This window comes from Neobacillus niacini, from assembly GCF_023715415.1.
GTDB classification, from domain to species: domain Bacteria; phylum Bacillota; class Bacilli; order Bacillales; family Cytobacillaceae; genus Neobacillus; species Neobacillus niacini_C.
In genome coordinates this window covers 461,371-519,041 of the sequence record NZ_JAMBOB010000004.1, presented here as the reverse complement: position 1 = coordinate 519,041, position 57,671 = coordinate 461,371, and the positions used below count along the sequence as shown (strand labels likewise).

The window sequence follows — 57,671 nt, the reverse complement described above, 5'->3', positions numbered from 1 at the left end:
GCACTGTTACTTGCGATAATGATGCTATTAGCAGTTCCATCTATAAGTTTTGCAGATTCAGTAGAAGGAGATACGATTGTTTCATTAGGGGAAAACCTAACGGAACAGCAAAAAAATGATATGTTAGTAGAGTTAGCGGTACCGGAAAATGCACAGATGATTACGGTATCCAATCAAGAAGAGCATGATTATTTAGGGGAGTTTATTCCTAAGGCACAAATTGGATCACGTGCGATTTCATCCGCGGCCATAACCATGGGTACGAAGGATTCCGGGTTAGATGTGCAAACGAACAATATTACATGGGTTACAGAAGAAATGTATATCAATGCCTTGACTACGGCCGGTGTAAAGGATGCAGCCATAAGGATTTCCGCTCCGTTTGAAGTTTCCGGTACTGCTGCTTTGACAGGAATTATGAAAGCTTATGAAGCAACAACGAATAAAGAAATTCCGGAAGAAATCAAAAAAGCAGCAAATGAGGAAATGGTGAAAACCGCACAGCTCGGTGACTCGATTGGAGCCGATAATGCAGCTGCTCTAATGGGGAAAGTCAAAGAAGAAATCGCCAAGAATGAACCGAAAACAGAAGCTGACCTACGCGCACTTATTGAACAAGTTGCAGCGGAGCTTGGAATTACGTTAACAGATGCAGAGTTAGATAGATTAGTAGAATTCTTCAACAATCTGAAGGCGATGGATATCGACTGGAACCAGGTAAAAGAGCAAATAAGTGAAATCTCTGCATTTTTACAATCAGAAGAGGGGCAGTCATTTTTACAGAGGCTGCAAGATTTCTTAAATAGCTCAATTGATGAAATTCGTGCGCTCTTTGCTAAATGACAATAAATCCTTATTTGAGTATCTAGCGAAATTTTGATAAGCGGAGATTTTCTGCTTATATGCAGAATGGAGCTCATTTCGGGGGATATAAGGGGAGAATTTCCGGCTATACAAAAAAAGACTCTACTTTTTCATGTTTTTGAAGCCATTAAGGGGATTCTCTCCGTTTATTTAAACTATTTTTATTACTTTTTAAAAATTAAGCGGAATTTTTCCGTGTATTACGAAAAAAGGACTCGTCAAGTTGACGAGTCCTTTAACATATTAATTCCGAATAAGATAATCGAATGCACCTAAGGCTGCTGTTGCACCAGATCCCATAGAGATAATGATTTGCTTATAAGCACTATCTGTACAGTCACCTGCAGCAAATACGCCAGGGATGCTTGTTGCGCCATGCTTGTCGACAACAATTTCTCCCATGCGGGTACGTTCCATACCTTCGCCTAACCAGTCTGTGTTTGGAACAAGACCGATTTGAACGAAAATACCTTCTAATTCAATATGCTTAACTTCTTCCGTTTCACGATCCATGTAAGAAATACCATTTACCTTGTCAGTACCGGTGATTTCTTTTGTTTGAGCATTCAGTATTACAGTCACATTTGGCAGGCTGTAAAGACGTTCCTGCAGCACTGCATCAGCCTTCAATTCAGCTGCAAACTCAAGAACCGTTACATGCTTGACGATCCCTGCAAGGTCGATGGCCGCTTCAATACCAGAATTTCCGCCGCCAATAACAGCAACTCGTTTTCCAGCAAATAATGGACCATCACAGTGTGGGCAATAAGCTACACCTTTGTTCTTGAACTCAGCTTCACCTGGGACGCCAACGTTACGCCAGCGTGCACCCGTTGAAAGGATAACGGTTTTACTTTTTAAAATAGCGCCATTTTCAAGCTCAACTTCTACAAATTTATTTCTTTGCAGAGATTTCGCACGTTGAAGATTCATGACATCAATTTCATATTCTTTAACATGTTCTTCAAGGCTTGCCGCCACTTTAGGACCTTCTGTGTATTTCGTACCGATAAAGTTCTCAATACCCATGGTATCCATTACCTGACCGCCAAAGCGTTCAGCAACGATACCTGTACGAATACCTTTACGAGCTGCATAGATTGCTGCACTTGCACCAGCCGGGCCACCGCCGACAACCAGCACATCAAATGGTTCCTTGTCAGAAAGCTCAGAAGCATCTGTACCAGAACCCATTTTCGCAAGGATTTCTTCTATACTCATACGGCCGCCGCCGAAGTTTTCCCCATTAAGGAAAACTGTCGGCACTGCCATGATGTCTTTCGCTTCAACCTCAGCTTTATACGCTGCACCGTCAATCATGGTATGAGAAATACCAGGGTTGAGAACGCTCATGATGTTCAAGGCTTGTACAACATCAGGGCAGTTGTGGCAGGTTAAGCTGATGTATGATTCAAAGCGGTATTCGCCTTTGATTGCTTTAATTTGGTCGATGACTTTCTGATCAACCTTTGGTGCTCTTCCGCTAACCTGCAAGAGAGCCAATACTAAGGAAGTGAATTCATGTCCTAGAGGAATACCAGCAAATGTTACACCAGTGTCTTCACCGATGCGATTCACACTAAAGCTTGGTGTTCTCTCTAGTTCCGTTTTCTCAACCTTAATGTTAGAAGACATGGTTGCCAATTCATCAATTAATAGCAGCATGTCGCGAGAGACGTCATCGGTTCCTGCGCTAACTTTAAGAAGGATATCACCTTCCATCAGTTGAAGATACTGGGATAACTGAGCTTTTATATCTGCATCTAGTAACATTTTATCTACTCCTTAAATTTTTCCAACTAGGTCAAGGCTTGGCTTAAGTGTTGCAGAACCTTCTTGCCATTTAGCCGGGCAAACTTCACCTGGATTGTTGCGAACATATTGTGCTGCTTTGATTTTGTTAACAAGAGTGCTAGCGTCACGGCCAATACCGTCAGCATTGATTTCCATAGCTGTAACAACACCGTCTGGGTCGATGATGAATGTTCCGCGTTGTGCAAGACCTTCTTCTTCGTCAAGTACATCAAAGATGCGGGAAATCTTTTGGTTAGGGTCACCAATCATAACGTATTCGATTTTGCCGATTGTTTCTGAGGTATCGTGCCATGCTTTATGTGTGAAATGTGTATCAGTAGAAACAGAATATACTTCTACACCAAGATCTTTAAGAGTTGCGTATTGATTTTGTAAGTCTTCTAATTCAGTAGGGCATACGAATGTGAAATCCGCTGGGTAGAAGCAAACAACACTCCATTTACCTTTAAAGTTTGCATCACTAACAGTGATAAAATCTCCGTTAAAATAAGCATTTGCACTGAATTCTGATACTTGTTTTCCAATTAATGACATAATCTATTTCCTCCTAAAATTTGTTAGGGAAATTGAACTGCATTTTTCCCTGGTTGTGAGAATAGTTCACAACAAATAGTAATAACTAAATTAGAATAATTCTAATACAATGTTTATTATCATATAAAAACCATGGTCTTGTCAACTAGAAAGATTACTTTTTTACGCTATTTCGACTAAAATTTTCTAGGTTGTCCAAATTCAGCAAGAAATCCCCGCCTAAATCAACCATATAGGCAGGGATTTTTTGATACATATAAATATGCAACATGCTTAATTTGTCTATTTTTCCGCATTTTCATCCAAAATATCTTCATCAAAGGCAATAAGATTGTGAACCCCTAATGAAAAAGTACCTTTATGCTAAAATTACATACATACATAGATTGAGGGATAGATCTGAATAGCAGAGGGGTAAATCCAAATGATGGTCACTGAAATAAAGATAGAAGAAGGAACAATCCATGATTTAAAGTATGTTTATCAGCAATTTACAGCTGACTTTGCAAGCGATGAATTGAAAAGTTTTGAGCATCTTAAGCTGCTTATGACGAAAAAGAGATACAAGCTACTATTAGCAAAAGACCCTATGATTGATGAAATCGTTGGATACGCCTTTATCTACGAGTTTAATCATTTGCAAGCGATTTGGATTGATTATATAGCAATTGACAATCAACTTCGTGGTTCTGGATACGGATCTCTTCTATTTAAGAAGCTTGCCAACTGGAAACAAAATGGGTTTATCGGATTGTTTATTGAGGTTGAGATTCCAGAGAATGATGAAGGGGTTACTAGAGAAAATCAACTAAGAAGAATTCGTTTTTACGAAAGGTTAGGCGCAAAAAGGTTGCCTTTTCCTTATCAATTGCCGACCATCCATGGCGGACTTCCCATGTACCTTTATTTCAGTCCAAGCCCCCATGTTGAAAAACTGCCTAAGGAACAAATCAAAGAAGCAATCTCCGAAGTTTTTACATTTATCCACTCAGATGTTAAACAGAAGGACGATATCTTGATGGAATTTTACACATCAATCGAAGATGGATTTTGATAGTTCGATAGGCTAGGAAACCATACGCTAGTTGACAAAAGTCAGAAATCTTTTTGCTTTTCTGGGCCATTTTAATTTTAAATAAATGATTCAATGTTCTGTCTCCACTTAACATTTATGACTAATGTTTTTCTGGTAGGTGTATTCTAAAAAATAACAGGGACTTCTTACACCATAGGAGGAAAATCATGGAGACTAGTTATAAAGGTACAAATAAAATGATTACAGGAATTGTGTTTGGGGTTATCACCTTTTGGCTTTTTGCGCAGGCAATGGTCAATGTGGTCCCGGCCGTTCAAAAAGATTTGGGGATTTCCTCCGGAACGCTGAATATAGCCATTAGCTTAACTGCTTTATTTTCGGGGATGTTTATCGTAGCTGCAGGAGGGCTCGCAGATAAAATTGGTCGTAAAAAAATTACCTATCTCGGGTTAATTTTAAGCGTGGTTGGTTCCCTTTGCCTAGTACTAGCGCAAGGAGCGACATTGTTAATTATCGGACGTATCATTCAAGGGCTTTCTGCAGCTTGTATTATGCCAGCAACGATTGCCTTAATGAAAGCTTACTTTGAGGGAAAAGACAGACAACGTGCCCTTAGTTTCTGGTCGATTGGATCCTGGGGTGGTTCTGGGGTATGTTCGTTTGCTGGTGGTGCGATTGCAACGTATATGGGCTGGAGATGGATTTTTATCTTCTCGATTGTGTTTGCCCTTCTCGCCATGTGGCTGATTAAAGATACACCTGAAAGCAAAGCGGAAGGAACCGGTGCGTTTAGATTCGATTATAGTGGGTTAGCGATCTTTATCGTCACCATGATTGCATTAAACGTTTTTATTACTTTCGGCGGGGACTTAGGCTGGACAAGTCCAACATCCATTATCGCTGCCATTGTTACTATTATTGGAGCTTTTGTCTTCTTCAAAGTTGAAAAAAGGAAAGAGATTGCCCTGATTGATTTCTCTTTATTTAAAAATAAACCTTATGCTGGTGCCACATACTCAAACTTTTTATTAAATGCGGTAGCCGGAACACTCGTTGTTGCAAATACCTATGTTCAAGTCGGTCGAGGATTCACTGCCTTTCAGTCAGGGATGCTATCCATTGGATATTTAATAGCCGTCCTTGCCATGATTCGTGTTGGCGAGAAAATCCTGCAAAGAGTGGGTGCGAAATTACCAATGATTTGGGGCGCTATCATCACTACGGCTGGTGTAGCGATTATGGGTTTAACCTTCTTGCCTGATTTTGCGTATACCGTTGTTGTATTTATAGGGTTTGCCTTATTTGGTCTTGGACTTGGTATTTATGCAACACCGTCAACCGATACATCTGTATCCAATGCGCCATCCAACAAAGTGGGTGAAGCTGCAGGGGTTTATAAAATGGCAAGTTCACTTGGCGGTGCGTTCGGTGTTGCCATTTCCGCAACGATTTATAGTTCAGTTGCAGCGAATGGAAGTATAGCGACTGCAGCATCTATTGGAATCATTGTAAACGTGATTTTTGGGATACTTTCTATTCTTTCGATTATCATGATGGTCCCTAGTAGTGCAGGGAAACCATCAGAGGCTCCAACGAAGAAACCAAGACGCACACCAACTCCAACACCAACTGGAAATCACTAATTGAAGGAATTCTTTGCCATCAAAAGGGGAGACGAAAATAATGATAAGCGATTTAATGGGAATGTTAGAATCACGAAAAGAAGAGATTATTGAAATCCGCCGCCATTTACATGAAAATCCTGAAATCTCCTTTAAAGAGGAGAAAACGGCTCAGTTCATTGCGGATTTTTATAAAGGGAAAGATGTTGACATTCAAACCAATGTTGGGAATGGTTACGGCATTATCGTTACGATTAAAGGCGGAAAACCTGGAAAAACCATTGGTCTTCGTGCAGATTTTGATGCACTTCCAATTATTGAAGAAGCAGATGTGCCCTTTAAGTCAAAGAATGAAGGGGTCATGCATGCGTGCGGACATGACGGGCATACGGCTTATTTGTTAGTGTTGGCGGATTGCTTCATCCAATTAAAAGACGCCATCCCGGGTACCATTAAAATCATTCACCAACATGCAGAAGAAGTTCCGCCAGGCGGAGCAAAAAGTATTGTTGAGTCTGGCTTGATTGATGACTTAGATGCGGTTTATGGCATTCATTTGTTACCAATGGGACCTGCGGGGACAGTAGGTTATCATGCCGGGTATTCCTTCAATGGACGAGCATACATGAAATTGAAAGTGCAAGGAAGAGGCGGGCATGGTTCCTCTCCGCATCTAGCGAACGATGCCATTGTGGCTGCAGCACATTTTGTTACAGCTGCGCAAACCATTATCAGTCGGAGATTAAGTCCATTCGATGTGGGTGTGATAACAATCGGTTCTTTTGATGGAAAAGGGACATTCAACGTGATCAAGGACAGCGTAGAACTTGAAGGTGATATTCGCTATATGACGGTAGAAACAAAGGAAACAATTGAGAAAGAAGTGAAGCGGATTGTAAGAGGAATTGAAGAAGAATTTGGCGTAACCTGTGAGCTTACGTATACTCCCGATTATCCGCCATTATACAACGACCCTGAGCTTACGGCAATGGTTGCAGAAAGCTTAAGAGGCATGAATGATAAGGATATTAGAGAAGTGAAAGAATTTCCGGCGATGGCTCCATCGGAAGACTTTGCTTATTATGCTGAAAAATTTCCTGCCTGCTTCTTTTACATTGCTTGTACACCAAAAGGGGTAGAAAAGCCCTACTTCAATCATCACCCGAAATTTGATATTGATGAAGATGCACTCCTAGTCGCTGCGAAAGCGGTTGGTCAGGTAGTTTGCAGTTATTTTGAATTAAACTAAAGGTAAAAAGGATGGCGCAACCTTGCACCATCCTTTTTTAAATAACCGTAATCCTTTGTTTTTTCTATCATTACGACAAGTTTAATAATTTATAGCGGTTGAAAGAAGGTATATTTAGAATAATATTTTTTTGGTATATATTTAAATTTAAGGGACTTAATTCCTGAATTAACAGAAGAAAGGTAACCTATTTCTCTTCAAGTTTATTATATTTAAAGAATTTCCACTATTAAATCTATTTGGATTTATGTTATATTATAAAAGGAATTACTTATTACTAGGATTATAGTAATAACTTAAATAAGGGGAGTGAATAATATGAAAAAATTTGGCCTATTTACTTTGTTTTTGGTTCTTAGTCTATTTATCGCAGCATGTGGGACCGATAAAACAGCAAGTGAAAGTGGTAATAGTGAAAAAGTATATAAAGTTGGTGTAGATACAACGTATCCTCCTTTTGAATTTAAAGAGGGAGACGAGTATAAGGGTATCGATATAGAATTAATTAATGCGATTGCGAAAAGCCAAGGGTTTGAAATTGAACTTTCTCCAATGGATTTTGGCGGAATTATCCCAGCTATGCAAGCGAACCAGCTTGACGTGGCGATTGCCGGAATGAGTATTACAGAAGATAGAAAAAAGATTGTAGATTTCTCATCACCGTATTTTGACGCAGGATTAATCGTTGTTGTGAAAGATGATAATACAACAGTTAAATCCGTTGATGACCTTAAAGGGAAAAAGGTTGCTGTAAAAAAAGGTACATCAGGTGCGAAATATGCTGTAGACAATGCTTCAAAACTAGGTATTGAAGTTGTTCAATTTAACGATAGTCCAGCGATGTTCCAAGAAGTATCGAATGGAAATGCAGATGCTCTAATTGAAGATTACCCAGTTATCACTTATGCGATTGCCCAGAAGGATCTTGGATTAAAAACAGTGGGAGATCGTTTAAATGGAGATCAATACGGAATTGCTGTATTGAAAGGAAAAAATGAGGATTTATTAGAGAAAATTAATAATGGACTTGCTGAGCTTAAAAAAGATGGAACGTATGATAAAATTTTAAAAACGTATCTTGGTGAATAAAATAATAGGCTAAGGCGTGCTTAAAGCGAGCGCGTCTTCTTTTTGAAAGGGGATGAAAAAGGTGGATATTATTGTTTCTGCTTTGCCTATGTTAGTAAAAGGGCTTCAAGTAACACTCTATATCTTTTTAATAGCTATATTACTAGGTTTTTTAATAGGTTTAGTCATTGCCTTGCTGCGACTTGCACCTCTTAAAATCTTAAAATGGATCGCAAAGGCTTATGTAGACGCCATTCGAGGAACACCATTTATTGTGCAATTGTTCTTTATCTATTTTGGGCTAAATTCGTTGCAAGTGATTTCCTTAGACAATACCACGGCTGGAATCATTACAGTTGCAATTAATGCAGGTGCGTATTTTGCTGAAATCATTAGGGCGGGTATTCAATCGATTGATAAGGGACAAACGGAAGCGGCAAGATCGATTGGCTTTACTGGGGCACAAACAATGCGCTATATCATTCTACCGCAGGCTTTTAGAAGAATGCTCCCAACCATTACGAATCAATCCATCATCAGTTTAAAAGATACTTCGCTCTTATCCGTCATTGGTATTGCCGATTTAACCCAGCAAGGACAGATTCAAGCATCAGCAACATTTGAAGCGTTTAAGATTTGGCTGGCTGTCGGTATCATTTATTTCATTATCATTTATTTGTTAACACTTCTTGCTAATTTCGTGGAGAGGAGGTTTCAACTTCGATGAGTATGATTACGGTAAAAAACTTAAGAAAATCATTTGGTAGCCTAGAGGTTTTGAAAGATATTAATGCAGAAGTGAAGGAAAAAGAGGTTATTTGTGTTATCGGTCCTTCAGGTTCAGGAAAGAGTACATTCCTGCGGTGCTTAAATCGCTTGGAAGAGATATCCGGCGGTCAGGTAGTCATTAATGGACATGACATTACGGACAAAAAAGTTGATCTTAACAAAGTTAGACAAGAGGTTGGAATGGTATTTCAACAATTTAATCTATTCCCTCATAAAACTGTTTTAGAAAACATCACGTTGGGACCTATTAAGATTCATTCTACAGAGAAAACAGATGCGGAAAAACTAGCGCTTGATTTACTAGATAAAGTTGGACTAAGAGAAAAAGCAAATAGTTATCCGGGAGAACTCTCAGGTGGACAAAAACAAAGGGTTGCAATTGCAAGGGCTCTTGCTATGAATCCGAAGATTATGCTTTTTGACGAGCCGACTTCTGCACTTGATCCTGAAATGGTCGGTGATGTTTTAGAGGTCATGAAACAGCTTGCGATAGAGGGGATGACAATGGTCGTTGTTACCCATGAAATGGGCTTTGCAAGGGAAGTTGGGGACCGTGTTATTTTCATGGACGGCGGTTATATTGTGGAAGAAAATGAACCGAATGCGTTATTCGGCAACCCTCAGCATGAACGGACCAAGGCATTTTTAAGCAAGGTGCTTTAGGTGCCTGTCACCATCTGTTGTAATAAAAAGGATTGGGTTTCTCGCACATACAGTGCAAGTGACCCAATCCTTTTTTATATTACTTCAGTGATCCTTTTATCGTTTCAATGATTTCCTTATATTCTTCATCTGTTAAGTAGGTTTTTCCAGGGTTCATTTCAAAAGTGGAACCCCAATCTGCTTTCCCTTCGTATTTTGGCACAATATGCATATGTAGGTGGTGCATCTTATCTCCATAGGCACCGTAGTTAATTTTGCCAGGTTGGAAAGCCTTGTCCACAGCTGCAGCAACCTTTTTCACATCGTTCATATAAGCCGCTAACTCCTGACTGTCCAGTTCAAATAGTTCTTTTACATGATCCTTATATACGACATTACAACGGCCGGTATACGTTTGTTCTTTAAATAGAAAAACAGTAGAAACCTCCAGCTCGCAAATTTCAATCATAATGTCGTCACGTCTATTATCCTTCATACAATACATACATTCTTTATTTAACTCCATCATATTCATCCTCATCTGTTTATTGATTTTTAAACTATCTTTTATTCTACCCCTGATTAGATTAAAAGTATTTGTCTCAAAGTGTCGACTTTAGAGTCATCATGCAGATAAATTGATCGCATCGTAGTTTTCAAAAAACTGGATAAGGGAGATAAATATATAGTCCTCCTAATCTTTAAAATAGTCCGAAAATTTTTATTTACAAATAGATTCTTATAACTTATTATAGCTGTATACAGTATACTGGTAGAGGGTGAGGGTTGAAATCTTTGAAGAAAATTATTCAAAACGTTTCATTGGCTGATCAAGCCTATAATTTATTAAAGAAAGCAATTATCTCGGCTGAACTTGCACCAGAGGAAGAATTGCCCGAAGAAAAACTAGCCAGTGATCTCGGCATTAGCCGTACTCCACTACGAGAAGCACTTAGACGGTTAGCCATGGAGGGTCTTATTGTACTGCAAAAAGGACGCCCAGCGATCGTTGCCACCTTCACGAAAGAAGATTCACTGGAGTACATGGAACTTCGACGGGTATTGGAAATTTACAATATTGAAAAAATCACTTCAGCTTTGGATGAGGACCTACTTAACGAGCTGAGGGGAAATTTGGCGCTTCAATTGGAAGCGGTTACCAAAAATAATTTCCATGATTTCATTGAATTGGACCGGGAATTTCATTTGATCCTTGCATCGAGAAACCGAAACTCAAAGTTTACCGAATTGATTCATCACATGAATACGGGAATCAATCGTGCATTCCTCGTTTTATCGAACACACTGCAGATGAGCGCATACGAAGCTTACGAAGAACATTTAAAAATAATTGAAGCCCTTGCAGCGAAAAATGTTTCGCAAGCAAAGGTTAACATGCTTGAACATATGCAAAACGTAGAAAATCGATTTTTAAGCTATTTCCAAAAGGAGGAAAACAAATGAAAAAATTGCTCGTATTTTTACTCGTTAGTATTCTAGTCATTACAGGCTGCGGGAGACCAAAGGATAGTGCCAAAACAGCAGGTGAAAACGGGGGTAAGGAAGTACATACCATCCGTATCGCTTACTTAGTGTCAGAGGAACAATCCTCACACCTTGCAGCAATAACGTATAAAGAAAAACTGGAAAAAGAATCAGACGGCCGTTTAAAGGTAGAATTGTATCCAAATGGACAACTTTATCCCTCAGACCGTGAAGCCATTGAAGCTGTACAGCTTGGTAATATTGAAATGACAATTCCAGCTCTAGCTCCGCTTGCTTCATTCAACAAGAAATTCTTAGTGTTCGACTTACCATTCCTTTTCAATAACCACGAAGCTGCGTACAAAGCACTTGATGGAGAACTTGGACAAGAATTACTAAAAGAGTTAGAGCAGAATGACTTAAAAGGTCTAGTTTTTGCTGAAAATGGATTCCGTAACATGTCAAATAATACAGGAGCGATTGAAAAACCAGAAGATTTACAAGGTCTGAAATTCCGAACATTAGAAAATCCAGTTCATACAGATACCTTCAAATCCTTTGGAGCGAATGCATCACCATTTGCCTTTGGTGAATTATATACGGCATTGCAGCAAAAAACATATGATGCAATGGAAGCACCAATCTCTCTTTACTACACGAATAAGTTTTACGAAGTGCAAGACTACCTAACCATGACCGGTCACGTTTATGCAGCAACGATCCTTCTTATGAATAATGATTTTTATAATGGCCTTCCTAAAGATTTGCAGGAATTAGTCGTTAAAGCATCTGAGGAATACCGTACTGAACAGCGTGAACTTGCTCAAAAGCAGGATGTGGAATTTTTAGAAAAATTAAAAGAAACGGGCATGAAGGTAAATGAATTGACAGATGAACAGCGTGAACTATTCCGTGAAGCAGCAAAATCAGTTTATGACAAATATGTTCCTGAAATTGGCGAAGAATTAGTGAATAAAGCATTGGATGCAAATAAGTAAACAAAGGAGGAATCAAGATTCACTGTCTTGATTCCTTATTAATTAAGGGATGTGAGAATAAATGGTGAAAAAATTCGCCCGTTTCGAAGAAATCATATTAGTTTTAACTCTGGCACTTATGGTTTTGCTTATTTTTGGGCAGGTAATCGGACGTTATGTATTTCAAACAGCGCCGAGCTGGACAGAAGAATTGGCACGCTATATTCATATTTTCCAAGTGTGGGTTGGTGCAAGTTATGCGGTTAAGCTTCGTCAGCACATACGAGTAGAAGCGTTTATCACGCGTTTACATGGTACTCCCCGTAAAATATTTGAAGGTTTAGGTGTCCTCATTTGGTTTTTTATTTCATTATTTTTGGCTGTATTTGGTACAACTCTAGTAATGGCAAGTTTTCAACACGGACAGGTTACGCCTGCCCTGCAGATTCCCATTTGGATCCCTTATCTGGCCATTCCAATTGGAGGTGCTGGAATGGCAATCCGATTGATTCAGCAGTTAGTGGATATTTGGAGAGGAGACTTTGACAAGCCGGAAAGTGAGGAGATTATCGGATGACGGTCGCATTATTATTCGGAACATTATTCATTTGTTTATTGATTGGGGTACCGATAGCCATTTCATTAGGTGTATCCGCTCTCGTCGCCATTTACTTTGGATCAACGCTGCCACTAGATATCATTACTCAAAAAGCGTTCACATCACTCGACTCCTTCCCGCTATTGGCTATTCCCTTTTTCATGCTCGCAGGAATCCTAATGGGAAAAGGAGGAGTCTCCAAACGACTGCTTGATTTAGCGACTGCGATGGTGGGCTGGATGACCGGCGGATTATCGATGGTTACTATCGTTGCTTGTATGTTCTTTGCAGCAATTTCAGGCTCGGGTCCTGCAACTGTGGCAGCTATCGGCGGGTTCATGATTCCAGCGATGGTTGCCAAAAAATATGATGGAGGATTTGCTGCAGCTGTATCTGCATCTGCAGGGTCCATTGGTGTTATTATTCCACCAAGTATCCCATTTGTTTTATATGGAGTTATCGGAAGCGTATCAGTTGGAAGTTTATTTCTAGCTGGAATTATTCCAGGATTACTTATAGGAGCAGGATTAATGATCACTTCCTATATCCTTTCGAAAAAAAATGGGTACAAACCCGAACAAGTAAAGAAATTCAATTTTAAAGGTGTATGGAAGGCAACAAGTGATGCAAAATGGGCGCTGTTAATCCCTGTCATTATATTAGGTGGTATTTACGGCGGAATTTTCTCGCCAACAGAAGCCGCCGTTGTTGCTGTTGTATACGCCTTAATTATTGGGAAGTTTGTCTATAAAGAATTAACTTGGCAGAGCATCTTTGAGAGCTTCCGTGAAGCGGTCATCATCAATGCTACGACAATGATCATTATCGGATTATCCGTATCATTCGCTTATTTTATGACGCTCGAACAGATTCCAAATGACATTTCAGGTTTCCTTACTGAACTTTCTTCGAGCCCAGTTATTATTTTAATCGCGATTAATATTTTACTATTAATAGTTGGAATGTTTATTGACACAATCTCGGCCTTAGTTGTATTAACGCCGATTTTGCTGCCAATTGTGACTGCGGTTGGTGTTGATCCTATTCATTTTGGAGTCATTCTTGTTGCAAACCTTGCGATTGGTTTTATTACGCCGCCGCTTGGTGTCAATCTATTCGTTGCTTCAAGCGTCGGAAAAGTAAAGTTCGAACGTATTGTCCGAGCAATTATACCATTCATGATTTCTATGATTATCTGTTTGATTGTCATTACGTATGTACCTGAACTATCACTATGGCTTCCAGGTTTATTTGAATAAGCTAACTTTTAAGCCATTTTAACCAAATAGGGGTCCAAAACATGTTAGATACTGTTGGATCCCTTAACAATATCTACTAGATGATTTCATTAGGAAAGGTGAAAAGTATGCCATTATCTATCAATCAAAAAGCAAAGAGATTGGAAGTCCCTGGAATCAGACAATTCTCCAATCAATTGATTCATTTTCCGGATGCAATCAATTTAACCATCGGCCAGCCAGATTTTCCAACACCTGATGCTGTAAAAAAGGCAGGGATTCGTGCTATTGAAAACAACCAAACCGGCTATTCTCATAATGCCGGCCTGCTGGAGTTAAGACAGGCTGCAGCTTCATTCTTCAAGGATACCTACGGTTTTTCATATGATCCTGAAACTGAAGTTATCATTACCAATGGAGCAAGTGAAGGAATTGATTCTGTTTTTCGAACCATACTCGAAGAGGACGACGAAGTTATCATTCCTGCTCCAATTTATTCGGGTTATGAACCTATTATCGAACTGTGCGGGGCAAAAGTAGTTTACTTTAATACAGCGGATACAGGATTCCTTCCATCGCCGGAACGGCTGTTAGCGATGGTTACACCAAAAACAAAAGCAATTCTATTGAATTATCCATCTAATCCAACTGGCGTTACAATTGATTCTGAATTGATGGACCAACTTGTTTCTGTACTAGAAAATCTGGATATATATATCGTCTCTGATGAAATTTACAGTGAAAACACCTTCACAGGTGAACACCGCTCCTTCGCATCTTATCCACAGCTGCGGGATCGACTTTTTCTCATCCATGGATTATCAAAATCTCATTCCATGACGGGCTGGAGAATTGGATTCACATTTGGACCGGAAAGACTTATGCAGCATGTTGTGAAGGTACACTTATATAACTCAATTTGTGCGACATTGCCGAGTCAGTATGCTGGTATTGAGGCACTGACTTCCTGTCGGAATGTTCCTTCAGAAATGAATGTTGAATATATCCAACGACGAGATTTTGTCTACGAACGTCTCACAACTATGGGACTTGATGTGGTAAAACCAAATGGTGCGTTCTATATTTTTCCGGCTATTAAACAGTTTGGGATGCCGTCATTTGAATTCGCAACAAGGCTATTGCACGAAGGTGGAGTCGCTGTTGTTCCTGGAAGTACGTTCACAGAACATGGGGAAGGCTACATACGCATCTCCTACGCTTATGCTATGCCAATGCTGGAAGAGGGTATGAAACGGCTTCAGCGATTTATTGAGACATTAGACAAGCAGTCAGTAGTATCGGGTTCTAGCTCTGAAATTATTAATAATTAAAAATGCCTGCACTTCCAAAAATTTTTTAATATAAAGGAGTTTTTGAAATGAGTCATGTAAAATGGGGCACACCAGAATCATTGTGCGCATTACTTTGCGAGCTCGTAAGCTGGCAGAGCAGAACTCTTACTGAAGGCGAGTGTGAATTCGCTCATAAGGTAAAAGCAAAGTTTATGGACTTAGACTACTTCAAAAAGAACCCATCTTACTTAGAGCTTAATGATGCTGGATTAGGGCGTAATGTCGTCACTGCTATATATAAAAATCCAGAAGTGACGGAAACAATTGTCCTCATCAGTCATTTCGATACTGTTCATACAGAGGAATACGGTGATCTCGAACCATTTGCATTCCAGCCAAAGGAATTGACTCAAAAATTGAGGCAGCGTTTAGATGAGCTTCCAGAGGATGCACGTATCGATCTTGAATCTGGCCGCTATTTATTTGGCCGCGGGACGATGGATATGAAAATGGGCCTTGCCCTTCATATGGCTTTAATTGAAAAAGCCAGTATCGAAAAGTGGCCAATCAATTTATTGCTCGTCACAGTACCAGATGAAGAGGTAAATTCAGCTGGTATGCGTGCTGCGGTCCCAGAATTAGTTCGGTTGCGAGACCAGCACCAATTAACATACAAATTATTCCTTAATAGTGAACCGTCTTTTTCACAGGAGCCAGGAGATCCAAATTATTATATTTATTCTGGAACGATTGGGAAAATCATGCCGGCAGTATTATTCTACGGTAAGGAAACACATGTTGGGGAGCCAATGAGCGGAATGACAGCTAACTTTATGGCATCCTTTTTGACACAACATATGGAATGGAATCCGTTATTCCGTGAGTCTGACCTCGGTGAAAAGACGCCATTACCTGTTTCACTTCACCAAAAGGATTTAAAAATGGAGTATTCAACCCAAACTCCCTATCGCGCCGCAGCTCTTTACAACGTCTTCCTTATGAAGCGCGGTGCAGAAGAGGTAATGCACATTTTTACTAAAGTGGCAGAAGATGCGGCAAAAGCCTGTAATAAGGCTTATTCGGAAATTTGTAAGCGTGAAGGCGTTAATCCAGTAGGTAAGGTTACCGTTTTAAGCTATGAAGAGCTGCTTGTGCATGCTGAAAAAAAATTAGGTGCAGATGCCATTGCAAGGATTAAGGCCAATGCCTTAAACAACACAAAATGGGATGATCGGGAAAAATCTATCCGCATTGTTGACTCACTTATGATCCAGTGTCAAGAACTTGGGCCTGTAATGGTTCTATTGTTTGCACCGCCATACTACCCGGCTGTTAATACATCAAAGGATCCACTTGTCATCGATTCAATTGATTTAATCAAGAAAATTGGCAGGGAACAGTTTAATTTAGAGGTAAATCAAATACATTACTTTAATGGAATCTGTGACCTTAGCTATGTTTCTTATGATGACAAAGGTGAAGGATGGACTATATTTGAACGTAATACGCCGGTTTGGGGTGATACCTACAGCATTCCTTTTGCCGAAATGCAGGAGCTGCAAGGGCCTGTATTAAATGTTGGTCCCTTCGGAAAAGATGCACACAAACGTACAGAGCGACTCCATATAGAAAGCGCTTTTGTGCAGCTTCCTGTTATGTTAGAGACATTAGTCAGGAGCATGTTCCCAATTAAACCAACAGCCTGTAAGTGCCCGGATTTAGTCGAAAGTTAAGAAAAAAATGGTAAGTGTACTGCAGGTGTGAAATCGGTTTTTTGTCGATTTCTCTGGATGAACATGCAAAACTTCCAAGCAGCAGTTCAGAATCGATTACAGAAAGGCTTCAGGAAAGTTATACGAAAGGGCTATACTAGCGGTTGGGCGTATAGAATCAGTAAAGACGATTCAGTTTCGAATCGTCTTTTTATGGTATTAATATTTAGGGATTACTTCCGCTGAGCAGACAAGAATACCTTTTGTGCTGCAGTTACCCCTGCTCCTGGTTCAAGGGAATAGGAGAAATCTTGTAAACCAGCCTCTATTAGAGAAACGGCCTGAAGAATATCACTTGGGAAGCAGTAGCCCATATGCCCAAATCTGAAAATCTTCCCTTGCAGATGGCCAAGACCGCCGGCAAAATCTAGATGGTATTTCTCCTTTAAATGACCAAGAAATGGAGATAATTCAATACCTTCCGGAGCACAAATTGCTGTAATGGTTGGTGATGCATACTCATCAGATGTCAACAAATCAATAGAAAGAGCCTTCATCGACTCACGGACCATATTCTTCATTAATTCATGTCTAGCTACAGTTTGTGCAAATCCGCCATCTTCCTCAATCAAATCACATACTGCGGAAAGTCCAAAAATCAATGAAATGGAAGGGGTGTTAGGTGTCATTCCTTTTGAAGCCCACTCACGATAGCTTACTAAATCTAAATAATAGGAAGGTGTATTCTTTTCCTCTATCACTTTCCACGCTCTATCGCTGACGCTTAAAAGTGCCAGTCCAGGAGGGAGCATCATCGCCTTTTGTGATCCGGTTACTAATATATCGATTCCCCATTGATCCATTTCAGCAGGAGCTCCGCCAAGGCAGCTAACTCCATCGACAATAAATAATGCATCCGTATGTGAACGAACCACTTTTGCTAATTTTTCAATTGGGTTAAGGATTCCGGTCGAAGTCTCATTATAGGTGGCAAACACTGCCTTTATATTGGACAAAGGTTTTAAAAACTGAATCAAATCTTCTTCCGTACAGGCATCGCCCCAGTTTTTTTCAAGTTTATGTACCTTGAAACCATTTTTCTCACAAATCGAGACAAAATAATTGCCAAAGGCGCCAACGGTGATGACCACCACCTCATCTCCAGGGGAAACCGTATTTACAACGGCTGCTTCTAATGCTGCCGTTCCGCCTGATGGCAGAAGTAGAAGATCTTGCTTGGTTCCGAAAATAGGTTTCACACGATTTGTTGTTTCTTGGTATAAGCGTACAAACTCCTCCGTGCGGTGACTAATCATGTCCTGGTTCATCGCCAGTTGAACTTTTTTAGGAATTGGCGTTGGTCCCGGGTGTCGTAAAATATTTGGATACATCTATTTCCCTCCTTATTTTTCATGACAACTCTTACTCTATGATAATACAGATTGGTAGGTAGTAACAACATTGGATATAAAAGACAAAAGCTTGAGGACTTCCCCAAGCTTTATTTAGAAAGCACCAGAGCCACCGCCTCCTCCACCTGTTCCGCCGCCACCTCCTGAGCTGGAGCTACCATCACCACCCGAGCTGTTTGTAGACTGATAGGCGGACCGGAAACTTGAAGAAGTGTCTGGACCGATATAAATAATCGAGTAGAAGAGTGCAGTATCACCGTCATTATAGCTGGATGGGGTGAGTGCTTCTATTAGCTCATCGTTTTTCCGATACACCTCTTTGCTGCTGATTCCAAGTCCGTAAATATAAGCACGCATGCGCTCGTCATCCGTCCACTTTTCCCATTCTGCTTGTGGTGTTTCCTTAAAGCGAAACTTAAACTGCTTCCATTGGTAAGCAATTTTGGCACCTTCCCAAGTCTTTGGCCTATAAAGACAAGCGTAAAGGATGACTGTAATAAATAGGAGAAGTGCCACGAGAAAGGAGCCTAGGAGATCATAAATTGGGAAAAAAAACAGAAACGGAAGCAACAGCGCACTTGAAAAACCAATCAGCAAACGATAGGTTGTTTTATTCTCATAAAGGGAATAACTATCCACTTCTTGTTTGATCGCATCTCTCCATTGTGATTGAAATAATTGGAATGCAGTATGATTTTTCTTATTTTTAGTAAAAGAAGTAAGGTCGTCGAAGCTAAATGTATGCTGGCTGCCTATTTTATCAAAGAGCCCTTCCATCAATACATTCTCATGCTTTAACGGACTTTTCGGCCTTACCCTTTGAAACGTATCATCAGCTAATTTAGTCACATACCCCTGGCGCACCAAATCTAGTAAAGCAGCAGCCATCGCTTGCGGTTGAAGATAGTGATTGTTTGTAAAGAAAATCGTTGCTGGCATACTCATGATTAACTTTGGTACGGAATGAAAATTCACGCCTTCCCGCATTAAATCATTTCGCCTTGAACGGGCCGACATCCAATCCCGAAATAGTAACAGCAGGAAAATAAGTGTAAAAGCTGGAAGGCCTATCATGCTAATCGTTGAAAGTGTTTCCCTTGTTTTGGCATCAGCAGCAGCCTGTTGTAGTAGTTCTTGCTCGGCCTTAAGAATGTCCTCTTTCATTGGTTTATCTGCCGTTGTTAGAGCATTTGGAAAAAGTTCTTTAGGATAGGCGACACGGATATCGGCATTTGTATTACTAGGAACATAGCCTAATTTATACGCAATGGACCCATCCTTTTGAATGCTTTCGGTGCCGAATGCCTCGTCATAACCAAAGGCAATTACATCCTCGGTTGGTGCAGGAGGATGAATGGTAATTAAGAGATTCTCATAGGAGGATTCATTTCTTTCATCAAAAAATGGCCAATAAAATTGAGCAATGTCTTGATATACGTCTACTCCGTTTTCAATGGTGTAATGGAGTGCAACCGTAATCGTTTCATCCACACCTTTACGATGAATTTTATATAGGTCTTCTTCTTTTTCAATTCGTAAATTCTTTCTATTTTCGGTTCCTGTAAATTGGCTGATGGAAGCTCCTTTTTTTGGAACCACTTCACGGGTAATCCCGTTAAATTCACCATCAAACTCATACGTATGTATTTCTTCTACCTTCACATTTCCATTATCCTGCAAAAAGGCATCAATCTTTACATTGGTAATCGAAAATTCTACTGCTAAACCTTGGCGGGGGAATAGGAAAAATAATAACAAAGCGAATAAAATAATGCTAGAAAGCCATTTTTTCAAATTAACCACCTTCTTTCATTTACTAATACGATTAAGTTTGGTTGAGGTTTCGCTGATTAGGATATTTCTGGATTCTATAATGTAATAAGCAAATCGACACCTTTTTTTCTAAGTTTTGTGTAGAATGATAGGGTTACATTGGATTGGTGCCACTTTTAATTAAACGTTTAATTAAAAAATTCCAGGTAGAAACCTGTTGAATTATGTCTAACTTTAACCTGAGGAAACCTAAGTGTTTTTTATGTTTATTTTTAGGACATAACATATAAGGTAATGAAGTTCATAAATTTTTAAAAGGGGTATTGTACCAAGAGAGATGTCTAACATTTTTATGAAGCAGGAAAGTACACGTCTTGTTTCTTACGTTTGTTTTACTTTCCACCTTTCCATATAATCATAGTAAAACAGTACTAAGGAGGGTGCGGCATGAAACGAGTGGCGGTTTATTGCGGTTCAAGTTTGGGTGCTTCAGAAGCTTATAAAATAGGAGCGATTCAATTAGGGAAAGAGCTAGCGAAACGGAATATTACCTTGGTTTACGGCGGTTCAAGTATCGGATTGATGGGTGCTGTCGCTGATACCGTGTTACGTGAAGGCGGACATGCGATTGGTGTAATACCAAAGATTCTGGAGCAACGTGAAATCTCCCATAAGGGGTTAACCGAATTAATCACCGTGGATACCATGCATGAACGAAAAGCAAAAATGGCAGAATTGGTTGATGGATTTGTGGTTTTGCCTGGCGGGACCGGAACGCTAGAGGAGTTTTTTGAAGTATTTACTTGGGGACAGATTGGGCTCCATAAAAAGCCGTGTGGGCTTCTTAATATCAATCATTATTACGACCCACTGATTCGATTGTTCGAGCATATGGTCGAACAAAAGTTTCTGCAGGAAAAATTCGGTTCGATGGCGATAATTGAGGAAGAGCCGGCGGTCTTGCTCAATAAATTTCTAAACTATGAGGCACCTTCTGTGAAAGCATTTGAATAAGAAACATAGGAAAAAGCAGTGGAGATATCACTGCTTTTATTTTGATTAAAGTAGTGTCTGAATGGATAAATAAATACATATCGCTGACGCGGTAAATAAGAGAATAGATACCACCCGGTTCATACGCAGCTTCATTCCAACAGCAATAAAAAAGAGGGCTGCCGCTAATTTGGAAAGTCCCTCATAAATAGAGGCATTCGAAAAATAGGAACTGCTGAAAATGACAGAGGCAAGGAACGAAATAGTGATTAATAATCTAAACCACAAAGGTCCATTGAGAAACAGCTGTAACATAAACTTTATTCGCTGCATGCTGAAAAACCTCCTTCAAGAAAGCATATGGTGAGTTCTTCAAAAGTATCACTTTCCAATGGTATATATCGTAAATACTAGCACAGTTTCGAGATATTGCGATTCGGGGGAGATGATTATCTCATTCTAAAGTAAGCTTGTGCTGAATTAAGCAACGTTTAATTAATCCATAACCTATCAAAAACAATCTTCGTATTGAAAAAATTAGATATTTTTGACGATATTTGCAAACCTGCCATATTGTATCCTCGACAAAAAATTTCCCGGAAAACTTTTTGTAGTTCATTATTTAAAAGGGTTTGTAGGTAATTTAATCAATCGATTGATTATAGTGAAAATAAGCAGTTGATGTCGAAAAAAAAGACCCATTGGAAATGGGTCTTTGAATTGTTCTATTCCAAATTACTATGACGACTAAATGCAGCTGCGTGGTCCACTTGGGTAAGTGCGCTGTATTGTAGACATAGAGTATCAAAAACAATATGAGCACATTGGTCAAATAGGGAACCTAGTGGCTGAATGGTTTTTAACTCATTTTCACGGCGGTATTTTGTGGCAGCTGGGACGTGAAGAATCGTGGTTGCTGCTGCTGCTAATGGAGATTCAGGATTTGTGGTAACTCCCACAACAGTACAGCCGAGTGAATTAGTTTTCTCCGCGGTCCAAACGACATTTTTGGTGGTACCTGAGCCGGAAATCGCTACTAATAGGTCGCCATCCGCAATCGAAGGTGTGATGGTTTCACCTACAACATAAACGGTTGCTCCTAAGTGCATTAAGCGCATCGCAAACGATTTTGCCATTAGCCCAGAACGTCCTTCACCAATAACAAAAATACGCTTAGCTTTTTGCAATTGGACTGCAATAGTTTGAAGTTGGTTTTCTTCCACTTGACTCAAAACTGTTTCGATTTCTTTTATTATCGTAGGAATGAGTAACATGTTTTATCTAGCCTCCACTTGTTTGATTTTTGCCGCAGCTTCTGCTGGATTCTCTGCCTTTGTTATGGCAGAACCAATAATGACGACAGATGGATTGAGCGTCTTTTGTAAGAATTCCAATGACTCCAGCGTGATTCCGCCTGCTGCAGCAATGGTCATCCCTGGTTCATAGATATTTTTACTTCCTGAACCATAATTGGAGGCACCAAGCTCCTCCTGTTGATCCTTACTCACATGCTCACAAAATACGGCATTCTTGTATTTCATTAAATCTCTTTTTTGTTGCTCAGTTGTATTTAATAAATCTATCATCACTGTTTTGTTGTATCGCCCAGCAACTTCCATACACACGTCAATGGTTACATGGGGAGACACACCCATAACAGTAGCAACATCTGCTCCAGCTTCAAAACACAATTCAAACTCATAACGGGCATTATCAATGGTTTTGATATCGGCAACAATCGTTTTAGCAGGGAATGCCTGTTTCATCTCTCTAACACTAGCAATCCCAAATTCTTTGATTAATGAAGTCCCAACCTCAATCCAATCAATGGAATTCTCCACTTTTCTTGTTAATTCAATCGCTTCGTTTATTTCCATTCGATCCAAAGCAAGCTGTATTTTCATCGTCTAAACTCCTTTTTCGGCAGTTAGATAAACCGATTTACTAAACCGGTTTATGAAATGATTATACTACATTTGTAAGCGTTCCTCAATAGCAAAAGTGGACTAGTGCCAGCAGGCACTAGTCCATTCGTTAATGCGATTCCGCTTTTGATAATTGTCCGCCTGAGGGGTGGAAGTGTCCACCCTAGGCGGACAGTGTCCACGGGCGGTGACAGGCACCGAAACCATTACATCATTTTGCTTGGAAATACGAATACTTCGGGTTCTTGATTTTCTTTTTGAATTTGTTGATAGAGCAGTTCTGCTGCTTTTCTGCCCATTTCGGCAGCGGGTTGGATGATAAAGGATAGGGAGGTCTCGAGCATTTGCGAGAATGGGATATTGTCAAATACGACTACATCAAGGTCTTCTCCGAATTTGATTCCTTTTTCTTTAATGAATTCTCCAAGTGTGATAAATACACGGTCGTTTGCTGCAAACAATGCTGTTGGCTTTACATCTAAGGAAAAGAGTTGTTCTAGTTTTCCCTTCATTTCAGCTATACTTCCTTCAACAATGAAGTCTGGATTCACTTCTAACCCCGCATCCGTTAGTGCCTTTTTGTAACCTTCTAATCGATCTATCCGTGTACTGACTGTTAGTGGCTGTACGGCGAAGGCTATATTTTGGTGCCCCTTCTTGATAAAGTATTGAATCGCTTTGTAGGTGGATTCGGTATTATCGGTGATTACAGTATATACATCGCGATTTTCTACTTTTCTATCCACAAAAACAACCGGATAGTTTTGCTTCACCATGCTTTCATATAAAGCATTGTTTTTTCCTGTTGGAAAAATAATCAGGCCATCCACCTGTTTCGCTCGAAGCATTTCAATGTATTTCTTTTCCTTCTCGGGGTCGTCATCCGCATTGCAGACGATTGCTTGTAAATCGTATTGATGGAAGAAATCCTCAATCGCACGGCTTACCTCTGTTGAAAAGTAGTGAGTTATATTTGCAACAATGATGCCGATAAGGGAAGTGCGTTTTTGCTTTAGACTTCGCGCCAAGAAATTTGGCTGGTAGCCAAGGGTTTCGATGGCTTCTTCAATTTTCTGCTTTGTTTTTTCACCCATATATTCATAGCGTTTGTTTAAATATTGAGAAACCGTGCTCTTTGAAACACCAGCTTCACGGGCCACATCGGCCATTGTTACTCTTTCCATGCCTATCTTCCTCTTTCCATTGGTCACTGCTTTCATTTTAACGACAAAACTGCTAATTATCCAGTTTATCTGTGATATATGGTCTTTTTAAAAAGGCTCCTCTATTAAATTTCATTGGTGAATTTTAGTCCAGCGGTATAAAAGGTCGATGAAGGACAAATCTGGAAAGTTCTGAGTGAGATTTGTTCTTCATAAGGATTTTCGTAAAAAAAATCAAACACAGCCTATAAAAAAGAATAGAGGATGACCTATGTCACCCTCAAAATTCTATAACCTACGTGCAGCCTGCACTTGGTCCATTAGTTTCTTTGCATTTTCTGTGATCAACGCTAAATAATCATCCGTTAGCTCTCTTTTTGGATCCACCAAAGAACTTCCGACGCCAACGGCAACAGCACCGGCACGAATATAGTCGCTGGCATTATCCATGTCGATGCCGCCTGTTGGCATTAGCGGAATGTGGGGAAGGGGACCGGCAACATTTTTAAAATAACCTGGTCCTACGCTTCCTGCTGGAAATACTTTAATTACATCTGCACCGTACTCATAGGCAGTTAGGATTTCGGTAGGAGTAAACGCACCTGGGACACTGATGACTCCGTAGCGTTTTGTGATTTCGATGGTTTCCTTCCGAACGGTTGGTGAAAAAACAAACCTAGCTCCAGATAGAATTGCAGCACGAGCAGTCTCTGCGTCTAGTACCGTTCCAGCTCCTACAAACATTTCATTTCCAAACACATCAGCCGCTTTTTCAATTACCGCCAGTGCTTTCGGGGTTTCCATAGTAATTTCAAGTGCAGTGACTCCTCCGTCTTTTAAAGCTCTAGCCATTGGAATAATGGTTTCAATCGATGCACCGCGAATCACGGCTACAACACAACGTTTTTTAATTTCTTCAACACCCATGTAAAGAATCTCCCTTCATAATGGATAAACAGCCTTAGAAAAGTTCTAAGGCTGTTTACCTTGAGCTACAGCGTCAATGCAAGACGCTAAAAACTTATGGTTCTACGCACTCAAATTCATATCTGCGGGCTTGCTGCTATCCTTTTTTGCGGTATTTACCGCCCAAATCGTTAAGATTGCAGAAAGGAATAAAGATCCTGCCATAAAGATATAAGAAGCACCAAATCCACCTGTAGCACCGTTCAAATATCCTACAATATACGCACCAACGAATGATCCTAATGCACCCATAGAGTTAATCAGAGCCATCGCCCCACCAGCAACGTTACGTGGCAGGATTTCAGGAATGATTGCAAAGAATGGACCGTACGGAGCATACATCGCCCCGCCTGCAATGATCAATAGGACAAAGGAAATCCAGAAATGCTCTGTACCAATTGCGTAAGAGGCATAAAAGGCGATTGCGCCAATTAACAGGAATGGCCAAACAAATAAACTGCGGTTCATCATTTTATCAGAGAAATAAGAAGCTGTTAACATAAGAACAATGGCTAAAATATAAGGAACGGAAGACAACCAGCCTGTTTTAACCATATCCATATTTGGCGCCGCTTTAATAATAGAAGGGAGCCACATTACAAATCCATAGACCCCAATGCTCCATAGGAAGTATTGAATACTAAGTAAAATAACAGGTTTTGATTTAAAGGCTTCTGCGTAATTTTTAACCGGCTTGATTCCTTCTTGTTCTTTTGCTAATTGTAATTCAAGGTCAGACTTTTCTTTATCGGTTAACCATTTTGCATCTTTCGGCTTATCATTGACTAACTTCCACCAAATAAACGCCCAAATAACAGCAGGAAGGCCTTCGATAATAAACATCCATCTCCAGCCAACAGATTCAACTAAATAACCAGAAACAATCGACATCCATAAAACGGTAGCTGGATTACCAAGAATTAAGAAGGTATTGGCACGAGAGCGTTCTTTTTTCGTAAACCAGTTGCTTAAGAGTACAAGCATGGATGGCATAACAGCACTTTCTACTACGCCAAGGGAGAAACGAATCACGAATAGTAACTTCACATTTGTGACCATCCCAGTAGCAGTAGCGAGTAAGCCCCAAGCAATCAAGGACCAAAAAATTAGTACCTTGGCACTCTTTTTCTCTGCATAAGCTGCACCAGGAACTTGGAAAAAGAAATATCCTAAGAAGAAAAGTGCACCGAGCATGGAGGATGTAGCCGCTGTGATATCAAGGTCTTTTGCTAATCCCGAAGCTGCTCCAAACCCATAATTGGCACGGTCAAGATAGGCTAGACTGTAGGTAATAAAAGCAATTGGAATCAGATAGAACCATCTTTTTTTAGCAATGGTTTGTTTCATGTTATTTCACTCCCTGTAAATTTTTATCGATATATTTTTCTAACTGTTCTTTGGTTGGATAGCCATCATTGTCACCAGGTGACTGAACAGCCAGTGAACCAATTGCATTTCCTCGTACAATTGCATCATGAATCGAGATACCCTCAAGAAGTCCGCTGATGACACCAACAGCAAAACCATCACCAGCACCAACGGTATCAACGACTTTTTCTACAGGGAATCCGAGTACCGTTCCTTCTTCGGATGCACTTTTATAAAAAGCTCCCGCCGGTCCCAGCTTAATGACGACAAGCTCAACACCCTTATCTAAGTAAAAGGAAGCGATGTCATTTGGGTTTTTGAAGCCTGTTAAGATTTCACCCTCGGCAAGCCCCGGTAAAACGTAATCAGCTTTATAGGCCACTTCATTGATTTCTTTTACCATTTCCTCTTGTGATGCCCAAAGTGTCGGACGTAAATTCGGGTCAAAGGACACCTTTTTATTGTTTTTTTTCATAAAGGCTAAAGCCTGTTTGGCAAATCCACGTGCATCTTCTGAAATTGCTAATGGAATTCCCGTCATATGAAGGTGTTTAGCCTCTAGGAAGTACTCTTCGTTGAAATCATCTTTCGTTAGATGGCTGGCAGCCGATCCTTTACGAAAGTATTGAACCTCTGGATCTCCTTCTAAGACCATCGATTTTAATTGGAAACCTGTTGGGTATTTACTGTCTACTAAAACATGATTGATGTTGACGTTTTCATTTTTAAGACGATCGATAATGAATTTTCCAAATGCGTCGCTGCCTACTTTACTTGCCCAGCCTGAGCCGAATCCTAGGCGTGCCAAACCAATTGCCACGTTCGTTTCAGCGCCTGCAAGCTCGCGGGTAAATTCGCTGACTTCATGTAAGGAACCAGGATGATTGGCCATGAACATTGTCATTGCTTCGCCAAACGTTACGACATCTAATTGCTTCATGCGAATGCCTCACTTTCTGTCATCATTTGAATATACTCTTTTGTTCTTTCCTTTGGTTGTATGGGAAATTCAAGTGCTTTTACTAGGTTGTTAGGAAGACTGTTCATCACCTTTTCCCAGCTGTGACCAATATTTTTCTGAAGCGGTACCGTCACCAGGTCCCCGTTTTCCTGATCCACTTGTTTTAAATGAAGATAATGGACGTATTTGGATAGTTGATTTAACGCCTCTTCTACATCCTGTCTGGAATAGTACCAGTTTCCAGCATCAAACGTCATTTTCACCGGAACATTCTGCTCGGTGGCGCTTTCAAAAAAGGACTTTAAATTGGTAACATTCCCGCCATATAGCGTCTGGTCATTCTCAACGAACAATTGAATCTCTGGATGCTGCTTTAAAAATGAGTGGAGGATGCTAACACTAGATAGATTTTTATCAAAGTGTCCCAGTGATACTTTGATCCACTTCGCTCCGAGCTTTTTACCTTCTTGAAAAATGATTGTTAAGTCTTGTTCATTTAGCTGATGATCCTCTTGCCACAATTCAATTGGAGCTGAAAAGACGGTAAAGAGTTGATGCTGTTCCATTTCTTGCCTCATGCTATCTAATGATGGATCTTGATTGGAAAATAACTCTTTGCGAATCTCCAATCCGTATGCGCCTGATTGTGCAATGAGCTTGATAAAGGAAGCTTGCCCTTTCTCTAACACTTCAACTCTATCAAAAGCGTTTAAAGGGACAATCACTTTTTGCATGGTTATGACACCTTCTTTGAAGTAGTAAATGAATAAATTGTTTTAGTAAATCGATTTAGTAAATCGGTTTATGAAAGTATTATATACCCAATGAAAGCGCTCTTGCAACAAAAACTTTTTTAAAAATAAAAAAAGGATCCGGCCAGTTGCCGAATCCAAAAAGAAATCTTATAAAAGGGGGTTATGAAAGAGAGAGAAAAAAGTTTGTCCTCTTCATGTATTTATCTTATCCCTTAAGTATGAACAAATTATGAACAAAGATTTAAGGTTCTATTAAAAGGTTAGAAATTAACATTAGCTTGGTATTGTTTCGAATTGGTCAACCCATTGGATGGTTAACAAATTCGGTAATGTTGACGTTTCATAGTGTAGCTGAATATATTTTTTACATTTTACAGTTGCAACACATTCAATATTAATATGTCGATCTTCAATCAATACTTTATAACTGCCTACATTTGGCAAAGAATAATTGGGTAGTAAACCATTCTTTTGACAATACTTCGTTTGATAAAAAGTTCCTAATAAACTCGGTAATTCATTCAATTTTCCCTCTGTTACGTATTTCCGAATCAATGTGGAGCCAATTTTTTGTTCATTCCATTTTAATTCTTCGACAACTGTTAGGCCAACTTGCTGCGTAGCCGCATAAACTGCCAATGTATCAACAGTACCACTTGCTTTGGTCCCATATGTGTAATCGAATCCACAAATAATTTCCTTGGCATTTAACCCTATAACATAGTCACTTAAAAAGTGATCTGGTTCTACTTTTGCCAATGTTTTGGTGAATTCAACAACGTAGAAAACATCTACGCCAAGCTTTTCTAACTTTTCAGCTTTTTGTTCTAATGGCTCTAAATATGAAACTTTATTATTGGAAAATAGCACATTTTTAGGGTGCGGGAAAAAAGAGAGAACGGATAATGACAAATTATGTGATTTTGCTTTTTCCTTAGCTGTTTGAATTACTTTTTGATGTCCTAAATGCACACCATCAAAGTAACCAAGTGCCATAGCTACTTCAGGAGCCGATGGTTTAATCTCATGTAAGTTATTAGCATTCACATAAACGATTTGCATTACGATTCTCTCCTTTTTACTATATCAATGAATTGATATAAATCCATACTTGTTTCATAGTCCAGCTGATTTCACTGCTTCCTTCAAAATGTTGGCGCTTACTTTCCCAAGTATACCAAAGTCAGCTTCAAATTCATCTCCTGCTTCAAAGGTAACAGCCTTTGAGAGCGCACCTGATAAAACAAACATGCCTAGTTCGATGGAAATACCATATGCACTTACTTCATTTGCTAACCAAACAACTGCATGGAGTGGGTTACCTAATACAGCTGCGCTCGTTGATTCGTCTAAAAACTCGCCATTTTTCTTCACAATCATCGAAATATTTGTAATGTCTTTAATATCTTTAAGTGGTGTACGCTTCTTACCTAAAATCGCACCTGCCGAAGATCCATTGTCCGCTACTGTATCCTCAAATTTAATTTTCCAATTTGTGATACGGCTATCGATTACCTCCACTGCTGGAACAACATAATCCGTTGCATCAATGACATCTTGTACAGTTACGTTCGGTCCTTTTAGTGCTTTCTTGAAAATAAACGCAATTTCAAACTCTACTTTTGGTTGAATAAACGTCTCCGTAAATAAACCTTCTGCCTCGTCATACACCATCGTATCTAAAATAAAGCCATAATCTGGTGTATATACATTTAGCATTTCTTGCATCGCTTTACTGGTTAAACCAATCTTTAACCCTTTTATTGTCGCACCTGCGTCAATTTTTTGATGGATTTGCGCTAATTGTGTCGCATAGGCACTAGCAACTGTAATATTTTCATAGGTTTCAGTTAGTGGGGCGATTGGCAGTTTCGTACGTTCTGCTTCGAGCAATTCTTCAGCTATAAGTTGAATATCCATAGACAATACTCCTTTTATGACTCAACTGGTATTAACTCAGTCAATTGACGATATTTACCACTGAAGAACAATAACGGCTCTTTATCCTCAATACGTAGATCTACTACTCTACCAATAAACAATGTATGGTCACCTTCTACATGTTCTGATACGACTTCACATGCGATTTGTGTGATAGCTCCTTTTAGTACTGGCAGCTGAGCCAACGTTTCAAATTCTACTGCTTCACCAGGTTTCCCAGCAAAATGACGTGAATAGTGTTCTTGATCTTCCGCTAAAATATTTACTGTATATTTTTTAGACTGTGAAACTTTCTCTAAAAATTTAGCTTTATGTCCAATAGAAATTACGACAAGCTTCGGATCCAATGATACGGACATGAAACCGTTCGCTGTCATTCCATGTGTTTCTCCCTCGTTTTCAGTTAAAAGAACTGTTACCCCTGTAGCGAATTTTCCCATTGCATCTCTAAATAAACGATCATCCATCCCAATTCCTCCATTCGTTAGTGAGTAATTAAATCATAAATGAGTCTGTTCAAAATTATCATGGAATTTTTTATTGAAAATTCAGTTAAAAACAATAAATTTTCACACGAAACCAAATTTGAATCTTTTGTGAACATTTTTTTTAAAAAAATCAGATTTATCAACATATCCTACTGTTAAAAAATTTAATTTTTTGGTATGGGAATTTGGTTTTTTCCTTTTTGTTCTCTATCAAAACAAAAATTAGAATCATTTTTTTTTCTTGTAAATCTTTTTTTTTTCAAATAGAATTCTTTTCATGGAAGATTCGTATGCCGAACTTTCCCGTTAGAAACTATTATTCTTTAAAAGAAAATGCCGAAATGAATGCATTTCTTGCAAAACAAATGGAGGTGTGAAATTATTCTAAAAGTATTTTGAAAACGCTAACACTCATCTCACCTTGGAGAAAAACTGCGACGTACAATTATCTCAATAGTTTTTGGAAAAGTCTGATAACTAATTACGAAACATTGTAAATGGGGAAAATACGGTAATACAAGGGGGATTTTATATGCGTTGGGTTGTCTTAGGATTTCTATTCTTGCTATCTGTTTTAAACTATACGGATAAATCAGTTTTAGGATTAGCCGCAGAACCAATCATGACTGAATTAAATTTATCTTACGATCAGTTTGGTTTAGTGGGAAGTAGCTTTTTCGCAGCCTACGCTGTTGGAAGTATTATTTTAGGTACATTAACCTATCGCTTTAACTCAAAATTTTTATTAATGATGATTGCTACTGGATGGACAATTTCATTAGCAAGCGCCTATTTTGTGGAAACGTTAACACACTTAATTTTACTGCGTGTTGTCTTAGGTTTCTTCGAGGGTGCTACGCTCGGTTTTTGCCTCGTACACCTTGCACGATGGTTCACTAGTGCACAACGCGGAACCGCAGTGGCCATTATGACTTCTGGTACAACAGTGGGTACGTATTTAGCTGCACCACTTTTAGTTATGGGTATTACAAACATAGGTTGGCAGCATACTTTTGCAATGTTAGGGGTAGCAAGCTTTGTATGGGCACTCTTCTTCTTCTTTATGAGAGACGAACCAAAGCAACCACTCGTCGAAGACGTGAAATCTTTAGCTTCAAACAAGGAAGTACCGTTCAAGTATATTTTTAATGTACTCATCAACCCGTATGTATTATCCATTCTAGTTGTAGGTTTCGTATCCATGTGGATTACAACTTGGGTTCTTACATGGGCACCAACCTACTTAACACAAATCGTGGGTCTTAAGCCGCAAAGTATGGGTTTAATATTCGCTGGAATGGGTATTGCAGGTACAGTATTCGCGATTTGTGCAGGTAAATTTACAGACTTTTTATTTAAGAAAAATAAAAGCCTTATCAAATCTTATGACCGTGTATTAGTTACAGTATTACTTGTTGGTGCGGCATCTTATTCAATGACAACAATTGTATCTTCACCAGTGTTAGCATGTATTTTCTTAGGGGTAGGCTTAATAATGAACACAAGCTTATTACCGTTAAATGCTGCGATTAAAACGTTGATCATTCCGAAAAACTTAGTAGGTAGTGTAACAGGTATTTCATTAGCGATTGCAAGTATGGCTGGAATAATCGGTCCATGGATTACTGGTTACTTAATTACACTTGCAGGTGATGACGTTCGCTCTGGCTTCAACTCTGGGGTGTTAGTTATCGTTAGTTTATATGTTGTGTCCGCAATCGTGTTAGTAGCTACACGTAAATTAAAAATTACTGCAACTGAAAAAGAAGACGAGAGTCGTGCTGCTGATGAAAGGCAAATGAACTTAGAAGTTTCTGTAGAGCAATAAAATTAACCATGGTTCATCTCATGTAAAAGACTGTAGGCAAACTTAAAAAATTGAGTTTGTCTACAGTCTTTTTTGTTTAATAATGGTATTTACTAAGTAATGGTTCTTCCCGTTAAGTATACCTCACTTTTTATCTTGCAAATTCCTCGAAACTTAAGCTGTCCGATAATAGTAGCGCCTGAATAACTAATAAAGTATACGCTGCTGTTGATGCGTTTTTTAGTGAAATTTCTAGCTGCTCTTCAATTTGCTTTATCCGATATTGGACACCGCCGATGGATAACGTCAACTCATCCATCGTTTCTTTTAAGCGCTGACTATTTAATAAATAAATGTAAAGCGTGTATAGCAGTTCTTTTTTTCGTGGATCCTCGAAATTGTATAAGTCTTTTAACGACTTTTTCGCCATTCCATGCAATTGTTCCATGCTCATGTTCATTACGATATCGCCAAGTATGCCTAAATCTTCGTAATCTGTCAGTAGTTTTTGATTTGGGAAGCGCTGTGCGACACGTGCCTCTTTTAGTGAACGTTCGAACTCCTTTAAGTTAATAAACGTTCCGCTAAGCCCGAGCGAATATTTATAATTGCTATTTTGTTTCTCTATTTTTTGGAAAATCTTTGTGATTTTCTTTTCCCATTCTTTTTTATCACTATTTTGCGAGTTAAGAAGTGCAATTTCTTCCCCAAGTACCGCAAAGATACAAGGTAAACCCCACTCTTTCGCCAACTTTGACAGTTGTGTCAGCTGGTCGTGAATGTCAATGATTTCGTTATTTTTTTTCTTCTTATGAACACTAATAATACCTGTAGAAAACGGCGGCTTAAATTTAAACGGTAAAAATTTATAGTAAGATTCGATATCTTTAATATTTCGATTATGGATTAATCGTTCTAATAACGAACTGCGGATGCGTTGTTGCTCTTCAAACTGTGCCTCCTCATATAAAATACATAACGCTACGACAGTGGAGATACGATCTAAAAATAGATGGTCGGTTTCATCGATAGGCTTTTCATCAAAGTAGAATAACGAACAAGTGGCATAATTTTTTTTATTTATAAGAACAGGGGCGATCAACTTCCAATAGGTACCGCCTTTGTAATGCAAAACATTGTGTTTATCGTCAACATGCGATAACTTTGCCTTATCTTTTTTAATGGTTAGCTTCTGTTCTTCCGTTAAACCCATTTGACTTAACAGATTCCCATGTATATCCTCAATTAAAATCGGGATGTTCAACAACTCATATGCAGCCTGTACAATTTCATCCAATGAATGCTTCTCTGTTACTTTTTGTGTGAGTTGACTATGAAACGTAGAAATTTTCTCTAACATTTGCTTATGATGTAAAAGTGCATCGTAGGTCATTTCAAGCTCAGCTAAAATATTGTCATTTTGATAAAGGTGAATAAGCTCCTCTTTTTCTTCGAGCCAGTCGCGTTCCAAACCTACTTCAAACTCACAGCATGAATCCCCTTTTGCGACGCACTTGCGCTCAACGGCAATAATTGACTCACCAAATTCATATGTCAATGCACCACTCGCAAAACCGCACAACATATGACAAACACATTCATTTGCTAAACCGTAATTTTTAAGGTGTAATTCTGCTTCGAATGATTCCACCCATTGTCCCCACGTATCGATACATTCAATCGTGCCGTCCGGATGTCGCACAATTTCCCCCATAAAAATAACATCTTTTACGTGGCCTAAGCGTGAGTGTCTTTTACCGACAGGATTCGTGGTGTTCTTTTTTTGGAGGTTATTTTTTGCTGATTCCATTCCAAACTCTTTACCAAATCGGAATAAAAAACCTTTTGTTTTATGCGATCCAATGTTGTTAAATAAACCGTTTTTTAATGTGTGAAATGCATTTGCCGACATTAAAATATTTTTCGTTTCGCTAGAATCAAATAAAATTTCACTCATCAAAATTAGATCCCCTTTGATTTAGTATTCCTCATCATTATATTACAAGATAGAGAATTTTCAATAAATTTTAATGGTTATTACTAAATATTCAATAAAAAACACTATGATAATAGTAGTAATTAACAGTTATACTCAAAACAGAAATTAAATCACTGATCAGCACAGGGGGTAAAATAATGACAATTTTTGAAGGATTTCATAATAGCTATGTATTAGCAAATGGCGTACGTACACATTATTCATGGGCCGGAACAGAAGGACCAGCTGTCATTTTACTACACGGTGCAGGACCTGGAGCTTGCGGTGCAGCCGGTTGGCGACATATGTTACCTGCATTAGCAAAAGCTGGCTTTCGCGCATATGCAGTAGACCAACTATCAATGGGTTTCACTGATACAGCACCTCACGCATGGCCAGTAAATGGTCATCAAAGCTTAGTTGATCATGTACATGATTTTATTGAATCACTATGCCTGGACGAAGTATCACTTGTTGGCAATTCACAAGGTGCTTACGTGGCAGCTAAATATGCAATTGATCACCCTGAAAAAGTAAATAAAGTTGTTTACATTGGCAGTAATACCATTTATCAAGCGATGCAAGAAGTACCCGAAAGAAAGCTGCGTTCCTTCTTAGAAGTGATTGGTTATGACTATACAGAAGAATCGTTACGGAAATTTATGTACCGTAATTCAAGTGAAGACACAATCATTCCTGAAGAACTAATTCAACTGCGTCATCGAGCAGCAACTCGCCCAGGTGTAAAAGAATCAAATTCAGCGTTCGATGCTTACTTAGCAAGAATGAATGAAGAACCAAAGCTTTGGGACCGTTACTGCATTAAAGAATCGTTACCAAAGTTAAAAATTCCTGGCTTATTCATTTGGGGTAACCAAGATGATGTTGCACCAGTTGAGACAGGTTATAAGCTTGAGAAATTATTACCGAACATTAAATTTGAATATATTGAAAACTGCGGTCACCAAGCACAAACGGACCAACCAGAAATCGTAAACAAACTTGTCATTAATTTTTTAGCAGTGGAAAAAGATCAAGCAGTTACAGCACAATAAACTATTTTTGAAAGGAATGATCAAATGATAACAGCAGTTGAAAATAAAGTGCTTAGTGAAGAAATTATCCAAAAAGCAAAGCGTATCGGTGAAGCTGCAGAGTTAGAAGCAATCGAAGCAGACCTAAACTCGACCATTTCTCCACGCATCGCGGATCTTATCCGTGAGGAAGGAATTCACCGTTTAATTTTACCGAAAGAGTTTGGCTATCCACAACTTGATTGGCGCACATTTGTTGATATGGTAAGCACAGTTGGTTACCACAACTTATCTGCTTCATGGTTAACATACTTCTTTTCCGTGCACAACTCTTGGGTATGCTACTATCCAAAACACATTCGTGATGAAGTCATTAACCAAGGCGGCTTCGTAGCTGATGTATTTGCACCAATTGGAAAAGTTGAACCCGTTGAAGGTGGCTACATCGTTTCTGGTAAGTACAATTTTGTAAGCGGCATCAACTACTGTGACTGGGTTGGCGTTGGTGCAATGATGCAATTTGAAGACAATGACAGGCCTGAGCGTGTAGGTATTTTGTTAAAAGTATCTGATTTAGAAGTGGTAAAAACATGGGATTCTCTTGGTCTGCGAGGATCAGGTAGTAATACATTAATCGTCGACGAAGTTTTCGTTAAGCCCGATGCCATTTTACGCTTTAACAAAATTATCGAAAAGAGCCAACCACCGTATGAAGATTTCGATCAAGACTACTTATACTACAACACACCATTCTACCCTGGCTTCTATGTAGGGTTCGCAGCGATGGCTGTTGGTGGTGCTGAGCGTGTACTTGACGAATTCGAAAAGCATACAGCAGGTCGCGTACGCTTCTCTGGCATAAACGAAAAAGATTCTCCTACGAGCCAACGCGTGCTTTCGGAGTTAAAGCTTGAAATGTTAACTGCTAAAAGTTTGTTAAATGAATACATCACAATGATGGAAACAGATAAAGGCGGTCCATACGAAGGAGCAAAATATAAAGCAATCCGTGCAAAAATTATCGATAAGTGCACACAAATCGGCGTAAAATCACTACTTACTTTAGGTGGACACGCATTATTAAAAGGTCACCCAGTAGAGCTATTTACCCGTGACTTAATGGCAATTGCCGTACACATTACTTCTTTATATGAAGACGGCATTTTAGGGTACGGCAGGCATTTATTCGGCGTTAATACAAACATTCAAGGGTAATAGTAGCAGTTGAAAATGTGATTATAATGGTTGCTTCTTTATCACATGTCCTCAAATTAAAAACAAATATCTATGGGGTGAATATAAATGGAAAAATTTCTTTACGCACCAGAAATTGCAAAATTAGGACACGTAGCTTTGGTGTCAGCAGACCTTGAAAAATCCTTATGGTTTTTCCGCGACACAATCGGACTAGAAGAAACAGAAGTGGTAGATGGCGTACACTATTTACGAGCTTGGGGTGACTTTGAACACCATACATTATCAATTGCTGCTGGTGAAACCTCTTTCATTGATCACATCGGCTGGCGTACAAAACGTCGGGAGGACGTAGCAACTTTCGCAAAATTAATAGAAGCTGCTGGTACAGAAGTACGTTGGATAAAAGCTGGGGAAGAGGTAGCGCAAGGTGAAGCAATCCGCTTCGAGTTACCAAGTGGTCACCGTTTCGAACTTTATTACGATATGGAAAAAACACCTGCTGATGAATCTCGAAAATCAGTACTTAAAAACCAAACGTATAAATCTTGGGCGAAAGGTGTATCTCCACGCCGTATAGACCATGTAAACTTACAAACTTCTCACGACAACGCTGAAATCGTAAAATACTTACAAGAAGCATTAGGTTTCAAATTGCGTGAATATTTTGTAAATCCAGACGATGTACAAGTGGCAAGCTGGTTATCAGTAACAAACTTAGTCCATGACGTAGCAATTATGTCTACATCACGTTCAAAAGAGCCAAATGAAATGCACCATATTGCTTACTGGTTAGACAATGCACAAGACTTACTCCGTGCCGCTGATATTTTATGCGAGTCTGATGTACAATTCGTAGGTCCTGGTAAACACGGTATTTCTCAAGCCATGTACATTTACGTAAAAGATCCAGGAAGCGGTTTACGTCTTGAAATCTTCACAAACGGCTACTTAATCTTCGAGCCAGACTGGGAGCCAGTGAAATGGACGTATGAAGAATATTTAAAAAATGGTTCTGCATACTGGGGTGATCGCCGTCGAGATGACGTAGATCGTGAAGCACAAGTAAAAGAATTAGTGAAGTCATAAGAACGAAAACCACCAGTATTCATGAAGATGAACGCTGGTGGTTTCTTAAGTAATAATGTAAATAGACTTATTATTATAGGAAGGGGTGTTACTGTTGAAGGCAATGTTAAAGGTGTTAGCCTTATCTTTAATTGGCGGTTATATTTTTAGCCTGCTGCACATCCCTATTCCTTGGATGCTTGGCCCAATTTTTGTCGTCATGTTAGCACAATTTATTTATAAAGGACCGCTCAAATGGTCTGGCCAAATGCGTGATTTAGGAGTAGTCATGGTTGGTACCGTTATTGGTGTACAATTTAACACCGAATTATTCGGCATGATGGGCTCCATTTTATTTTACATGATAACGCTAAACGTTATTTTAATCGGCGGCTCAATCGGCATCGCCTACTTAACGAGCAAATGGGCAAAAATTCCGATGAAAGCTGCTATACTAGGTGCTATCCCTGGTGGTTTAGGTCAAATTGTCGTGTTTGCCGAAGAAGAAAAAGTAAAAGAAATTGGCGTTATTTCTTATTTTCAAGTAATTCGGCTATTACTAGTCGTTGTATTCGTACCGTTTATCGTCGCTGGCCAAGTAATTGGTAAACAGCCAACGGACGCAAAGCTTACGATTAGTTTAGTATTATTAATTGCACTTGCATGGGTATGCTCACATTTAACGAAACGCGTCCATTTGCCAGTCGCATTTTTTATCACACCCATTATTTTATTAATTACGTTGCAACTAGCGACACCAATCGCAATGCCACATGTACCTGGGATAGTCATGGACGTCGCTCAATTACTAATCGGCGCCCATATCGGCCTAATGCTCAAGCCACATATGATTAAGCTGCCAGTACGCGTACTTATAGGTGGCATTATTAGTGCATTCGCACTGATTGCCCTAACATTTGGCTCAAGCTTCCTAATGTCGTTTGCAATGGACACAACATTCGCAACAAGTTTCCTAAGCACAGCCCCAGGTGGTTTAGATCAAATGGTATTATTAGCTGATGCAGTTAAAGCAGAGGTCTCGCTTGTTTCGATGTTCCAAACGTTCAGGCTATTGTTCATCTTTATATTAATTATGCCTTTGATGAAAATATTTTACAGACGGCAAGATAAAAAAACTGCTGTCTTCAAGAAGGGAGCTTTGTTGAAAAATATTAATATGTAAAGGGTTCGCTTATTCAGAAAATTTTTTATATATAATAGAAGAAACTCATAAAAAAATGATTTAGCTCGTTACCATTTAATAGGAAAAGCGGACATTGCTATTCAATGTCCGCTTTTAAAGGATTCCTGCTGCTATTTAAATTAGTTGCTCAATCTTTTCTTCAAAATACTCATGCATCAGGCAGTCGAGATTAATTTTAAGACTTACATAATCGGATGTGTTGGGTCCGGCGGAATTGTATAAGTCATTAAGTTTTATTTTTAAATCGACGATGTCCATTAATAGTTTTGTGTTTTCATTTTGAATAGATTTGTTCGTTTTCATCCTACACCTCGTATATAAATATTCCTTTTTTGTGAATACCATTTTCCAAAATCCTACCGATAGTACCATAGTCCTTCTACCATGTGAATACCCATTTAAAAAGTAGAAAAATTGAAAAAAACGTAAATGATTTTAATATATCTTATAGGAGTCCATGTGCTCTTTTAACTATGATTTCGTTACTGTGTGAGATGATAAGAAGTTATTTTGTAATAACGTCTAAATTTCGACAAATTACCAAATAAATTAGAGGGAAATTTTGCATAATATTCTTATATGAACTTTTGGGAGGAGTTTTATGGAGGGAAATATACATAACGTTTCTTTAGCTACGAGTGAGATATCCAATCTCTGGACTCAATATATGAACGATTCGATGGCAATTTGTGTCCTTAGTCATGCCATTCGGACGACGCAGGATCAAGAGGTAAAGGCTATGCTGGAATATGCACTTAGCTTATCAGAAGCACATATTGAAAAAATACAGAACTTTTTCAAACAAGAGAATTTTCCTATTCCAAAGGGATTCACGAAAGAGGACGTTAACCTTAATGCCCCAGCATTATTTACCGATACATTTATGCTTGTATATATGCTGATTATGACCATTCATGGGCTGACAGGTTATGCTGGAGCCGTCAGTATTTCCGTACGTAGTGATCAGAGGAAATTCTTCAACGAATGTAATACCGAAGCCATGGAGCTTCACAATCGAATTGTTGAATTGATGTTGAAAAAAGGAATTTATAGTAAACCACCGCGTATCAATACACCTAAGCAGGTTGATTTTGTACATAATCAGAGCTATTTAACTGGTTGGTTCGGGGATAAGAGACCGTTAAATGCGATTGAAATCAGCGGGATAAGTTACAATATGCAAAAAACCGTCGCCAAGTCGGTATTAGAAATTGCCTTTGGTCAGGTTTGTCAGTCCAAGAAGCTGCGAAAATATTTTCAAAGAGGGAAGGAAATTTGTAAAAAGCAATTTGATATGATGAGCCAAATTCTCTCGCAAGAGGATCTCACATCTCCACAATCATGGGTATCTGAAATTACCGATTCAACACTTCCGCCATACTCAGATAAACTGATGTTGTTTCATATTGTTGTATTGGTTTCTGCCGGTGTTGGATATTTGGGAGCTGCTTTATCTGTTTCCCAAAGAAGGGATTTAGCATTGAAATACACCATTCTAATGGCTGATATAGGGCGGTATGCCGAGGATGGGGCAGAGCTTTTAATAGAAAATGGCTGGCTCGAACAACCGCCATTAGCCGAAGATCGCAGGAAATTATCCAGCAAGGGCTGAGATACTTCATATAAAATAACCAACTTTTCAGCTGTTCAACATTCCGTCAAAACATTTCAAACATACTGTGAATTAAACACTATATCCATGTTAGTAACTGTCGATATCCCATATAGTGTAAGTATAAAGAACAAGTAAATTTTGAAAGGCGGAATGCTTTATGTTTAATAAATTTTTAAGAGAAAATAAGATTGCTGCAGCTATTTTAACAGTCATTCGTTTATATCTCGGCTATGCTTGGTTTACGGCAGGTCTTCATAAAATCACAGACGGATTCGACGCTTCAGGATATCTAGGGAATGCAATAGCGAACCCAGTTAAAGGTCCAGATGGGAGCATGGTTTACGGATGGTATGTTAACTTCTTAGAAAACTTTGCACTGCCAAACATCGACTTGTTCAACTTCATTGTACCTTGGGGCGAAGCGTTAATCGGTTTAGGACTTCTATTAGGATGCTTAACAACAGCAGCCATGTTCTTCGGATTAGTAATGAACTTCAGCTTTTTCTTAGCAGGCACCGTATCTCATAACCCAACTGACATTTTCTTAGGGTTCATCATCTTAACTGCAGGCTTCAACGCAGGGAAATATGGTTTAGACCGCTGGGTAGTTCCATTCATCCGCAAAACAGCTAAAACATACGTTGGAAAAGACAAAGCAAAAGCAGGTGCATAAATAGAGTTACACAAAAGACGATTCGGAATCCGGATCGTTTTTTGTGTTTGTATGAATGAATTGCTAATGGCGTAAAAAGGGGAAATTCAGGTGGGGGTTGGGAAACTATTTATCGACAGAATTTTTTCCGAAAAACAGATAAAGGTCCTTTGTTCCCAAGGGCTTGGAGTAGTTTTAATCAAACGATTAGTTAAGAAGAAATCAGTCAGAGTTTGCCGAATTTTCGACTATTGCTAATCTTCATACTTAATTTTCCAACTTTTATAGTAAAATTGTATTATGAACCCAATTAAGTTTATGAAAAATGAAAACGCAATATTTTCTATTTAATTTATGAGGATGTTGATAAAGTGAAATATAATGGGAGAATCATTACATTTTTATTTGTTTTTTTTATAAATCTACTATATACATCTTATTATTTTTTAAGAGATGGTTATATAGACTTGATTGAGTATATTGGATATCCCATATTGCTTCCACTTGCTTGGTGGTTTGGCAAGCAATACGATAAAGCAAAGTATTATTCGGAGAAGGACCCTTTAACAGGAATATATAATCGAAGATACGTGGAGTCTGCATTTACTTCCATAAAGTCTAGGTTAGAACAGAATGGCCAGACTGGTGCTGTTTTGCTTCTTGACGTAAATGACTTTAAATTGGTCAATGATCATTTGGGACATAAATCGGGGGATGAATATTTAATTCTAATTACGAATCAATTGAAGCGAAGTGTAAGGAAATCAGATATCGTAGCCCGTTGGGGAGGAGATGAATTCCTCATTCTATCGCCTGATATTCATAGGAAGGAAGATTTGGATAAAATGCTGGAGCGAATCCATCAAAATTTGAGACAGCTGTCATTCAATGATGTGAAAATAAGTGCTTCAATCGGCGCAGCCCTCTTCCCTAAGCAGGGAATGTGCCTAGAAGATCTATTAAAAGTAGCTGATAAAAACATGTATCATATAAAATCACAAAAAAAGCTAAGAGACACACTGGGCTAGTTCGTGTCTTCCTAGCTTTCTTTGATTTGGTTCGAATACTGGCGGATGGCAAGAAATACTGGCAGATGGCGGAAAACACTCTTGGATACCGATGATAATAGTTACGTTTTAATATTGTTCAACATTCTGTCAAAGCATTTTGAACGTATTGTGAAATTGTTCACATTATCATGTTAAAAAGGTAAGAAACGAGTATAGTGTAAGTATAAAGAACAAACAAATATTGAAAGAAGGAATGACTTATGTTTAACCATTTTCTAAGGGAAAATAAAACCTCAGCAGCTATTTTAACTATTATTCGTTTATACCTAGGCTACTCATGGTTCACAGCTGGTTTTCATAAAATTACAGGCGGATTCGACGCTTCAGGATTTCTAAAAGGAGCAATTGCTAAACCCGTAACAGGTCCAGACGGAAACATGGTTTACAGCTGGTACGTGAACTTCTTAGAAAGCTTTGCATTGCCAAACATCGATGTTTTCAACTTCATCGTTCCTTGGGGCGAAACATTAATCGGTTTAGGACTTATGCTTGGATGCTTAACAACAGCAGCAATGTTCTTTGGTCTAGTAATGAACTTCTCTTTCTTCCTAGCCGGAACTGTATCACACAATCCAACAGACATTTTCTTAGGCTTCATCATCTTAACAGCAGGCTTCAACGCAGGTAAATTTGGTTTAGACTACTGGGTAGTTCCATTCATCAACAAAACAGTTGGAAAAAACAAGGAAAAATCAGCTGCATAAGTGGTCACCAAAAAGACGATTTGCTCCCCCTTGCGAATCGTCTTTTTGCTGTGTTTACAATGTTTTTTCTTTAAGTTATCGACTTAACTTCTTTATAGTAAAATTATCCCTTAATAACGTCCAGTTTGAGGGATATGGATATCCCAATGCCCAGTAACTGATTCCACGCAGATTGAATTCTTTGGCCAAGTCGAATTTCGCTTGGGCGCTTCGTGCGTCTTCAAACCAAACCTCATGCCCGCGCCCTTGTTCATCGACGTAGCGGAAAAATGGCGATTGGGTGAGGGTGTCATATTGAATGGTGGCTCCGTATTTCACAGCACGAGCAACCGCTTCTTGGGTACTAAATGTTTCAGCCTCTTGACCTTGAACATGGGGAAGAAGCCAATCACGTGCATAAATCTGAAATCCTAAGAATATTTTTTCTGCTGGCATGACGGAAAGCGCATATTCTACGACACGTCTCATTTGGTTAACAGGCGAGATTGCCTGAGGCGGACCAAGCCGATATCCCCACTCATAGGTCATGAGCACAACAAAATCAGCAATCCGGCCATGTGCCTCATAATCATGTGCCTCATATAACAGACCCGCTTGTGTTGCGCTCAATTTTGGAGCCACTGCGGTTGAAACAAAATAGCCCCTTGGATGAAGTCGGTCAACGGTCATCTGAAGAAATTGATTGTAATTCATCCGATCTGCCGGTAATACATTTTCAAAGTCAATGTTAACTCCCTGGTATCCCTTTTCCTCCATAATCCGGAGCATATTGGTGATGACTTTCTCCCGTAATTCCGGACTAGCCAAAATGGTATGAGCTAAATTGGAGCCAGCTGCAGTGGAGGTGAAGTTTGTAATTGACATCATCGGTACGACATTTTCTTCAATGGCAGCTTGAATCATTAAATCATCCCGGACTGGCTGCAGGTTTCCGTTCTCATTAATCAGATAGGCAAATGGACTTGCATATGTTAAATAGTCACCAAGCTCATGTATGGTCTGGGCACCTGAAGCGTCTGCTTGATAAGAATAGGCATTTACTTCAATGGTTGGTTTCCTTACTGGAATTCTTAGTTGTAAACCCGGGTAAATAAGGTTTGGATTTTGTATTTGGTTCTCGCTGATAAGAGATTGAACCGTAACTCCGTATCGGTTCGCCACTTGCCATAACGTTTCTCCCGGCTGGATGACATGGATTCTTGACGGGATCATTAGGCGGGTTCCGGGATATAAAACATTCGGATTGGTGATTTGATTTGCTTGGATAATTGAATTTATCGTCACACCATATTGCTGCGAAATGGACCATAACGTTTCACCGCTTTTTATGACGTGCCAAGTGCCTGGCACCGGAACAACTAACGACTGACCAACCACCAGTTGGTTTGGGTTTTGCAGGCCGTTTCCTTCGATAATTCCATTCATATCTACATTAAAACGATTGGCAATTTGCCAAAGCGTTTCTCCGCTTCGGACAACATGTATAAGCAAACGATCGCCTCCAACTTTTCCATGAATAATGTACTATATGTTGATAGGGAACATTGTGTAATCTGTCTAGATATTTAAAGAAAATGGATTCAACAAATTTGCCTTCATGTGATCAAGCAGCGTATATTTTTTAAGGTTCTTTTTTTCTAAAATGTCACTAATCTTGTGCTGTTCAACATTCTGTCAAAGCATTTTGAATATATTGTGAAATTGTTCACATTGTCATGTTAAAAAGGTGAAAAACGAGTATAGTGTAAGTATAAAGAACAAACAAAAATTGAAAGGTGGAATGACTTATGTTTAATCATTTCTTAAGAGAAAATAAAATCTCAGCAGCTATTTTAACTATTATTCGTTTATACCTAGGCTACGCATGGTTCACAGCTGGTTTTCATAAAATTACAGGCGGCTTCGACGCTTCAGGATACTTGAAAAATGCTGTAGCAAATCCAGTTAAAGGGCCAGACGGCAATATGGTCTACGGCTGGTACGTGAACTTCTTAGAAAGCTTTGCACTTCCAAATATCGATGTTTTCAACTTCATCGTTCCTTGGGGTGAAACACTAATTGGTTTAGGACTTATGCTTGGATGCTTAACAACAGCAGCAATGTTCTTTGGTCTAGTAATGAACTTCTCTTTCTTCCTAGCCGGAACTGTATCTCATAACCCAACAGACATTTTCTTAGGCTTCATCATCTTAACAGCAGGTTTCAACGCTGGTAAATTTGGTTTAGACTACTGGGTAGTACCATTCCTACGTAAAACAATAAAGACTAATACTGAAAAAAATAAAGCAGCGGCCTAACTAGTAGGTACAAAGAGACGATTCGTTCCCCCCGAATCGTCTTTTGTTATGTTAAAAATTACCCAAAATGTTGAAGTGAATTGGGTGAAAAGAATCGTTTATAAAGAAAAACGACAAAAAACGAAGATTTTGCTCGAATTTTGTTGGTGAACGTTACGAATCATTGAAGGGGGGTGAAATAGTGCACTTCCGCCAATTTCTTATAACAGCTCTATTTGTTGGTGCGGCGATGTTTTTTCCAGACAATGCTTTTGCTGAGAAGAATGAACTTCGTCCGCAAAAGGGACAAGCTCCGGCTTCAATACCGGAACAAGCTTCAATACCAGAAGCGGCATCAAAACCAGAACCTGCAACAATAGCAGTACCAGCAAAAGCTGAAGAGGCGCAATCGCTGAACATGAGTATTCCTGAACAAGCTCTTGAAAACCAAGCACAAGCAAAACAGCTTCCAGCCCAAAATACGCCAAATCAGGCTGCGTTGGAAAAAAGTTTGCCAGAGCAGGCAAATGAAAACGCGAAGTCGGTGGTAAAGAAGGCTGAAAAGGTTGTTCAGGTCAATGTCCCCGAACATAGAGAGGCTGTCCAAGCAAATCATACAGTAGAACAGTTGAATCCTAAAAATTCTATCCAAGATACTGTTAGTGAAGATAAAGTCGAAAAAGTAAAACCAGAAAAAGTAGATAATATTGACTATTTGCAAGCTGAAGACTTAGAAATAACAAAATCAGAATCCGTTGTGCAGGAGCCACAGAAAAATCCTGCCAGCAAGGAAGAGATACCTAAGGTAAACCAAGCACTGAATCAAACACAGAGAAGCAACGGTTCAGGGGGTCAATCAAATGATCGGGTCAATCATGGGATAAATAATTTAAGCTTTTTGGATAAATGGTTTGAATGGAATGATTACTTTGAGATCAAACTTGTTCAGCCATACCTTTCCCGGCAAGCCTTGATGAATACTCAATGGGTGAATGCTCCGCCACCGCCACCGCCGCAGGCAGCTCCTTTATTAACCAATGTTACCCGCAGCTAAAAGCCACGGATCATGATAATAAAAGGAGCGAATTAAAAATGAAACATTACTTAAACCCTAATAAAGTTGCTAAATCTTTTGTACTTGCAGGAGCATTATCGTTTGGAATTTTTGCTGGAGGTCAATTTACAGAAGCAGCAGGACCAGATCACGCTAAAACTGAAAAACCTGTACAAGCGCAACAATCCAATAACGCAAAGGTTAATGTGAATGTTAAACCAGTTGTTCCGGCAGCACCAGCTGTTCAGGCAAAGGAAGAAGTAAGCGTACAAGTAAAGCCAAATGAAGAAAAAGCTAGTAAGTCACAGGCGAGTGAACATGCAAGCGAAAATGCAAAATTGCACGCAGCACCAAATTCAGCTGTTCTTGGAAAAGGTGAAAAAGCTGAAGATGTTGTTGTGGAAGAGGAAGTAAAGGAAGAAGCACCAGTTGAGGAAACAACACCTGTTATTGAACTTGAACCTGAAGCTGCAACCGATGTAACTGAAGCAGATACGACTACGGATTCTGAATCTGAAGAAGCAGTTGATGTTGATAACGATGTAGTTGCTAAAACGGAAGATGAGGACGACGCAGCAAAAGAAGAGGAAGAAGAAACAGACGCTGACTCCGACTCGGTTGTAAGAATTGAAGATGAAGAAGATGAGGATGAAGATTCCGAAAACATCGATTTTGAAACTGACGCAATTGTAAAAACTGAAGATGACGAAGAAGCTGAAGCTGTTGAGGAAGAGGAAAAAGTAAACCCATCTGCAGCTAACAAGGCAAAGTCAAAAGCTAGTGTAAAAGCAAGCGATACTGCTAAGGCACATGCAGCAGCCAATTCAGCTGTACTTGCAGCAGCATTAGAAGTCCCTGCTGAAGAAGCTGTTGAAGTTGAAACTGAGGTTGTATCTGAAGACGCTACAGAAGAAGTAGTGGCTGATGAAGAAACAGTAGTAGCTGATACTGAGACAGAAGAAACTGAAGTAGTTGAAGAAGAGGCAGAAGTAACTGAGGTTGAAAAAGTAAACCCATCTGCAGCTAACAAAGCAAAGTCACAAGCTAGTGTAAAAGCAAGTGATACTGCTAAAGCACATGCAGCAGCCAATTCAGCTGTACTTGCAGCAGCAGTAGAAGTTCCTGCTGAAGAAGCTGTTGAAGTTGAAACTGAGGTTGTATCTGAAGACGCTACAGAAGAAGTAGTGGCTGATGAAGAAACAATAGTAGTGGAAACTGAAACAGAAGAAACTGAAGTAGTTGAAGAAGAGGCAGAAGTAACTGAGGTTGAAAAAGTAAACCCATCCGCAGCTAACAAAGCAAAGGCACAAGCTAGTGTAAAAGCAAGCGAAAATGCTAAAGCACATGCAGCAGCCAATTCAGCTGTCCATGCAGTAGCAGAAGAAGTACCTGCTGAAGAAGCTGTTGAAGTTGAAACTGAGGTTGTATCTGAAGAGGCTGCAGAAGAAGTAGTAGCTGATGAAGAAGCAGTAGTAGTGGAAACTGAAACAGAAGAAACTGAAGTAGTTGAAGAAGAGGCAGAAGTAACTGAGGTTGAAAAAGTAAACCCATCTGCAGCTAACAAAGCAAAGGCACAAGCTAGTGTAAAAGCAAGCGAAAATGCTAAAGCACATGCAGCGATCAATTCAGCTGTCTATGCGGTAGCAGTAGAAGTACATGCTGAAGATGCTGTTGAAACTGAAACTTCCGAACAAGCTGTTAAGGTAGAAACGGAAGTTGAATCTGAAGAGGTTGCAGGAACAGAAGAAGATGCGGTTGCTGTAATTGATTTAAAAAATTAATCTGTTTTCAATAAGAAACCGAAGGATATTTTCCTTCGGTTTCTTTGTAATTTATACATAACGATTTCGACCAGACAGCATTCCAAATATAATAACCACTACGGAGACTACTATTAGGGTAATGATGGGAACCGTCCAAGAATGCGCCAAGTCAAATAAATAGCCTATAAATAACGGACCTACTGCTGCAAGGAGATAACCTGTTGATTGTGTCATTCCCGATAACGCTGCTGCTTGATTTGCATTTCGTGCACGAAGTCCAATATAAGTGAGAGCTAGGGGAAAACTTCCTCCCAATGCAATTCCAATCAAGACAATACTGAGTATTAAAATCGGATAGGAGGCGCCTAACAGTAACCCGCTATACCCAACAACTGCGCACATCCCTAACATGAAAGCAATCCATACCTGTGACCCCGCACGTCCTGCAAGGACAGGAATGAAGAAACTTGCGGGTAATCCCATAAGCTGGGTAAAGGAAAGCATCCATCCCGCTGTTCCCAAACTTATTCCATGGCTATGTAGGATCTCAGGCAGCCAAGAAATCGTTACATAAAATAAAAAGGACTGAAATCCCATGAAAATGGCAATTTGCCAGGCGAGAGGAGTACGCCATAGTGAAGTAGAGTCAGAGCCCGTTTTCTTTTGGCTGACGCCGGACTCCCTTCCGTTATTTTTTCGAAGAAAGACCCATACTAGGATAGCGACAACTACAGGTATCGCCCATACAATTTGGGCTCCCTGCCACCCAAGGTTAAAATCCATTGCTAAAGGAATGCTGACTCCTGAAGCCAGGGATGCGATTAACCCCATTGAGGTGGAATAAACGCTTGTCATTAAGCCGAATTTCTCTGGGAACTTATCCTTCACAACCGCAGGTAAAAGAACATTTCCAATCGCAATACCCAATCCAGCCAGAAGAGTTCCGGTGAAAAGGAAAAAGGTCATCGGAATCGACCGAATTGAAATACCGATTAAAAGAGACGTTAATCCCAGTATTAATGTCATTTCATTTGTTAGCTTATTTGCTATTTTTGGAACAAGGGGAGACATGATGGCGAAAACTAATAAAGGTAAACTCATCAATAAGCCTGCACTCCAATGTGCAAGTCCAACATCCTCCTGAATCATCCCCACTAAAGGCCCTAAGGATGTAATGGCAGGGCGCAAATTAAAGGCTACAAGGACAATCCCAATAATAAAAAGATATATATATACGGATTTCGCATTAGCCTTTGACTCTAATAACTCCAAGAAAAGCAACCTCACTTTCATTAAACAAACTTTCTAAAGTATAGCACAAAAAAACCGTAGGGACGGTTCTCATGGTCTTTTATTTGACAAATAAAACCACAAAAACAGTCCCATGGTCTCACGATCCGGGTTCTTGAGGACAAATCACACGAAACCACGAGAAGGATTAGTCCTCAATCCGGGGTCTTGAGGACAAATCGCACGATACCACGAGAAGGATTCGTCCTCAATCTAGGTCTTGAGGACAAATTGCAACATCCCCTAGAAGGATTTGTCGTAACCCAACGGTGTATTGGCTGCTGTTCAACATTCCGTCATAACATTTCAAACAAACTGTGAACTTAACACTGTACCCATGTTAATAACTGTTGAAATCCAATATAGTGTAAGTATAGAGAACAAGTTAAATTTGAAAGGCGGAATGACTTATGTTTAACCATTTTTTAAGAGAAAATAAAATCTCAACAGCTATTTTAACTATTATTCGTTTATACCTTGGCTACGCATGGTTCACAGCAGGTTTTCATAAAATTACAGGCGGCTTCGACGCATCAGGATACTTGAAAAACGCAGTAGCAAATCCAGTAAAAGGCCCAGATGGCAGCATGGTTTACGGCTGGTATGTCAACTTCTTAGAAAGCTTTGCTTTACCAAACATCGATGTCTTCAACTTCATCGTTCCTTGGGGCGAAACATTAATTGGTTTAGGACTTATGCTTGGATGTTTAACAACAGCAGCGATGTTCTTCGGATTAGTGATGAATTTTAGCTTCTTCTTAGCCGGAACAGTATCTCATAACCCAACAGACATTTTCTTAGGCTTCATCATCTTAGCAGCAGGTTATAACGCAGGTAAATACGGTTTAGACTACTGGGTGGTTCCATTCATTAACAAAACAGTTGGAAAAAGTAAAACAAAATTAGTTGCATAAATAAGTAGTAAAAAAAGGCGATTCGGCCCCCTCGAGTCGTCTTTTTCTGCACTATTTACTTTTTCAATTGACCTTAAAGATAAAAGGCCTTATAGTATATTCTAACAATTCAAATAATATATGCAGATAATTTTATATAAAGGAAGGGTATATATTTTGAAAGACAATAGGCTTGAGCAGCTATGTAACGCATACACGGATTTAACTGTATCCGATATTCAAGTCTTAAAAAAAGTTGCCTCAACTTTACAATTGTATGCGGATTTATCTGGTGCTTATATGTTCATAGATTGTAAGATGAGTCATAACGAACACGCAATCATTGTTGCCGAGGCATTCCCGAAAAAAATAGATTCTTTATATGGAAACTCCGTAGTTGGGAAAATTGTGTTTGACACTTTCGAGCCAGGAGTCTTTTATAGTTACCGAACTGGAAAGAAGTCCGTTATCCGCCAGGCTGTAACACAAGAAGGAAAGCCTGTAGAACAAAGTGTGGTACCTATAAAAAATGATTCACAGGAAGTCATTGGGGTACTTATCCAAGAGAAAGAAATCGACTATCCCGATATTTATCAAAATGAACCACAGAGTCTGTTCTTTGGACAGGATGCAATCGATTACGTGCTAGGAGATCAACGTGGTGACATGCCGATTATTTCCGACTTGCTTATGGAAATCTGTCTGTTAACGGACCAAGATAATCGGCTTACCTATGCAAATCCAGCAGGTGTTAAATTCATAACGGAAATGAGTCATAACGAGGAACTTCTACAAAAGAACTTAGTGGAATTATTGCCATTCATCAAACCTGTATTCGACCAGCTGGATGACGTATTTGTTTTTGAATTATCTTTGGAAAACAAGTATTTAGTTGTGAAAAAGCTTAGATTACGAAAAAAGGACAAAATGAGTGGAACCATACTAGTTATTCAGGATTTAACAGAACTTCGCACAAAAGAAAAAGAGTTGATGATGAAGTCAGTCGTTATTCAAGAAATCCATCATCGAGTTAAAAATAATCTTCAAACAGTAGCCAGCTTACTAAGGTTACAAATGAGAAACGGACTTCCTGAAGGAAGTAAACCTTATTTTCATGATACGTTAAACCGAATTTATAGTATATCATCTGTCTATGAAATTATTCTTGCGAATGAAGATGCTGATGATGATGTAGATATAGTTAAGCTTACAGGAAAAATCTGTTCGTCCATGGTAATAAATGACCCTCATAAAAAAGTTGAGCTGGTTATTCAATCAAATGGGAATTGTATTTTAACTTCATCAAGAAAAGCAGTTTCGATTGCATTAATTGTTAATGAACTTGTTCAAAATTCATTAAAACATGCCTTTCCTTTTGAAGCATCAGGTGAAATTATTGTGGATTTTCAAGCAAGTAAGGATTCGTTAGCGCTTCATATTTCCGACAACGGCGTTGGAATGAAGAAGCCGAAATCTTCACTTGGATTGGAAATTGTAGATAATTTAGTTGTGAACGATTTAAATGGTGAATTTCATTATTTGCCGGAAATTATCGGGACACATGCAGTTATTACGTTTCCAGTAAGTCCGGAGGTTGTTATTTATGATGAGAAAGAAAATCTTAATAGCTGAAGACGAATCAATCATCCGAATGGACCTCAAAATGATGTTAGAAGATAATGGTTACGAGGTTGTGGGTGAAGCGGGTGATGGAGAACGGGCAATTGAACTAGCCTATCTGCATAAGCCTGACCTTATTTTGATGGATATTAAAATGCCGAAAATTAATGGATTACAGGCAAGCCAAATTATTGGGAAGCAGTTAGATCTGCCGATTCTCATTATCACTGCCTATAGTCAAAAAGAATTCGTTGAGAAAGCTCAGCAAGATAATGTTGTCGGTTATCTAGTGAAGCCTATTGCAGAATCAAACTTGATTCCTACGATTGAGATTGCTCTTCATCAAGCAGATAAGGCAAAAAGGCTTAAAAAGGATATATTAAACGCACATCAAGAGGTGGAAAAAAGGAAACTGATTGAACGGGCAAAAGGGATCCTCATGCAGAAGAGGCAGTTGACCGAACAGGAAGCCTATAAAACGATGAGGAATTCAAGTATGTCCAGCCAACTGCCAATGGAGGCAATTGCAGAGGAAATTATTGCAGCATATAAGTAAATACGCAGGAGCAATGGTGCTTAAAGAGAACGTTCTTTAAGCATCTTTTTTATAGGGTAGAAAGGTGTGGTTAAAGTGAGTGAAGAGAAAAAAAGGTTTATACAAGAATTTGTCCCAGGTAAACAAATCACGCTAAGTCACTTAATTGCAAATCCTGATGCTGAAATGTTCAAAATGCTAGGCATCCAAAAAGCAGGTGCACTTGGAATTATGACATGTACACCAAGTGAAACGGTTATTATTGCAGGTGATTTAGCAACAAAAGCAGCAAATGTAAATATTGGCTTTTTGGACAGATTTACAGGAAGTCTTGTGATTGTTGGCAATATTTCAGAAGTGGATATGGCGATGAACGAAATTAATCGCTTTTTAGCTGAAATATTAGGCTACACACCTGCAACGATTACAAAATCCTAAGGGAGGGCTTTAAGAAATGAAAAACAGGGCGATGCTTATCGGGGCAATCGGTGCTGGCAAATCTACCTTAACAAATGCATTATTAGGTGTAGAGGTTAAAGCGTATAAAACTCAGACATTAATTTATTACGATTGGATTGTGGATACGCCTGGGGAATATACTGAAAATCCTATGTTTTATAAAAATATAATGGCTACTGCCTTAGAAGTTACCCACGTTTTTTATTTGCAGGATGCTACTAGCGATAAAGTAACTTTCCCTCCTGGATTTACGATGGGGATACCGAAGATACCAATTGGTGTGATAACTAAAAGTGATCATACCAAAGCAAAAATTGCAGAGTCCATAGAAAGGATTCGTTCAGTTATTTCTTATGGTCCGATTGTGATTACTTCTTCTGTCGAAAACATTGGGATCGAACACTTAAAGAATTTAGTACAGTTCAATGATATGGATTCGATCAAAAAGTATGTTCATGACTCAGAAGATGAAAAACTATTATTCTCTGACTCCTTTACAGTTAACTGAATTTTTGATATATTATAATTATAAAAGTGAATGAAATGGCAAAGGCGCCTTTACGACTTGAAGAATTTTCTTCGAGTATGTAAAGGCGCCTTTTTTAGTTAAGGGGTGGTAGTTTGTGAATGATTCCAAGAAGAAGGAGACAATAATCAGTGCAGGAATTGACATTGGGACAAGCACAACGAAGCTCATTATTAGCCGTTTTACCATAATGAATACAGCTGAAACTACACAAGTACCAAGAATTGAAATTGTCGATAAACAGGTCTTGTACAAGAGTCCCATTTTTAGGACACCGCTGCTGGATTCTTCAACCATTAATGTAGCAGAGGTTGAGAAAATAGTCCGTTCCGAATATGCTCATGCCGGCATAACAGCCTCTCAAGTTGAAACAGGGGCAGTCATTATTACCGGTGAAACAGCTACAAAACATAATGCTCGCGAAGTACTGCATTACTTAGCTAATGAAGCCGGTGATTTCCTGGTAGCCACGGCTGGTCCGGATTTAGAAGGTATTATTGCAGCAAAAGGTTCAGGGGCATATGACTATTCCCATCGTACGGGAAAAGTAATTGCCAATATTGATATCGGCGGAGGAACGGCAAATATTGCTGTTTATAAAGATAGAGTGCTTCTCGGCACATGCACCATGCATATAGGAGGAAGACTCATCGAATTTCATGAGCAGAAAATAACTTCCATTTCTCCTACCGTGCAAAAGCTTTTAGCAGAGAATAACCGAGTTTTACAAATAGGGGATTCCTCTGAATCACCAAATGTAAATTTTGTTGTTCGTTTGATGGCAGAATCACTAGGGAGAATAGTGAACAATGAAGTTCATGAAAAGGACCTAGTACTATTACTGGGGCATCTTCCAAACTGGACAGATAAAATCGACTTTCTTGTTTTTTCAGGAGGAATATCTGAATTTATTTATAAGCATGAACCCGGCACTGATCAACGCTCTGACTATGATGACATAGGTAAAGATTTGGCTGTAGCGTTGCTAAAAGATGAAGCGCTGCAAAGCTTTACATGGCTTGAGCCAGTTGAAACCGTACGGGCAACCGTCCTTGGAGCAGGTACTCAAACGACGGAAATTAGTGGAGCTACCATCCAGGTGGCTCGAAATGAATTACCTCTTAAAAATGTTCCAGTATATCATTACACATTTGGTATGAACCTTCAAAATGGATTAGAAAATTTTGAGGAAGCAGTCAAGCATGCCATAAATATGTACGATGTAAGGAGAGAAGGACAAAATATTGCTCTCTACCTCTCTGAACTTCCATACATGAAGTTTAGAGATATCCAAAAGTTAGCAGCAGCTATTATTCAAGTAATGGAAAAACGTTTTGACCCCAATTTGCCGATTGTACTAGTGGTACAAACCGATCATGCCAAAGTGCTAGGTCAGACATTACTTGCTATGAATGTAAAACAAAGTGTTATTTGTATAGATCAAATCAATGTCGAACAAGGTGATTACCTGGATATCGGAAGAAGTCTTGAATCCGGAGTCGTTCCCGTTGTAGTGAAGACATTAACATTTCACTCATCGTGAAGGAGGGTGTTCCATAATGAATCTACATACAATTTTAGGTGGTATCCGTTATACATTTGCCGATTTGAAAGAAGTCATGGCAAAAGCAAATGAGGAAAAATCAGGGGACCGGCTGGCAGGTGTCGCAGCGGAAACCGTTCAAGAACGAATTGCTGCAAAAGTGGTCCTAAGTGAAATTTTATTAAGTGACATTCGAAATAATCCCTTAATTCCCATTGAAGAGGATGAAGTTTCTCAAATTATAGAGGGCGATATTAACGAAATAATCTATGGGGAAATGAAGAATTGGAGTGTTGCGGAATTAAGGGAGTATATATTGCGTAACGATGTTGGCGACCGCGAACTCAAACGAATAAGCAGGGGATTAACCTCTGAAATGATTGCAGCTGTGACCAAACTGATGTCCAACCTCGATTTAGTTCATGCAGCAAATAAAGTTGTAATTTTATCTACTTGCAATATAACGATTGGTCAAAAAGGAACTATAGCATCCCGCTTACAACCCAATCACCCAACGGACAATGTAGATGGAATGATCGCATCTCTTAAAGATGGATTGTCATATGGCATTGGTGATGCAGTGATTGGAATCAACCCTGTGGACGATTCGGTTGAGAGCGTTAAACGATTACTACACGCTACAAAAGACTTTATCCATGAATGGGAAATCCCTACACAAAACTGCGTATTAGCACATGTCACCACACAAATGAAAGCCATTCGTCAAGGAGCTCCTGCAGATATGATTTTTCAAAGTATTGCAGGAACAGAAAAAGCAAATCGTTCGTTTGGAATCACGGCGGAGCTTATTGCCGAAGCCAGAGAGTTAGCTTTAAAGCAAGGTACGGGATCAGGTCCGCAAGTCATGTATTTTGAAACTGGTCAAGGATCCGAATTATCAGCTGAAGCCCACCATGGAATCGATCAATTAACCTTAGAATCCCGTAACTATGGGTTTGCCAGACATTTCGACCCGTTTATCGTCAACACAGTAGTCGGTTTTATTGGTCCAGAGTACTTGTATAACAGCAAACAAGTCATACGTGCGGGGCTAGAGGATCATTTTATGGGGAAAATGCACGGTATTCCAATGGGAGTCGATATTTGTTATACGAATCATATTAAAGCGGATCAAAATGACATTGAAGATTTAGGTGTGCTCTTATCAGCAGCAGGTGTGAATTTCATCATTGCCGCACCAATGGGTGACGATGTGATGCTGAATTACCAATCTATGAGCTTTCATGATGTTGCAACATTACTACAGACCTTTGGGAAAACACCTGCACCCGAATATTTGAAATGGCTGGAAAAAATAGGGATTTATGAAAACGGCCGTCTAAGTCCACGGGCAGGCGACCCTGCCATATTCTCACGTTAGGAGATGATACCTATGAATGAACAACTCATTGAGAAAATTACGAAGATGGTCGTTGAAAAATTACAATCGAAAAACTTGAAAATAGTTGATCTTCCAAAAGAAAACGAACAGATGGCAGTTACGTTGTTTCAAGAGACAGCTGGGGAAAATCGTATTCCAGAAGAAAAGGTTATTCCAACTCCACTGGGAGATGTTAAATTCTTTAAAACAACTGTGGAGGAAAAAAAGCCAAATAACATCTTATTACGCACACCAACTAAGGAAGATAAAAACGATGATACTTTGGCAGAGCTTCGTAAAAAAACACCAGCTAGAATTGCAGTCGGAAGAGCCGGCTCAAGACCTAAAACAAGTACTTGGCTTCAATTTAGATTTGATCATGCAGCAGCAGTAGATGCGGTTTACGGTGAGGTTCCTCAAGAAATATTAAACCGTTTAGGCTTTTTTCAAGTACACTCGCGCGTAATGGATAAAGAAGAATATATTCGCAGACCGGATTTAGGAAGAAGATTATGTGATGAATCTAAAAAAATCGTAAAAGACAAATGTAAGCATTCTCCCACCGTACAAATTGTCGCTTCCAATGGGTTAAGTGCCAAAGCAATCGAGGAGAACTTAGAAGATGTGTTCTTGTCATTAGTACAATCATTAAAAAATCTATCCATTGATATTGGCACAACCTTTTATGTCGATAAAGGCAGAGTTGCCCTAATGGATGAGATTGGGGAAATCTTGCAGCCAGAAGTCGTGATCATTCTTATCGGAGAACGTCCAGGACTTGTATCTGCGGAATCCTTAAGTGCTTACATTTGTTATAAACCTCGCATCGGAACGATAGAGGCTGATCGGATGGTTGTTTCGAATATTCACAAGGGCGGTATACCTCCGGTGGAAGCCGGAGCCTATTTAGGAACACTCATACAGAAAATCTTAAAATATGAAGCTAGTGGTGTTTCTCTGGTCAAGAAGGAAGGATAGGAGGACTGAAGAGTCTTTATGAAAAAAATCCATGCTGAAATTTTATCTATGCAAGTCATTCCAAATGTAGATCCTGGGTTAGCTGAGAAATTGAATTTGCAGACCTATCAGCGAAGCTTAGGTTTGTTCACAACGACTATTGATGATGTTGGATATACGGCAGCGGATGAATCTACCAAAACTTCTGATGTGGAAGTGGTATATGCGAAGAGTTTTTACGCAGGGGCTGCTCACGCATCTGGTCCACTTTCAGGAGAATTTATCGGCATCATTGCTGGTCCTTCCCCTGAGGAAGTGAAAAGTGGATTCGATTCGATTCGCCTTACCATCGAGAACAGAGCGTACTTTGAAGCCATAAATG

General features: G+C 39.3%; 55 protein-coding genes (2 of these 55 only partly in view). 35 read left to right on the top strand and 20 right to left on the bottom strand.

Going from position 1 to position 57,671, the window contains the following annotated elements:
- A protein-coding gene (locus M3189_RS11780) for a DUF1002 domain-containing protein (protein ID WP_251634257.1) crosses the window boundary here: on the top strand, positions 1-843 show its 3' portion. It extends 18 nt beyond the left edge of the window; the window shows 843 of its 861 coding nt (coding positions 19-861); the start codon falls outside the window, past its left edge; its stop codon occupies positions 841-843.
- A gap of 264 nt (positions 844-1,107) precedes the next feature.
- On the opposite strand, the gene ahpF is transcribed toward M3189_RS11780, so the two are convergent.
- Entirely contained in the window at positions 1,108-2,637 is a 1,530-nt protein-coding gene (gene ahpF, locus M3189_RS11775) for an alkyl hydroperoxide reductase subunit F (RefSeq protein ID WP_251634256.1), read from the bottom strand.
- 12 nt (positions 2,638-2,649) lie between these two features.
- Positions 2,650-3,213: an alkyl hydroperoxide reductase subunit C gene (ahpC, locus tag M3189_RS11770; RefSeq protein ID WP_251634255.1), complete on the bottom strand. Its 564-nt coding sequence runs from the start codon at positions 3,211-3,213 to the stop codon at positions 2,650-2,652.
- Between the two features lie 424 nt (positions 3,214-3,637).
- Here ahpC and M3189_RS11765 point away from each other — a divergent pair, with 424 nt between their 5' ends.
- The 6 genes from M3189_RS11765 to M3189_RS11740 all read left to right on the top strand — a co-directional run bounded on the left by M3189_RS11765 (position 3,638) and on the right by M3189_RS11740 (position 9,640).
- Entirely contained in the window at positions 3,638-4,267 is a 630-nt protein-coding gene (locus tag M3189_RS11765; protein ID WP_251634254.1) for a GNAT family N-acetyltransferase, read from the top strand.
- Between the two features lie 185 nt (positions 4,268-4,452).
- Positions 4,453-5,892 (top strand): MFS transporter, encoded by a 1,440-nt coding sequence (locus M3189_RS11760; protein WP_353057421.1) that lies wholly within the window; start codon positions 4,453-4,455, stop codon positions 5,890-5,892.
- A gap of 40 nt (positions 5,893-5,932) precedes the next feature.
- Positions 5,933-7,120 (top strand): amidohydrolase, encoded by a 1,188-nt coding sequence (locus tag M3189_RS11755; RefSeq protein WP_251634252.1) that lies wholly within the window; start codon positions 5,933-5,935, stop codon positions 7,118-7,120.
- 318 nt (positions 7,121-7,438) lie between these two features.
- Positions 7,439-8,209 carry a transporter substrate-binding domain-containing protein gene (locus M3189_RS11750; protein WP_251634251.1) on the top strand — a complete coding sequence of 257 codons (771 nt, stop codon included), beginning with the start codon at positions 7,439-7,441 and terminating at the stop codon, positions 8,207-8,209.
- A gap of 61 nt (positions 8,210-8,270) precedes the next feature.
- Positions 8,271-8,915: an amino acid ABC transporter permease gene (locus M3189_RS11745; protein ID WP_251634250.1), complete on the top strand. Its 645-nt coding sequence runs from the start codon at positions 8,271-8,273 to the stop codon at positions 8,913-8,915.
- On the top strand, positions 8,912-9,640 hold the full coding sequence (locus tag M3189_RS11740; RefSeq protein ID WP_285889572.1) for an amino acid ABC transporter ATP-binding protein: 729 nt from the start codon (positions 8,912-8,914) through the stop codon (positions 9,638-9,640). Before M3189_RS11745 ends, M3189_RS11740 begins: the two co-directional genes overlap by 4 nt.
- Before the next feature lie 79 nt (positions 9,641-9,719).
- On the opposite strand, the gene M3189_RS11735 is transcribed toward M3189_RS11740, so the two are convergent.
- Positions 9,720-10,160, bottom strand: coding sequence for an HIT family protein (locus M3189_RS11735; protein ID WP_251634249.1), 441 nt, complete (start codon positions 10,158-10,160; stop codon positions 9,720-9,722).
- Between the two features lie 254 nt (positions 10,161-10,414).
- On the opposite strand from M3189_RS11735, the gene M3189_RS11730 reads away from it, so the two are divergent.
- The 6 genes from M3189_RS11730 to M3189_RS11705 all read left to right on the top strand — a co-directional run bounded on the left by M3189_RS11730 (position 10,415) and on the right by M3189_RS11705 (position 16,942).
- Positions 10,415-11,083, top strand: coding sequence for a GntR family transcriptional regulator (locus M3189_RS11730; RefSeq protein ID WP_251634248.1), 669 nt, complete (start codon positions 10,415-10,417; stop codon positions 11,081-11,083).
- Complete coding sequence (locus tag M3189_RS11725) at positions 11,080-12,102, top strand: DctP family TRAP transporter solute-binding subunit (protein WP_251634247.1); 1,023 nt, start codon at positions 11,080-11,082, stop codon at positions 12,100-12,102. The genes M3189_RS11730 and M3189_RS11725 overlap by 4 nt, the downstream gene beginning before the upstream one ends.
- Positions 12,103-12,163: 61 nt before the next feature.
- A complete protein-coding gene (locus tag M3189_RS11720) occupies positions 12,164-12,658 on the top strand; it encodes a TRAP transporter small permease (RefSeq protein ID WP_251634246.1) in 495 nt (164 codons plus the stop codon).
- Positions 12,655-13,938 carry a TRAP transporter large permease gene (locus tag M3189_RS11715; protein ID WP_251634245.1) on the top strand — a complete coding sequence of 428 codons (1,284 nt, stop codon included), beginning with the start codon at positions 12,655-12,657 and terminating at the stop codon, positions 13,936-13,938. The genes M3189_RS11720 and M3189_RS11715 overlap by 4 nt, the downstream gene beginning before the upstream one ends.
- Before the next feature lie 107 nt (positions 13,939-14,045).
- Positions 14,046-15,248, top strand: coding sequence for an aminotransferase class I/II-fold pyridoxal phosphate-dependent enzyme (locus M3189_RS11710; protein WP_251634244.1), 1,203 nt, complete (start codon positions 14,046-14,048; stop codon positions 15,246-15,248).
- Positions 15,249-15,295: 47 nt separating this feature from the next.
- The gene (locus M3189_RS11705; RefSeq protein WP_251634243.1) at positions 15,296-16,942 is read left to right on the top strand and encodes a M20/M25/M40 family metallo-hydrolase; all 1,647 of its coding nucleotides are present in this window, start codon (positions 15,296-15,298) and stop codon (positions 16,940-16,942) included.
- Between the two features lie 212 nt (positions 16,943-17,154).
- Here M3189_RS11705 and M3189_RS11700 read toward each other — a convergent pair whose 3' ends face one another.
- Complete coding sequence (locus M3189_RS11700) at positions 17,155-18,312, bottom strand: pyridoxal-phosphate-dependent aminotransferase family protein (protein ID WP_251634242.1); 1,158 nt, start codon at positions 18,310-18,312, stop codon at positions 17,155-17,157.
- 114 nt (positions 18,313-18,426) lie between these two features.
- Positions 18,427-20,127, bottom strand: coding sequence for a DUF2207 domain-containing protein (locus M3189_RS11695; RefSeq protein WP_285889571.1), 1,701 nt, complete (start codon positions 20,125-20,127; stop codon positions 18,427-18,429).
- A gap of 426 nt (positions 20,128-20,553) precedes the next feature.
- On the opposite strand from M3189_RS11695, the gene M3189_RS11690 reads away from it, so the two are divergent.
- Positions 20,554-21,120, top strand: a complete 567-nt coding sequence (locus tag M3189_RS11690; RefSeq protein WP_251634241.1) for a TIGR00730 family Rossman fold protein — start codon at positions 20,554-20,556, stop codon at positions 21,118-21,120.
- Between the two features lie 45 nt (positions 21,121-21,165).
- Here the strand turns inward: M3189_RS11690 and M3189_RS11685 are convergent, their stop codons facing one another.
- From M3189_RS11685 to M3189_RS11635, 11 genes are all read right to left on the bottom strand, one after another.
- Complete coding sequence (locus M3189_RS11685; protein ID WP_251634240.1) at positions 21,166-21,432, bottom strand: hypothetical protein; 267 nt, start codon at positions 21,430-21,432, stop codon at positions 21,166-21,168.
- A gap of 392 nt (positions 21,433-21,824) precedes the next feature.
- Positions 21,825-22,373, bottom strand: coding sequence for a 6-phospho-3-hexuloisomerase (gene hxlB, locus M3189_RS11680; protein ID WP_251634239.1), 549 nt, complete (start codon positions 22,371-22,373; stop codon positions 21,825-21,827).
- Between the two features lie 3 nt (positions 22,374-22,376).
- Entirely contained in the window at positions 22,377-23,003 is a 627-nt protein-coding gene (gene hxlA, locus M3189_RS11675; protein ID WP_251634238.1) for a 3-hexulose-6-phosphate synthase, read from the bottom strand.
- Between the two features lie 227 nt (positions 23,004-23,230).
- Entirely contained in the window at positions 23,231-24,208 is a 978-nt protein-coding gene (locus tag M3189_RS11670) for a LacI family DNA-binding transcriptional regulator (protein ID WP_251634237.1), read from the bottom strand.
- Positions 24,209-24,475: 267 nt separating this feature from the next.
- Positions 24,476-25,114, bottom strand: coding sequence for a bifunctional 4-hydroxy-2-oxoglutarate aldolase/2-dehydro-3-deoxy-phosphogluconate aldolase (locus M3189_RS11665; RefSeq protein WP_251634236.1), 639 nt, complete (start codon positions 25,112-25,114; stop codon positions 24,476-24,478).
- A gap of 102 nt (positions 25,115-25,216) precedes the next feature.
- Positions 25,217-26,500: an MFS transporter gene (locus tag M3189_RS11660; RefSeq protein ID WP_251634235.1), complete on the bottom strand. Its 1,284-nt coding sequence runs from the start codon at positions 26,498-26,500 to the stop codon at positions 25,217-25,219.
- A 1-nt stretch (position 26,501) separates the two neighbouring features.
- The gene (locus tag M3189_RS11655) at positions 26,502-27,461 is read right to left on the bottom strand and encodes a sugar kinase (RefSeq protein WP_251634234.1); all 960 of its coding nucleotides are present in this window, start codon (positions 27,459-27,461) and stop codon (positions 26,502-26,504) included.
- Entirely contained in the window at positions 27,458-28,216 is a 759-nt protein-coding gene (locus tag M3189_RS11650) for a sugar phosphate isomerase/epimerase family protein (protein WP_251634233.1), read from the bottom strand. Before M3189_RS11650 ends, M3189_RS11655 begins: the two co-directional genes overlap by 4 nt.
- 294 nt (positions 28,217-28,510) lie before the next feature.
- Entirely contained in the window at positions 28,511-29,299 is a 789-nt protein-coding gene (locus tag M3189_RS11645) for an FAD synthetase family protein (protein WP_251634232.1), read from the bottom strand.
- 54 nt (positions 29,300-29,353) lie between these two features.
- Positions 29,354-30,157, bottom strand: coding sequence for a 2-keto-4-pentenoate hydratase (locus M3189_RS11640; protein ID WP_251634231.1), 804 nt, complete (start codon positions 30,155-30,157; stop codon positions 29,354-29,356).
- 14 nt (positions 30,158-30,171) lie between these two features.
- Positions 30,172-30,645, bottom strand: coding sequence for a flavin reductase family protein (locus tag M3189_RS11635; RefSeq protein ID WP_251634230.1), 474 nt, complete (start codon positions 30,643-30,645; stop codon positions 30,172-30,174).
- Positions 30,646-31,198: 553 nt separating this feature from the next.
- On the opposite strand from M3189_RS11635, the gene M3189_RS11630 reads away from it, so the two are divergent.
- Complete coding sequence (locus M3189_RS11630) at positions 31,199-32,494, top strand: MFS transporter (RefSeq protein ID WP_251634229.1); 1,296 nt, start codon at positions 31,199-31,201, stop codon at positions 32,492-32,494.
- Between the two features lie 130 nt (positions 32,495-32,624).
- On the opposite strand, the gene M3189_RS11625 is transcribed toward M3189_RS11630, so the two are convergent.
- A complete protein-coding gene (locus M3189_RS11625; protein ID WP_251634228.1) occupies positions 32,625-34,430 on the bottom strand; it encodes a V4R domain-containing protein in 1,806 nt (601 codons plus the stop codon).
- Between the two features lie 179 nt (positions 34,431-34,609).
- On the opposite strand from M3189_RS11625, the gene M3189_RS11620 reads away from it, so the two are divergent.
- The 4 genes from M3189_RS11620 to M3189_RS11605 all read left to right on the top strand — a co-directional run bounded on the left by M3189_RS11620 (position 34,610) and on the right by M3189_RS11605 (position 38,930).
- Positions 34,610-35,506, top strand: coding sequence for an alpha/beta fold hydrolase (locus M3189_RS11620; protein WP_251634227.1), 897 nt, complete (start codon positions 34,610-34,612; stop codon positions 35,504-35,506).
- Between the two features lie 24 nt (positions 35,507-35,530).
- Complete coding sequence (locus M3189_RS11615) at positions 35,531-36,700, top strand: acyl-CoA dehydrogenase family protein (RefSeq protein ID WP_251634226.1); 1,170 nt, start codon at positions 35,531-35,533, stop codon at positions 36,698-36,700.
- A gap of 87 nt (positions 36,701-36,787) precedes the next feature.
- A complete protein-coding gene (locus M3189_RS11610) occupies positions 36,788-37,768 on the top strand; it encodes a VOC family protein (RefSeq protein ID WP_251634225.1) in 981 nt (326 codons plus the stop codon).
- 103 nt (positions 37,769-37,871) lie between these two features.
- Positions 37,872-38,930 (top strand): AbrB family transcriptional regulator, encoded by a 1,059-nt coding sequence (locus M3189_RS11605; RefSeq protein WP_251634281.1) that lies wholly within the window; start codon positions 37,872-37,874, stop codon positions 38,928-38,930.
- Between the two features lie 135 nt (positions 38,931-39,065).
- Here the strand turns inward: M3189_RS11605 and M3189_RS11600 are convergent, their stop codons facing one another.
- Positions 39,066-39,254: a hypothetical protein gene (locus M3189_RS11600; protein WP_251634224.1), complete on the bottom strand. Its 189-nt coding sequence runs from the start codon at positions 39,252-39,254 to the stop codon at positions 39,066-39,068.
- A 298-nt stretch (positions 39,255-39,552) separates the two neighbouring features.
- On the opposite strand from M3189_RS11600, the gene M3189_RS11595 reads away from it, so the two are divergent.
- From M3189_RS11595 to M3189_RS11580, 4 genes are all read left to right on the top strand, one after another.
- Positions 39,553-40,563: a DUF3231 family protein gene (locus M3189_RS11595; RefSeq protein ID WP_251634223.1), complete on the top strand. Its 1,011-nt coding sequence runs from the start codon at positions 39,553-39,555 to the stop codon at positions 40,561-40,563.
- Positions 40,564-40,723: 160 nt separating this feature from the next.
- Positions 40,724-41,239 (top strand): DoxX family membrane protein, encoded by a 516-nt coding sequence (locus M3189_RS11590; protein WP_251634222.1) that lies wholly within the window; start codon positions 40,724-40,726, stop codon positions 41,237-41,239.
- Positions 41,240-41,589: 350 nt separating this feature from the next.
- On the top strand, positions 41,590-42,246 hold the full coding sequence (locus M3189_RS11585) for a GGDEF domain-containing protein (RefSeq protein WP_251634221.1): 657 nt from the start codon (positions 41,590-41,592) through the stop codon (positions 42,244-42,246).
- A gap of 242 nt (positions 42,247-42,488) precedes the next feature.
- Complete coding sequence (locus M3189_RS11580) at positions 42,489-42,992, top strand: DoxX family protein (RefSeq protein WP_251634220.1); 504 nt, start codon at positions 42,489-42,491, stop codon at positions 42,990-42,992.
- 75 nt (positions 42,993-43,067) lie between these two features.
- Here M3189_RS11580 and M3189_RS11575 read toward each other — a convergent pair whose 3' ends face one another.
- Positions 43,068-44,483, bottom strand: coding sequence for a LysM peptidoglycan-binding domain-containing protein (locus tag M3189_RS11575; RefSeq protein WP_251634219.1), 1,416 nt, complete (start codon positions 44,481-44,483; stop codon positions 43,068-43,070).
- Between the two features lie 296 nt (positions 44,484-44,779).
- Here M3189_RS11575 and M3189_RS11570 point away from each other — a divergent pair, with 296 nt between their 5' ends.
- The 3 genes from M3189_RS11570 to M3189_RS11560 all read left to right on the top strand — a co-directional run bounded on the left by M3189_RS11570 (position 44,780) and on the right by M3189_RS11560 (position 48,103).
- On the top strand, positions 44,780-45,289 hold the full coding sequence (locus tag M3189_RS11570; protein ID WP_251634218.1) for a DoxX family protein: 510 nt from the start codon (positions 44,780-44,782) through the stop codon (positions 45,287-45,289).
- A 181-nt stretch (positions 45,290-45,470) separates the two neighbouring features.
- Positions 45,471-46,322 carry a hypothetical protein gene (locus M3189_RS11565; protein ID WP_251634217.1) on the top strand — a complete coding sequence of 284 codons (852 nt, stop codon included), beginning with the start codon at positions 45,471-45,473 and terminating at the stop codon, positions 46,320-46,322.
- A gap of 38 nt (positions 46,323-46,360) precedes the next feature.
- Positions 46,361-48,103 carry a hypothetical protein gene (locus M3189_RS11560; protein ID WP_251634216.1) on the top strand — a complete coding sequence of 581 codons (1,743 nt, stop codon included), beginning with the start codon at positions 46,361-46,363 and terminating at the stop codon, positions 48,101-48,103.
- Positions 48,104-48,154: 51 nt separating this feature from the next.
- Here the strand turns inward: M3189_RS11560 and M3189_RS11555 are convergent, their stop codons facing one another.
- Positions 48,155-49,357 (bottom strand): CynX/NimT family MFS transporter, encoded by a 1,203-nt coding sequence (locus M3189_RS11555; protein WP_251634215.1) that lies wholly within the window; start codon positions 49,355-49,357, stop codon positions 48,155-48,157.
- Positions 49,358-49,785: 428 nt separating this feature from the next.
- On the opposite strand from M3189_RS11555, the gene M3189_RS11550 reads away from it, so the two are divergent.
- From M3189_RS11550 to eutL, 9 genes are all read left to right on the top strand, one after another.
- Positions 49,786-50,289 carry a DoxX family protein gene (locus M3189_RS11550; protein WP_251634214.1) on the top strand — a complete coding sequence of 168 codons (504 nt, stop codon included), beginning with the start codon at positions 49,786-49,788 and terminating at the stop codon, positions 50,287-50,289.
- A 156-nt stretch (positions 50,290-50,445) separates the two neighbouring features.
- The gene (locus M3189_RS11545; RefSeq protein WP_251634213.1) at positions 50,446-51,900 is read left to right on the top strand and encodes a sensor histidine kinase; all 1,455 of its coding nucleotides are present in this window, start codon (positions 50,446-50,448) and stop codon (positions 51,898-51,900) included.
- Positions 51,875-52,444: an ANTAR domain-containing response regulator gene (locus M3189_RS11540; protein ID WP_251634280.1), complete on the top strand. Its 570-nt coding sequence runs from the start codon at positions 51,875-51,877 to the stop codon at positions 52,442-52,444. The genes M3189_RS11545 and M3189_RS11540 overlap by 26 nt, the downstream gene beginning before the upstream one ends.
- A gap of 75 nt (positions 52,445-52,519) precedes the next feature.
- Positions 52,520-52,861, top strand: a complete 342-nt coding sequence (gene eutS / locus M3189_RS11535) for an ethanolamine utilization microcompartment protein EutS (protein ID WP_251634212.1) — start codon at positions 52,520-52,522, stop codon at positions 52,859-52,861.
- A 16-nt stretch (positions 52,862-52,877) separates the two neighbouring features.
- Entirely contained in the window at positions 52,878-53,390 is a 513-nt protein-coding gene (locus M3189_RS11530) for a EutP/PduV family microcompartment system protein (RefSeq protein ID WP_251634211.1), read from the top strand.
- 115 nt (positions 53,391-53,505) lie between these two features.
- On the top strand, positions 53,506-54,951 hold the full coding sequence (locus M3189_RS11525; RefSeq protein ID WP_251634210.1) for an ethanolamine ammonia-lyase reactivating factor EutA: 1,446 nt from the start codon (positions 53,506-53,508) through the stop codon (positions 54,949-54,951).
- Positions 54,952-54,967: 16 nt separating this feature from the next.
- Positions 54,968-56,332, top strand: coding sequence for an ethanolamine ammonia-lyase subunit EutB (locus M3189_RS11520; RefSeq protein WP_251634209.1), 1,365 nt, complete (start codon positions 54,968-54,970; stop codon positions 56,330-56,332).
- 12 nt (positions 56,333-56,344) lie between these two features.
- Complete coding sequence (eutC, locus tag M3189_RS11515; RefSeq protein ID WP_251634208.1) at positions 56,345-57,310, top strand: ethanolamine ammonia-lyase subunit EutC; 966 nt, start codon at positions 56,345-56,347, stop codon at positions 57,308-57,310.
- 18 nt (positions 57,311-57,328) lie between these two features.
- On the top strand, positions 57,329-57,671 hold the 5' portion of the coding sequence (eutL, locus tag M3189_RS11510; protein ID WP_251634207.1) for an ethanolamine utilization microcompartment protein EutL. Its footprint extends 305 nt past the window's final position; 343 of the gene's 648 nt are visible here — the first part of the coding sequence; it begins with the start codon at positions 57,329-57,331; its stop codon lies off the right edge, out of view.

Bases quoted from the DNA above. Each gene is read 5' to 3' on its own strand.
- M3189_RS11755 (WP_251634252.1), top strand. From the start codon at position 5,933: ATGATAAGCGATTTAATGGGAATGTTAGAATCACGAAAAGAAGAGATT.
- M3189_RS11520 (WP_251634209.1), top strand. From the start codon at position 54,968: ATGAATCTACATACAATTTTAGGTGGTATCCGTTATACATTTGCCGAT.
- eutC (WP_251634208.1), top strand. From the start codon at position 56,345: ATGAATGAACAACTCATTGAGAAAATTACGAAGATGGTCGTTGAAAAA.
- M3189_RS11700 (WP_251634242.1), bottom strand. From the start codon at position 18,312: ATGTATCCAAATATTTTACGACACCCGGGACCAACGCCAATTCCTAAA.
- M3189_RS11720 (WP_251634246.1), top strand. From the start codon at position 12,164: ATGGTGAAAAAATTCGCCCGTTTCGAAGAAATCATATTAGTTTTAACT.
- M3189_RS11655 (WP_251634234.1), bottom strand. From the start codon at position 27,461: ATGAAGCAATTAGATGTCGTAACGTTTGGCGAAGCAATGACAATGTTC.
- M3189_RS11620 (WP_251634227.1), top strand. From the start codon at position 34,610: ATGACAATTTTTGAAGGATTTCATAATAGCTATGTATTAGCAAATGGC.
- M3189_RS11690 (WP_251634241.1), top strand. From the start codon at position 20,554: ATGAAACGAGTGGCGGTTTATTGCGGTTCAAGTTTGGGTGCTTCAGAA.
- M3189_RS11725 (WP_251634247.1), top strand. From the start codon at position 11,080: ATGAAAAAATTGCTCGTATTTTTACTCGTTAGTATTCTAGTCATTACA.
- M3189_RS11715 (WP_251634245.1), top strand. From the start codon at position 12,655: ATGACGGTCGCATTATTATTCGGAACATTATTCATTTGTTTATTGATT.
- M3189_RS11560 (WP_251634216.1), top strand. From the start codon at position 46,361: ATGAAACATTACTTAAACCCTAATAAAGTTGCTAAATCTTTTGTACTT.
- M3189_RS11570 (WP_251634218.1), top strand. From the start codon at position 44,780: ATGTTTAATCATTTCTTAAGAGAAAATAAAATCTCAGCAGCTATTTTA.
- M3189_RS11685 (WP_251634240.1), bottom strand. From the start codon at position 21,432: ATGCAGCGAATAAAGTTTATGTTACAGCTGTTTCTCAATGGACCTTTG.
- hxlA (WP_251634238.1), bottom strand. From the start codon at position 23,003: ATGAAAATACAGCTTGCTTTGGATCGAATGGAAATAAACGAAGCGATT.
- M3189_RS11600 (WP_251634224.1), bottom strand. From the start codon at position 39,254: ATGAAAACGAACAAATCTATTCAAAATGAAAACACAAAACTATTAATG.
- M3189_RS11550 (WP_251634214.1), top strand. From the start codon at position 49,786: ATGTTTAACCATTTTTTAAGAGAAAATAAAATCTCAACAGCTATTTTA.
- M3189_RS11750 (WP_251634251.1), top strand. From the start codon at position 7,439: ATGAAAAAATTTGGCCTATTTACTTTGTTTTTGGTTCTTAGTCTATTT.
- M3189_RS11605 (WP_251634281.1), top strand. From the start codon at position 37,872: ATGTTAAAGGTGTTAGCCTTATCTTTAATTGGCGGTTATATTTTTAGC.
- M3189_RS11630 (WP_251634229.1), top strand. From the start codon at position 31,199: ATGCGTTGGGTTGTCTTAGGATTTCTATTCTTGCTATCTGTTTTAAAC.
- M3189_RS11660 (WP_251634235.1), bottom strand. From the start codon at position 26,500: ATGAAACAAACCATTGCTAAAAAAAGATGGTTCTATCTGATTCCAATT.
- M3189_RS11635 (WP_251634230.1), bottom strand. From the start codon at position 30,645: ATGGATGATCGTTTATTTAGAGATGCAATGGGAAAATTCGCTACAGGG.
- M3189_RS11705 (WP_251634243.1), top strand. From the start codon at position 15,296: ATGAGTCATGTAAAATGGGGCACACCAGAATCATTGTGCGCATTACTT.
- ahpC (WP_251634255.1), bottom strand. From the start codon at position 3,213: ATGTCATTAATTGGAAAACAAGTATCAGAATTCAGTGCAAATGCTTAT.
- M3189_RS11595 (WP_251634223.1), top strand. From the start codon at position 39,553: ATGGAGGGAAATATACATAACGTTTCTTTAGCTACGAGTGAGATATCC.
- ahpF (WP_251634256.1), bottom strand. From the start codon at position 2,637: ATGTTACTAGATGCAGATATAAAAGCTCAGTTATCCCAGTATCTTCAA.
- M3189_RS11625 (WP_251634228.1), bottom strand. From the start codon at position 34,430: ATGAGTGAAATTTTATTTGATTCTAGCGAAACGAAAAATATTTTAATG.
- M3189_RS11735 (WP_251634249.1), bottom strand. From the start codon at position 10,160: ATGAGGATGAATATGATGGAGTTAAATAAAGAATGTATGTATTGTATG.
- M3189_RS11645 (WP_251634232.1), bottom strand. From the start codon at position 29,299: ATGCAAATCGTTTATGTGAATGCTAATAACTTACATGAGATTAAACCA.
- hxlB (WP_251634239.1), bottom strand. From the start codon at position 22,373: ATGTTACTCATTCCTACGATAATAAAAGAAATCGAAACAGTTTTGAGT.
- M3189_RS11650 (WP_251634233.1), bottom strand. From the start codon at position 28,216: ATGCAAAAAGTGATTGTCCCTTTAAACGCTTTTGATAGAGTTGAAGTG.
- M3189_RS11640 (WP_251634231.1), bottom strand. From the start codon at position 30,157: ATGGATATTCAACTTATAGCTGAAGAATTGCTCGAAGCAGAACGTACG.
- M3189_RS11540 (WP_251634280.1), top strand. From the start codon at position 51,875: ATGAGAAAGAAAATCTTAATAGCTGAAGACGAATCAATCATCCGAATG.
- M3189_RS11590 (WP_251634222.1), top strand. From the start codon at position 40,724: ATGTTTAATAAATTTTTAAGAGAAAATAAGATTGCTGCAGCTATTTTA.
- M3189_RS11670 (WP_251634237.1), bottom strand. From the start codon at position 24,208: ATGGAAAGAGTAACAATGGCCGATGTGGCCCGTGAAGCTGGTGTTTCA.
- M3189_RS11615 (WP_251634226.1), top strand. From the start codon at position 35,531: ATGATAACAGCAGTTGAAAATAAAGTGCTTAGTGAAGAAATTATCCAA.
- M3189_RS11665 (WP_251634236.1), bottom strand. From the start codon at position 25,114: ATGGGTGTTGAAGAAATTAAAAAACGTTGTGTTGTAGCCGTGATTCGC.
- M3189_RS11710 (WP_251634244.1), top strand. From the start codon at position 14,046: ATGCCATTATCTATCAATCAAAAAGCAAAGAGATTGGAAGTCCCTGGA.
- M3189_RS11580 (WP_251634220.1), top strand. From the start codon at position 42,489: ATGTTTAACCATTTTCTAAGGGAAAATAAAACCTCAGCAGCTATTTTA.
- M3189_RS11765 (WP_251634254.1), top strand. From the start codon at position 3,638: ATGATGGTCACTGAAATAAAGATAGAAGAAGGAACAATCCATGATTTA.
- M3189_RS11530 (WP_251634211.1), top strand. From the start codon at position 52,878: ATGAAAAACAGGGCGATGCTTATCGGGGCAATCGGTGCTGGCAAATCT.
- M3189_RS11740 (WP_285889572.1), top strand. From the start codon at position 8,912: ATGAGTATGATTACGGTAAAAAACTTAAGAAAATCATTTGGTAGCCTA.
- M3189_RS11610 (WP_251634225.1), top strand. From the start codon at position 36,788: ATGGAAAAATTTCTTTACGCACCAGAAATTGCAAAATTAGGACACGTA.